This window comes from Stenotrophomonas sp. YJH_SMC_19, assembly GCF_059367915.1.
The window spans coordinates 1-57379 of the sequence record NZ_JCAFRI010000008.1; the positions used below are offsets into that span (position 1 = coordinate 1).

The 57379-nt window shown below is 67.7% G+C and carries 47 protein-coding genes (1 of these 47 cut by a window edge); 15 read left to right on the top strand and 32 right to left on the bottom strand.

Features of this window, described 5'->3' with window-relative positions; translation table 11 throughout:
* Window positions 1–534: 534 nt before the first annotated feature.
* A complete protein-coding gene (locus AC5P5R_RS10405) occupies window positions 535–885 on the bottom strand; it encodes a DUF1304 domain-containing protein (RefSeq protein ID WP_495226374.1) in 351 nt (116 codons plus the stop codon).
* A 42-nt stretch (window positions 886–927) separates the two neighbouring features.
* The gene (locus tag AC5P5R_RS10410; protein ID WP_171956642.1) at window positions 928–2217 is read right to left on the bottom strand and encodes an NTP/NDP exchange transporter; all 1290 of its coding nucleotides are present in this window, start codon (window positions 2215–2217) and stop codon (window positions 928–930) included.
* A gap of 324 nt (window positions 2218–2541) precedes the next feature.
* Between AC5P5R_RS10410 and AC5P5R_RS10415 the strand changes: the two genes are divergently transcribed.
* Window positions 2542–3942 carry a serine hydrolase domain-containing protein gene (locus tag AC5P5R_RS10415; RefSeq protein ID WP_005410697.1) on the top strand — a complete coding sequence of 467 codons (1401 nt, stop codon included), beginning with the start codon at window positions 2542–2544 and terminating at the stop codon, window positions 3940–3942.
* 99 nt (window positions 3943–4041) lie between these two features.
* Here the strand turns inward: AC5P5R_RS10415 and AC5P5R_RS10420 are convergent, their stop codons facing one another.
* Window positions 4042–4800, bottom strand: a complete 759-nt coding sequence (locus AC5P5R_RS10420; protein WP_076739152.1) for an SDR family NAD(P)-dependent oxidoreductase — start codon at window positions 4798–4800, stop codon at window positions 4042–4044.
* Window positions 4801–4914: 114 nt separating this feature from the next.
* Here AC5P5R_RS10420 and AC5P5R_RS10425 point away from each other — a divergent pair, with 114 nt between their 5' ends.
* Window positions 4915–5808 carry a LysR substrate-binding domain-containing protein gene (locus AC5P5R_RS10425; protein WP_005414244.1) on the top strand — a complete coding sequence of 298 codons (894 nt, stop codon included), beginning with the start codon at window positions 4915–4917 and terminating at the stop codon, window positions 5806–5808.
* A gap of 119 nt (window positions 5809–5927) precedes the next feature.
* Here AC5P5R_RS10425 and AC5P5R_RS10430 read toward each other — a convergent pair whose 3' ends face one another.
* The 10 genes from AC5P5R_RS10430 to nudE form a co-directional block, all read right to left on the bottom strand.
* Window positions 5928–6434, bottom strand: coding sequence for a hypothetical protein (locus AC5P5R_RS10430; RefSeq protein WP_005410700.1), 507 nt, complete (start codon window positions 6432–6434; stop codon window positions 5928–5930).
* A gap of 774 nt (window positions 6435–7208) precedes the next feature.
* Entirely contained in the window at window positions 7209–7604 is a 396-nt protein-coding gene (gene gcvH / locus AC5P5R_RS10435) for a glycine cleavage system protein GcvH (RefSeq protein WP_005410701.1), read from the bottom strand.
* 93 nt (window positions 7605–7697) lie between these two features.
* On the bottom strand, window positions 7698–8810 hold the full coding sequence (gene gcvT / locus AC5P5R_RS10440) for a glycine cleavage system aminomethyltransferase GcvT (protein ID WP_024958146.1): 1113 nt from the start codon (window positions 8808–8810) through the stop codon (window positions 7698–7700).
* 156 nt (window positions 8811–8966) lie between these two features.
* Window positions 8967–9407, bottom strand: coding sequence for an NfeD family protein (locus AC5P5R_RS10445; RefSeq protein ID WP_005410703.1), 441 nt, complete (start codon window positions 9405–9407; stop codon window positions 8967–8969).
* A 1-nt stretch (window position 9408) separates the two neighbouring features.
* Complete coding sequence (locus tag AC5P5R_RS10450) at window positions 9409–10368, bottom strand: SPFH domain-containing protein (RefSeq protein ID WP_005410704.1); 960 nt, start codon at window positions 10366–10368, stop codon at window positions 9409–9411.
* A gap of 66 nt (window positions 10369–10434) precedes the next feature.
* The gene (locus AC5P5R_RS10455; protein ID WP_043034495.1) at window positions 10435–10737 is read right to left on the bottom strand and encodes an Mpo1-like protein; all 303 of its coding nucleotides are present in this window, start codon (window positions 10735–10737) and stop codon (window positions 10435–10437) included.
* Window positions 10738–10862: 125 nt separating this feature from the next.
* Window positions 10863–11192 carry a YnfA family protein gene (locus tag AC5P5R_RS10460; protein WP_164281747.1) on the bottom strand — a complete coding sequence of 110 codons (330 nt, stop codon included), beginning with the start codon at window positions 11190–11192 and terminating at the stop codon, window positions 10863–10865.
* Entirely contained in the window at window positions 11189–12028 is an 840-nt protein-coding gene (gene mazG, locus AC5P5R_RS10465) for a nucleoside triphosphate pyrophosphohydrolase (RefSeq protein ID WP_043034493.1), read from the bottom strand. The genes AC5P5R_RS10460 and mazG overlap by 4 nt, the downstream gene beginning before the upstream one ends.
* A gap of 13 nt (window positions 12029–12041) precedes the next feature.
* Window positions 12042–12845, bottom strand: coding sequence for a 3'(2'),5'-bisphosphate nucleotidase CysQ (cysQ, locus tag AC5P5R_RS10470; protein WP_005410708.1), 804 nt, complete (start codon window positions 12843–12845; stop codon window positions 12042–12044).
* Entirely contained in the window at window positions 12842–13405 is a 564-nt protein-coding gene (nudE, locus tag AC5P5R_RS10475; protein ID WP_005414246.1) for an ADP compounds hydrolase NudE, read from the bottom strand. The genes cysQ and nudE overlap by 4 nt, the downstream gene beginning before the upstream one ends.
* A 77-nt stretch (window positions 13406–13482) precedes the next feature.
* Between nudE and bioA the strand changes: the two genes are divergently transcribed.
* The gene (bioA, locus tag AC5P5R_RS10480) at window positions 13483–14874 is read left to right on the top strand and encodes an adenosylmethionine--8-amino-7-oxononanoate transaminase (protein WP_033833434.1); all 1392 of its coding nucleotides are present in this window, start codon (window positions 13483–13485) and stop codon (window positions 14872–14874) included.
* The gene (locus tag AC5P5R_RS10485) at window positions 14865–15602 is read left to right on the top strand and encodes a 16S rRNA (uracil(1498)-N(3))-methyltransferase (protein ID WP_012481042.1); all 738 of its coding nucleotides are present in this window, start codon (window positions 14865–14867) and stop codon (window positions 15600–15602) included. Before bioA ends, AC5P5R_RS10485 begins: the two co-directional genes overlap by 10 nt.
* Window positions 15603–15704: 102 nt before the next feature.
* On the opposite strand, the gene AC5P5R_RS10490 is transcribed toward AC5P5R_RS10485, so the two are convergent.
* The 7 genes from AC5P5R_RS10490 to pilG form a co-directional block, all read right to left on the bottom strand.
* Window positions 15705–16169 (bottom strand): chemotaxis protein CheW, encoded by a 465-nt coding sequence (locus AC5P5R_RS10490; RefSeq protein WP_005410712.1) that lies wholly within the window; start codon window positions 16167–16169, stop codon window positions 15705–15707.
* The gene (locus tag AC5P5R_RS10495; RefSeq protein WP_012481043.1) at window positions 16166–17491 is read right to left on the bottom strand and encodes a chemotaxis protein CheB; all 1326 of its coding nucleotides are present in this window, start codon (window positions 17489–17491) and stop codon (window positions 16166–16168) included. Before AC5P5R_RS10495 ends, AC5P5R_RS10490 begins: the two co-directional genes overlap by 4 nt.
* Complete coding sequence (locus AC5P5R_RS10500; protein WP_100438345.1) at window positions 17478–24155, bottom strand: Hpt domain-containing protein; 6678 nt, start codon at window positions 24153–24155, stop codon at window positions 17478–17480. Before AC5P5R_RS10500 ends, AC5P5R_RS10495 begins: the two co-directional genes overlap by 14 nt.
* Window positions 24156–24255: 100 nt before the next feature.
* The gene (locus AC5P5R_RS10505) at window positions 24256–26292 is read right to left on the bottom strand and encodes a methyl-accepting chemotaxis protein (protein ID WP_005410715.1); all 2037 of its coding nucleotides are present in this window, start codon (window positions 26290–26292) and stop codon (window positions 24256–24258) included.
* A 41-nt stretch (window positions 26293–26333) separates the two neighbouring features.
* A complete protein-coding gene (locus tag AC5P5R_RS10510; RefSeq protein ID WP_005410716.1) occupies window positions 26334–26864 on the bottom strand; it encodes a chemotaxis protein CheW in 531 nt (176 codons plus the stop codon).
* Complete coding sequence (locus AC5P5R_RS10515) at window positions 26864–27226, bottom strand: response regulator (RefSeq protein ID WP_005410717.1); 363 nt, start codon at window positions 27224–27226, stop codon at window positions 26864–26866. The genes AC5P5R_RS10510 and AC5P5R_RS10515 overlap by 1 nt, the downstream gene beginning before the upstream one ends.
* A gap of 18 nt (window positions 27227–27244) precedes the next feature.
* A complete protein-coding gene (gene pilG / locus AC5P5R_RS10520) occupies window positions 27245–27646 on the bottom strand; it encodes a twitching motility response regulator PilG (protein ID WP_005418455.1) in 402 nt (133 codons plus the stop codon).
* Between the two features lie 240 nt (window positions 27647–27886).
* Here pilG and gshB point away from each other — a divergent pair, with 240 nt between their 5' ends.
* Together gshB and AC5P5R_RS10530 are read left to right on the top strand one after the other, a co-directional pair.
* Window positions 27887–28834 (top strand): glutathione synthase, encoded by a 948-nt coding sequence (gene gshB / locus AC5P5R_RS10525; RefSeq protein ID WP_100438346.1) that lies wholly within the window; start codon window positions 27887–27889, stop codon window positions 28832–28834.
* Window positions 28834–29718 (top strand): energy transducer TonB family protein, encoded by an 885-nt coding sequence (locus AC5P5R_RS10530; RefSeq protein ID WP_005410719.1) that lies wholly within the window; start codon window positions 28834–28836, stop codon window positions 29716–29718. The genes gshB and AC5P5R_RS10530 overlap by 1 nt, the downstream gene beginning before the upstream one ends.
* Window positions 29719–30286: 568 nt before the next feature.
* Here the strand turns inward: AC5P5R_RS10530 and tsaB are convergent.
* From tsaB to AC5P5R_RS10570, 8 genes are all read right to left on the bottom strand, one after another.
* Entirely contained in the window at window positions 30287–31000 is a 714-nt protein-coding gene (gene tsaB, locus AC5P5R_RS10535; RefSeq protein WP_099481727.1) for a tRNA (adenosine(37)-N6)-threonylcarbamoyltransferase complex dimerization subunit type 1 TsaB, read from the bottom strand.
* A gap of 9 nt (window positions 31001–31009) precedes the next feature.
* Window positions 31010–33058 (bottom strand): DNA repair helicase YoaA, encoded by a 2049-nt coding sequence (gene yoaA / locus AC5P5R_RS10540; RefSeq protein ID WP_049460210.1) that lies wholly within the window; start codon window positions 33056–33058, stop codon window positions 31010–31012.
* 563 nt (window positions 33059–33621) lie between these two features.
* Window positions 33622–34158: a hypothetical protein gene (locus AC5P5R_RS10545; protein ID WP_080052382.1), complete on the bottom strand. Its 537-nt coding sequence runs from the start codon at window positions 34156–34158 to the stop codon at window positions 33622–33624.
* The gene (gene mrcB, locus AC5P5R_RS10550) at window positions 34155–36590 is read right to left on the bottom strand and encodes a penicillin-binding protein 1B (RefSeq protein ID WP_100438361.1); all 2436 of its coding nucleotides are present in this window, start codon (window positions 36588–36590) and stop codon (window positions 34155–34157) included. Before mrcB ends, AC5P5R_RS10545 begins: the two co-directional genes overlap by 4 nt.
* Window positions 36591–36674: 84 nt before the next feature.
* Window positions 36675–37727, bottom strand: coding sequence for a glycosyltransferase family 2 protein (locus tag AC5P5R_RS10555; RefSeq protein WP_100438347.1), 1053 nt, complete (start codon window positions 37725–37727; stop codon window positions 36675–36677).
* 72 nt (window positions 37728–37799) lie between these two features.
* Window positions 37800–38690: an SDR family oxidoreductase gene (locus tag AC5P5R_RS10560; protein WP_005414259.1), complete on the bottom strand. Its 891-nt coding sequence runs from the start codon at window positions 38688–38690 to the stop codon at window positions 37800–37802.
* 63 nt (window positions 38691–38753) lie between these two features.
* A complete protein-coding gene (locus AC5P5R_RS10565; RefSeq protein ID WP_100438348.1) occupies window positions 38754–40325 on the bottom strand; it encodes a hypothetical protein in 1572 nt (523 codons plus the stop codon).
* A 30-nt stretch (window positions 40326–40355) separates the two neighbouring features.
* A complete protein-coding gene (locus tag AC5P5R_RS10570; protein ID WP_043035705.1) occupies window positions 40356–42512 on the bottom strand; it encodes a bifunctional (p)ppGpp synthetase/guanosine-3',5'-bis(diphosphate) 3'-pyrophosphohydrolase in 2157 nt (718 codons plus the stop codon).
* Between the two features lie 130 nt (window positions 42513–42642).
* Between AC5P5R_RS10570 and AC5P5R_RS10575 the strand changes: the two genes are divergently transcribed.
* Entirely contained in the window at window positions 42643–43179 is a 537-nt protein-coding gene (locus AC5P5R_RS10575; RefSeq protein ID WP_012481055.1) for a hypothetical protein, read from the top strand.
* Window positions 43180–43251: 72 nt separating this feature from the next.
* Here AC5P5R_RS10575 and hrpA read toward each other — a convergent pair whose 3' ends face one another.
* Window positions 43252–47337 carry an ATP-dependent RNA helicase HrpA gene (gene hrpA / locus AC5P5R_RS10580; protein WP_100438349.1) on the bottom strand — a complete coding sequence of 1362 codons (4086 nt, stop codon included), beginning with the start codon at window positions 47335–47337 and terminating at the stop codon, window positions 43252–43254.
* An 86-nt stretch (window positions 47338–47423) separates the two neighbouring features.
* Between hrpA and AC5P5R_RS10585 the strand changes: the two genes are divergently transcribed.
* From AC5P5R_RS10585 to AC5P5R_RS10610, 6 genes are all read left to right on the top strand, one after another.
* Window positions 47424–47972, top strand: coding sequence for a Dps family protein (locus AC5P5R_RS10585; protein ID WP_005410730.1), 549 nt, complete (start codon window positions 47424–47426; stop codon window positions 47970–47972).
* 560 nt (window positions 47973–48532) lie between these two features.
* Entirely contained in the window at window positions 48533–50338 is a 1806-nt protein-coding gene (recQ, locus tag AC5P5R_RS10590; RefSeq protein ID WP_005410733.1) for a DNA helicase RecQ, read from the top strand.
* Between the two features lie 154 nt (window positions 50339–50492).
* Window positions 50493–50873, top strand: a complete 381-nt coding sequence (locus AC5P5R_RS10595) for a CopL family metal-binding regulatory protein (protein WP_044570737.1) — start codon at window positions 50493–50495, stop codon at window positions 50871–50873.
* Between the two features lie 75 nt (window positions 50874–50948).
* Window positions 50949–52757: a copper resistance system multicopper oxidase gene (locus AC5P5R_RS10600; RefSeq protein WP_100438350.1), complete on the top strand. Its 1809-nt coding sequence runs from the start codon at window positions 50949–50951 to the stop codon at window positions 52755–52757.
* Window positions 52754–53779, top strand: coding sequence for a copper resistance protein B (locus AC5P5R_RS10605; protein ID WP_164281664.1), 1026 nt, complete (start codon window positions 52754–52756; stop codon window positions 53777–53779). Before AC5P5R_RS10600 ends, AC5P5R_RS10605 begins: the two co-directional genes overlap by 4 nt.
* A gap of 81 nt (window positions 53780–53860) precedes the next feature.
* Complete coding sequence (locus AC5P5R_RS10610; RefSeq protein WP_012481061.1) at window positions 53861–54373, top strand: GNAT family N-acetyltransferase; 513 nt, start codon at window positions 53861–53863, stop codon at window positions 54371–54373.
* Between the two features lie 73 nt (window positions 54374–54446).
* On the opposite strand, the gene AC5P5R_RS10615 is transcribed toward AC5P5R_RS10610, so the two are convergent.
* Window positions 54447–54755 (bottom strand): TFIIB-type zinc ribbon-containing protein, encoded by a 309-nt coding sequence (locus AC5P5R_RS10615; RefSeq protein WP_044570743.1) that lies wholly within the window; start codon window positions 54753–54755, stop codon window positions 54447–54449.
* A gap of 149 nt (window positions 54756–54904) precedes the next feature.
* On the opposite strand from AC5P5R_RS10615, the gene AC5P5R_RS10620 reads away from it, so the two are divergent.
* Window positions 54905–55672 carry a CPBP family glutamic-type intramembrane protease gene (locus tag AC5P5R_RS10620; RefSeq protein ID WP_044570747.1) on the top strand — a complete coding sequence of 256 codons (768 nt, stop codon included), beginning with the start codon at window positions 54905–54907 and terminating at the stop codon, window positions 55670–55672.
* Window positions 55673–55764: 92 nt separating this feature from the next.
* Window positions 55765–56187, top strand: a complete 423-nt coding sequence (locus AC5P5R_RS10625; protein ID WP_005414268.1) for a response regulator — start codon at window positions 55765–55767, stop codon at window positions 56185–56187.
* Between the two features lie 8 nt (window positions 56188–56195).
* Here the strand turns inward: AC5P5R_RS10625 and AC5P5R_RS10630 are convergent, their stop codons facing one another.
* A complete protein-coding gene (locus AC5P5R_RS10630) occupies window positions 56196–57134 on the bottom strand; it encodes an alpha/beta hydrolase (RefSeq protein ID WP_044570750.1) in 939 nt (312 codons plus the stop codon).
* 82 nt (window positions 57135–57216) lie between these two features.
* On the bottom strand, window positions 57217–57379 hold the final stretch of the coding sequence (locus AC5P5R_RS10635; RefSeq protein WP_044570754.1) for an alpha/beta hydrolase. The gene runs 686 nt beyond the window's last position; the window shows 163 of its 849 coding nt (coding positions 687–849); its start codon lies beyond the right edge, outside the window; it ends in the stop codon at window positions 57217–57219.

Genomic DNA, 57379 nt, shown 5'->3' on the forward strand with positions numbered 1-57379 from the left:
CTCCAGCAACTGTTCGGGCGGATCAAGGGAGATTCCGGCGTGGGCGCCAAGCTACATGGCGATCGTCGAGATCCAGGCTCGTACGGCGGCCCACGCCGGCTCTCGACACCTACGCTGACAGATTTTCATCAGATAAGGCTTAGCCGCGCCATCCATGGCGCGGATACCCCGCCCGGCCCCACCCCTCCGACCTCTGACAGATCTCTGTGGCGTCCACCCACGGAAGAGAAAAAGAAGAGCAAGAGCAAAAGCAAAAGCGGCCCTTCGGCCGCTTTTTTCATGCGCGCAGAACCCACGAGCGCAGCGACCCGCTGTTGCCCTTGATCTTCTTTTTCCTTCTCCGTGGGCTGGCCGCACACGGAACCTGTCAGGGGCCGGGCGGGTTGGGTTCGCGGGGGTGTCCGCGGCATGGATGCCGCGGCCAAGCCTACAGGGACGTACTTGCGGCGTCCCCCGCGAACCCAACCCGCCCGGCCAACCCCATGACAAGCATTCCGCGACCAACCCACGAGGGGCTGCGCCGTTGGCTGGAAACTACGCCACCGCGCGAAACACCAACGCCAGGATCGCCGGCACCGCCTGGATCATGAAAATGCGGCGGCTCACGCTGTAGGCGCCATAGCACCCTGCCACCACCACGCAGGCCAGCGAGAACGTCACCAGCACCGGCTGCCCGATCACCAGCCCCACCACGATGCCTGCTGCCAGAAAGCCGTTGTACAGGCCCTGGTTGGCCGCCAGCACCCGCGTGGCCTCCACCTTCTCCGGCGTGTTGCGGAAGGTCTTCAGGCCCAGCGGGCGGGCCCACAGGAACATCTCCAGCACCAGGAAATAGACGTGCAGCAGGGCGACGAGCAACGTCAGGGTGAGTGCGATCCAGTACATGGGCAGTTCCTTGGACAGGGATGGGGGTCGGGCCCCGGAAAATCAGCGGTCGCGCGGCAGTTTCTTTTCTTCGCGCAGTACACCGAACGCGGCTGCGGTCATGCACGCGGCCACCAGCATGCCGCCGATGAACACCACGTGCGAGCCGAACAATGACAGGCCCTTGTGCACCCAGGCAAAGCTCAGGTCCGCACCGCGGTAGACCACGGTATCGATCGCTGCGCCGGCCTTGTAGCGCCACTGCCGGTCCACGCGCGTGTAGATGGTCTCGCGCGCCGGCTTGGCCAGTGCAAATTCGCTGGCGCGGGTCATCACCTGCACCACCGCGACCATCAACGGCATCGGCGAGGCTGCCAGCACCGAGAAGCCGATCAGGATCGCGAAACCGGGAATCAGCAGCGCCGGCGCGATGCCGTGGCGCGACAGCAGCCAGCGGGTCAGGCCCACCTGCATCAGCAGCGCCAGCGCGTTCACCGCCAGGTCGATGCGCGAGAAGAACGCGGTACTGGCCGCCGGGTCAGTGAACGCCGCGCGCACGATTGCAGCCTGCTGGTTGTAGAGCAGCGTCCCCACGCCCACGCCGAACACCACCATGATCGCCAGCCAGCGCAGCAACGGCTCGCGCACGATCAGTTTCAGGCCATCCAGCACGCTGCCGCCCATCGGCTTCTCACCCGATACCAACTGCTGCTCCTGCTCGCGCAGCACCGCCCAGTGCCGCAGGCGCCAGATGCAGAACAAGCAGATCGCCAGGAAACCGGCCGACACCAGCATCAGGTTGGCGATGCCCACGCGCTGCACCAGCGCACTGGTGATGACCGGACCAAGGAAGGCACCGACGGTGCCCGCCGCGCCGATGTAGCCATAGAAGGCCCGGGCCTGCACATTGGAGAAGACATCGGCCATGAAACTCCAGAACACCGCCACTGCGAACAGGTTGAAGACGGTGATCCAGAAGAAGAAAGCCATGCCGCGGCCAGGCACGCCGCTGTCGAACATCATGTAGAAGCCAAGCAGGGTCACGATGAAGAACCCATACACCGCCGGCAGGAACACCCGTCGCGGGAAGCGGCTGACCAGCCAGCCGTACACCGGCTGCAGCACCAGCATGATCACGAACACGCAGGAGAACAGGAACTGCAGGACGAAGTCCTTCAACGCGATGCCATGACTGGCGAACCAGGCGATCAGCACGGGCGGGAACACCGTTTCCAGGTCCGCCGAGGCGGCCATGGCTTCACGCACCGGACGCAGCACGTAGTAGCCGCTGAGCAGGCAGAAGAAGTACAGGAACGACCACCACAGCGCCGGGGACTCGCGCAGTGCCGCCATCAGCCCCTGCAGCGGGCCCTTCTCTCGTACCGCGCTCACGCGGCGTCCCTCGCCAGATGACGGCGGTTGGACAGCGGCATGGCAGGCTCCGGGGCGGTGAAGCGCGTACGTTATCCAATGCACTGCAACATCGCCAGCAGGTGGCCGTCTGAAGGCCGCAACGCGGTGTCATGACCGGGTCCGGATGACACGTTCCGATACACGCTTTCGAGGCGTCAAAATCCCAACTTTTTCAACGAGATGCGCATTCATCTTCGCTTTGTTTGTGCACAGAGGAAAAGCGGCGCTAGAATCGCCATCAGCAGTCGCGCACGGGTCCCACCGATGAAAAAGAACAGCCTGCGTCGTCCGATCCGTTCGGCGGCCACCGGTTTGCTGGGCATGTTGATGCCTGTTGCCTTGTCCACCACCGCGCAGACCCCGCCGCCGTTGCCGCCGATGCCGGCCAACATCGAGTCCGCTGCGGCCACCGCCGTTGCCCACACCCAGCCGGCGGCCTACCGTACCGGGCTGGTGCCGCAGGTGCAGGCGCCCGCCGCAGGCTTCAACGTCGCCAATATCGAATCGATGGCGCAGCAGCTCACCTATGGCGAGCGCGTGCCGGGCATGGCCGTGGCCATCGTGCAGGGCGGCCGCATCCTCAGCGCGCGCGGCTATGGCGTCACTGACGTCAACAATCCGCTGCCGGTCGATGCGCACACCGTGTTCCGCCTGGCGTCGCTGTCCAAGGCCTTCGCCGGCACCATGGCCGGACTACTGGTCAACGACGGCACGCTGCGCTGGGACAGCAAGGTCACCGACTACGTGCCGGGCTTCCGCCTCAACTCGCCCGAAGCCACCGACCGCCTGACCGTGGCCGATGTGCTCAGCCACCGCGTCGGCCTGCCCTACAACGCCTACGACCGCGACATCGAAGGCAATGCCGAGTACTACGCGCTGACCCAGAAACTGGCCAACACCAGCCTGAAGTGCCTGCCGGGCGACTGCTACGCCTACCAGAACGTGGCCTTCAGCCTGATCGGCGACGTCGTCTATGCCGCCTCCGGCAGCTTCTACGAGCAGTCGGTCGAGCGCCGCATCTTCAAGCCGCTGGGCATGAACGATGCCAGCCTCGGCCTGGCCGGCATCCAGGCCAGCTCGCGCTGGGCGCGTCCGCACGTGCGCAGCCGCAACGGCTGGGTGTCGCTGACACCGAAGCCGACCTACTACCGTGTTGCCCCGGCGGCTGGCGTCAACGCCAGCGCCAGCGACATGGCGCAGTGGCTGCTGGCGCACACCGGCCATCGCCCCGATGTGCTGCCGGCACCGTTGCTGGCTACCCTGCATTCGAGCCTGATCAACACTCCCGGCGAGATGCGTTCGGGCTGGCGCCGCGAGCGCCTGCACTCGGCCGGCTACGCGCTGGGCTGGCGCACCTTCGACTACGCCGGCCACGACGTGGTGTTCCATGCCGGTGCCGTACAGGGCTACCGCGGCCTGGTCGCGCTGGTCCCCGAACGCGATCTCGGCATCGCCATCATGTGGAATGGCGAGAGCGGCCTGCCCAGCGGCCTGCTGCCGACCGTGCTCGATTCCGCGCTCGGCCTGCCGGCACAGCGCTGGCTGGATGTGGACACCGACTTCGGCAGCGACAACCTGATGGCCGAAGGTGCAAGCCCGGCGCAGCAGGACAAGCGCAAGGGCAAGGGCGCTTCCAGCAACCGCGCGGTGGCGTCGCCGCGCTGATCAGGCGGGCGCGACCGTGAGCATGAAGGGCGGCCTGCAGGCCGCCCTTTTTGTTGGCTGTTGTGGAATCGAGCCGCGCTCGACTCTACAAACGGAGGGCTAATGCGCGAAGTAGTGCATGCCGCCGTCCACCGGAATCACCGCACCGGTGATGTAACCGGCCAGCGGCGAGGCGAGGAATGCCACCAGCGGCGCCACTTCTTCCGGCTCACCGAAGCGCCCGATCGGGATGTTACTGGCGATGAACGCGCGTCGGCTTTCCTCGGTGGGATGCAGGCGGTCCAGGATCTGCGGGCTGTTGATCCGACCCGGCGCAATGGCATTCACCGTGATGCCCTGCCCGGCCACCTCCGACGACAGCCCCTTGCTCCACAGATGCAGCGCTGCTTTCGCCGCGGTGGCGGCATTCACCGAACGGGGCTCCATCGAACCGCTGAAGTTGATCACCCGCCCCCATCCCTGCGCCTGCATCGCCGGCAGCAGTGCCTGGGTCAGCCGTCGTGCGGCAGAGAAGTTCAGCGCCAATGCCTCCTCCCAGATCGAGTCGGCTGCATCGACGGTCGTTGGCCGCGAACCGCCAGCCGCGTTGACCAGGATGTCCACCCGCTGCAACGCCGCCAGCGACGCGTCAGCAATGCGTCGCACGTCCCCGGCGTCAGTGACATCGCCCAGCAGGATGATCGGCGCGGGTGCGCCCGCCGCTTCGATCCCTGCCGCCAGCGCCTGCAGCGGTGCCTGCCGCCGTGACGAGATGGCAACACGTACGCCCTGCGCGGCCAGTTGCCTGGCGACAGCGGCACCGATGCCACTGCCCGCCCCGGTGACCAGCGCTGTGCGTCCCTCAAGATTCAAATCCATCGTGTTCTCCTTTCAGCACGGCCGGTGGATCCGGCCCCTGCAGTGCATGCTGTTTGATCACCCGTGATTGATAAACTCCGCAAAAGTTTCAGCATTCAACACCCGGAGTTTCAGATGAACCTGCTGGAAAGCATGCAGGTGTACGTGCTGATCGTGGACAAGGGCAGCCTCAGCGCTGCAGCGGCAGCACTGGCCATCTCCCCGACGATGGCCGGCAAGCACCTGCGTGCGTTGGAGGCGCGGCTGGGCATGCAGTTGCTCAGTCGTACCACCCGGCGCCAGCACATGACGCCGTTCGGGGAGGACTACTACGCCCGCTGCCGGGAGATCCTGCGGCTGGTGGAGGAAACCGATGCTCAGGCCCAGTACCAGCACCTGGCACCTGCAGGCACGCTGCGCATCAGCGCGCCGGTGATCTTCGGCACGCATGCGCTGGTACCGGCGTTGGCCGATTACATGGCGCGCTACCCCGACGTGCGTGTCGACGCGGTGCTGACCGACCGCGTGGTCGACCTCGCAGAGGAGGGTTTCGAAGCAGCCCTGCGCATCGGCACGCTGGCCGACAGCAGCGTGCTGGTGGCACGTGCATTGGCACCGTATCGCTTGATGATGTGCGCCTCGCCCGGATACCTCGCCCGGCACGGTACGCCCTCCGACCTGCTGGCGCTTGCCCGGCACCAATGCCTGTCCTTCGAACCCAGCGCGCTGGCGCAGTGGCTGCAGGCCGATGCTGGCGGGCTCGGCCATGTGCCCACAGGTCGACTGCAGATCAACAACGGCGAAGCGCTGCGTACAGCGGCGCTGCATGGGCTGGGCATCGTGCTGCAATCGGCACTGCTTCTGGCCGCGGATGTCGAGGCTGGGCGGCTGGTGCAGCTGTTTCCCGAACACGGCCACGCGGGGCGGCCGATGCACGTGGTCTACGCCCACGACCGCTACCCCTCGACCCGCCTGCGCAGCTTCATCGATTTCCTGGTGGAGCGCTTTCCACCGGCGCCGCACCGCTAGCATCGACCGTCAGCAAGGCGGTCGAGCATGGCTCGACGCTACCAATGGCCCCATAAAAAAACCCCCTCCCCGCTGGGCAGCCAGGGAAGGGGTTTCAGGATGCGGCTATCGGGAAGTACTTAGATCAGCGGCGCCGGGGTTGCCGGCAGAGCGACCGGAGCGGCCTTCTTCTTGCGGGCGGCCGGCTTGCGCTTGGCAACCTTCTTCGCTGCCTTCTTCGGGGCAGCCTTCTTGGTGGCCTTCTTCGCGGTCTTCTTCACTGCCTTCTTGGCGGTCTTCTTGACGGCCTTCTTGGCAGTCGCCTTCTTCGCGACCTTCTTGGCCGGCTTGCGGGCCGTTGCCTTCTTGGCAGTCTTCTTGGTGGCCTTCTTGGCTACCTTCTTGACGGCCTTCTTCGCGGTCTTCTTGGCAGGAGACTTCTTGGCTACCTTCTTCGCCGCCTTCTTCACTGCCTTCTTCGCAGTGGCCTTCTTGGCGACCTTCTTCGCAGCCTTCTTCACTGCCTTCTTGGCGGTCGCCTTCTTCGCGACCTTCTTCACTGCCTTCTTGGCAGCGGCCTTCTTCGCGACCTTCTTCACCGCCTTCTTGGCGGCGGGCTTTTTCTTCGCAGCTTTCTTGGTTGCCATGGGATGGCTCCTCGTCAGTGATAGGGAGTTGAAACGCCCAGGTGGATCAAACCCGCGGATGCTGCGTGCGGGGACCGCCGGCGCGTCAAGCGCGCCGTTACGGATGCGGCAATGCCCGCCTCGATCGGCGGAGCGGGCATCGGAACGGGAGGTGCCTTGCATTTCTCCGGGGGAAGCGGGGCCATGTCCACCGTCATCTGGGTCGCGGTGGTCTTGAAGGGGCTGCTTCGCATCGGACGATTGATTCTGCGCACTCGGTTTGGCAGGCAAGGTCTGCTGAGGCGAAACCTAATCACGGTTTTTTTTACTGTCAACAACCCCCGCGAAAAATTTTCACATCCGCGCCATCCGCGGTGTTGCCTGCACGGTCGCGACGCTCCGCCCTCGACGACCAACGAAGCACCACGCACGCGCGTTGCCTGCAGCAACAACAACGCAAGCGTTGAACAAAAACCACTTGAAATAGGCACTCTGCGCAGATGCATGCATGTTGGCGGCCACTGCATGCACGCAGCGCCGGCACCGGCCGGTGCCGGCATCAGCGCCAGCACAACGGCACCGCAACGGGGGGCGAAAAGTTTTCACATCCGGACGCGTCGGCGCGGGGCGGAAACGCGGATTTGCGCAAAACTGCGCACGCCCCTCGGTACCGTTCGCGGGTCTGCTGATGCCGCGTCGAGGGCGCGCAGCAAACCCTGCGTCATGAGCCGACGTACTCGCCAAAACAAAAACGGCCACCCGAAGGTGGCCGTTGCAGAACCCGGAAACGACGACTCAGTGGTCGTCGTTCTCCAGGGCTTCGGCGTACGCGTCCGGGTCCAGCAGCTCGTTGACCTCTTCAGCGTTGGTCAGTTCGACCACGAACATCCAACCTTCGCCGTAGGCATCTTCGTTGATGGTTTCCGGCTTGTCGGACAGGGCCGAGTTGACCTCGACAACCTTGCCGCTGATCGGGCTGTAGACGTCCGAGGCGGCCTTCACCGACTCGACGACGGCGATCTGTTCGCCGGCCTTGGCGTCGGCGCCGACTTCCGGCAGTTCGACGTAGACCAGGTCACCCAGCAGGCCCTGGGCATGGTCGGAAATACCGACGGTGACGCGGCCATTGCCTTCGACACGGGCCCACTCATGGGACTTGAGGAACTTGAGGTCGCCGGGGATCTCGCTCATGGGACTGCTCCAGAGATATGCAGGGGTGGAAAAAACGGGGCTAGTGTAACCAACCGGCCGCCACTGCTGTCAGTGACGACCGGCATGTCCGGATCAGGCGTCGGCGAGCACGCCGGGCTGGGCCTGGCCTTCGCGCACGAACGGGAACTTGACCACGCGCACCGGCACCTGCCGGCCGCGGATGTCGACGGTGACCTCGCCGAGTTCACCGGCGGGCACGCGGGCAAAAGCGATGCCCTTGGCCAGGGTCGGCGAGAAGGTGCCGGACAGGATCTCGCCCTGGCCGCCAGCGGTGGTCACCGCCTGGCCGTGGCGCAGCACGCCCTTCTCGTCCATCACCAGGCCGATCATCTGGCGTGCTGTGCCGGCAGCCTTCTGCGCTTCCAGCGCGTCGCGACCGATGAAGTCGCGGCCTTCGTCCAGCGACACCGTCCAGGCCAGCGCCGCTTCGTACGGGCTGATCTCTTCGTCCATGTCCTGGCCGTACAGGTTCATGCCGGCTTCCAGGCGCAACGTGTCGCGTGCGCCGAGACCGGCCGGCTTCACGCCCGCCGCCAGCAGGCGGTTCCAGAACGCGACCACCGCGTCCTGCGGCAGCAGGATTTCGAAGCCGTCTTCGCCGGTGTAACCGGTGCGGGCGACGAACAGCTCGACGCCGTCGTCGGACTGCACCTGCAGGGCGGCGAAGCGGCCCAGCTTGGTCAGCGCCTCGCGCTCGGATTCGCGGGCCAGGCCGATCACGATCGCGCGCGCCTGCGGGCCCTGCACGGCCAGGATGGCCAGGTCCGGGCGCTGCTCGACGCTGACGCCGAACGGCGCGGCCTGCTCGCGCAGCCAGGCCAGGTCCTTTTCGCGGGTGGAGGCGTTGACCACCATGCGGAAGAAATCGTCGCCCAGGTAGTAGACGATCAGGTCGTCGATGACGCCGCCGCGCGGATTCAGCATGCACGAGTACAGCGCCTTGCCCGGCACCTTCAGCTTGTCGACCGAGTTGGCCAGCAGGCGGCGCAGGAACGGCTTGACCTGGTCACCGCGCAGGTCGACCACGGTCATGTGGCTGACGTCGAACACACCCGACTCGCGACGCACCAGGTGGTGCTCGTCCAGCTGCGAGCCGTAGTGGATGGGCATGTCCCAACCCCCGAAATCGACCATCTTGGCGCCAAGGGCGCGGTGGGTATCGTTGAGCAGCGTCTTCTGGGTCATGACCGGGTCCGGCAGCAGAGGAAACAAGAATCCCCATTATCCCAGATCGGTCGCCCGCAGGTCGCGCCGCAGCGCAGCGGCCATCTGCAAGCACACCTCATGCGACCGCGCCCGCTGGCCTTGACGACCCGCGGACGCGGCCAAACCACCGCAGCCTCAGCCCTGGGCCACCGCCTCGACCACCAGCACCGTGCCCTGCACGCTGCGCACCCGCACCCACGTACCTGCAGGCAACTCCGGGCCGCTGACCTGCCAGTACGCGTCGTCGATGCTGACCCGGCCCTGCCCACCAACGATACCCTGCTGCAACGGCACCACCCGTCCGACCAGTTGTTCGGCGCGGCGGTTGAGCAACGGTGCATCGCTGGGTCGCGCCCTTGCCTTGCCCCAGCGCCGGTAGCACTGGATCGAGACAACGCTCAGCACGACGAAGGCAACGACCTGCCACAGCAATGGAATGCCGCTGAACACCGCAACCAGTACGAACACCGCCGCCGCGCCAATGCCGATCCACAGCATGAACGCCCCGGGCGCCAACGCCTCGGCGGCAAACAGCAGCAGCGCCAGCGCGCCCCAACCGACGACTTCCCAGCGCATGTCAGCCTCCGAGCGGCGGCGGCCGCTTGCCGGCGGCCTTGTTGTCCTGGCTGGCCAGCGCCTGCTTCGCCAGTTCGGCCACGCCGGCGATCGAACCGATCACGCCACTGGCCTCCATCGGCATCAGCACCAGCTTCTGGTTCGGCGAACTGGCCAGCTCCTTGAACGCTTCCACGTACTTCTGGGCAACGAAGTAGTTGATCGCCTGCACGTCGCCCTCGGCAATCGCCGCCGACACCACCTTGGTCGCCATTGCTTCGGCCTCGGCCAGGCGTTCGCGCGCCTCGGCATCGCGGAATGCAGCTTCGCGACGGCCTTCGGCCTCCAGCACGGTGGCCTGCTTTTCGCCATCGGCACGCAGGATCTCCGACTGGCGTGAACCCTCTGCCTCTAGAATCTGCGCGCGCTTCTCGCGCTCGGCCTTCATCTGCCGCGCCATCGCATCCAGCAGGTCGCGCGGCGGCTGGATGTCGCGGATCTCGATGCGGTTGACCTTCACACCCCACGGGTTGGTGGCATGGTCGACCACGCTCAGCAGCTGGGCATTGATCACCTCGCGCTGGCTGAGCGATTCATCCAGGTCCATCGAACCGATCACGGTACGGATGTTGGTCTGCACCAGGGCGATCATCGCCACTTCCAGGTTGGCCACCTCATAGGCAGCCTTGGCGGCATCCAGTACCTGGAAGAACACCACGCCGTCCACGCGCACGGCGGCGTTGTCCTTGGTGATCACTTCCTGGCTGGGTACATCCAGCACCTGCTCCATCATGTTCACCTTGCGCCCGACCCCGTACACGATCGGAATCAGGAAGTGCAGGCCGGGGGTCATGGTGTGCGTGTAGCGCCCGAAGCGCTCGACGGTCCATTCGTACCCCTGCGGCACCATCCGTACCGCCTTGAACAGGATCACCACGGCCACGAAGGCCAGCACCACGGTAAAGAACATGGTCGGGAACATCTTGCTTTCCTTATCTATGACGTCCAGGCCCCAGCATAGCGCGTGAAGGCCGCATTCACAGCGGAGCTACCAGGGCATGCGCCCGCGCAGGATGTCGGCGAACATCACCCAGTCGCCCATGAACGAGTACAGCGGGTGCTGGAAGGTGCCCGGGCGGTTCTTCTCGAAAAAGAAATGGCCAACCCAGGCAAAGCTGTAACCGCAGAACAGGGCAGCCAGCAGCAGCACCGGCTGCCCACGCAGGATCGCTGCCGCGACCAGCAGCAGTACGCCGCAGCTGCCGATGAAGTGCAGCCGGCGCGATACCGGGTGGCGATGCTCGCTGAGGTAGAACGGATAGAACTCGCGGAAGCTGGCGAAGCGGGACATGCGCGTGCTCCGGGAACCAGGGTCGTCGCCATCATGCACCATCGCTGACCTTGTGGCGCCGAGCCATGCCCGGCTTGCGCGCGCCAGCGCGGTCGGAAGGAGGCGCAGCCACGCATGGCCCGGCTCTACACCGATGAGGTGCGCGGCCCGAACATGATCACCGCCATGCCGGCCAGGCACAGGGCTGCACCGAACAGGTCCCAGCGGCTGGGGCGGATGCCGTCGACCAGCCACAACCAGAACAGCGCGGTGCCGATGTACACGCCACCGTAGGCGGCATAGACCCGTCCACTGGCAGTCGGGTGCAGAGTCAGCAGCCACGCGAACAGGGCCAGGCTGGCCGCGGCCGGCAACAACAACCAGACGCTGCCGCCCTTGCGCAGCCATACCCAGGGCAGGTAGTAGCCGACGATCTCGGCCAGCGCGGTCAGCAGGAACAGGCCCAGCGTCTTCACGCTTTCTCCGCCGCCTTGGCCTGCTGCCACAACGCTTCCTGCGCATCCAGGCCCATCGCAGCCAGCGCCCCACCCTGCGCGTCGGCCTGCGCTTCCATCGCGCGGAAGCGGCGTTCGAACTTGTGGTTGGCCCCGCGCAGCGCCGCACCCAGGTCGATGTCGGCATGGCGCGCCAGGTTGGCGCAGACGAACAGCAGGTCGCCGAGCTCTTCCTGCAGCCGCGCCTTGTTGCCCGCGATATCGCCGCGCTCGAACTCCTCGCGCAGTTCCTGCAGTTCCTCGGCCGCCTTGTCCAGCACCGGCAACGGGCCGGGCCAGTCGAAGCCGACCTTGGCCGCACGCGACTGCAACTTCACCGCCCGCTGCCATTCCGGCAGCCCGCGCGAAATGCCGGCCAGCGCGGAGGTGTCCTGCTCGCCCTTGGCGGCACGCTCGGCACGCTTGATCGCATCCCAGTTGCGCGTCACGCCGTCGGCATCGTCGACGCTCACGTCGGCGAACACGTGCGGGTGACGGCGCTGCATCTTGTCGCTGATCGCGCGTGCGACCTCGGCGAAGGCAAAGGCCCCCTGCTCTTCGGCCATGCGCGCATGGAACACCACCTGCAGCAGCAGGTCGCCCAGCTCGTCACAGAGATCGTCGAGATCGCCACGGTCGATCGCATCGGCCACCTCGTAGGCTTCCTCGATGGTGTACGGCGCGATGGTTGCGAAGTTCTGCTCCAGATCCCACGGGCAGCCGCCCTGCGGGTCGCGCAGGCGCGCCATGATCGCCAGCAGGCGCTCCAGCTCGTGGGCGGCGGCGCTGCCGGTGGTGGGGGTGTCGTGCGCGCTCATGCGGCCTCCAGGGTCAGTCGGACAACCAGTCGCGCCATGGCAGGCTGGTATCACCAAGGGCAATGAAATCGCCGTTCAACAGGGTTTCGCGGCGGTTGTAGCGGAACGGCTTGCCGGTCGCGGCCGACAGCACGGCGCCGCCGGCGGCATGCAGCACGCATTGGCCGGCAGCGGTATCCCATTCGGAGGTCGGGCCCAGCCGAGGGTAGACATCCAGGCCGCCTTCGGCGATCCGGCAGAATTTCAGCGACGAGCCCTGCGCGATGGTCTCGATGCGGCCCATGCGCGCCAGCAGCGCCTCGGTTTCCGGCGAGCGGTGCGAACGACTGGCGGCAACGCGCAGCGGGGCGGTGGCCGGCGTGCGGGTGCGCAGCACGGTGTCGTGCAGGCCCTGCCGGCGATAGGCCAGCTCGCCACGCATGGCGTGCCAGACGATGCCGGTGACCGGCGCCAGCACCACGCCGAAAGCCGGTGCGCCCTGGTAGATCAGGGCGATGTTGACGCTGAACTCGCCATTGCGCTTGACGAACTCGCGGGTGCCGTCGAGCGGATCCACCAGCCAGTACGCGCCCCAGTGGCGGCGGTGCTCCCAAGGCACCTGCGCCGATTCCTCCGACAGGATCGGCAGGTCCGGGGTCAGCTGGCGCAGGCCCAGTTCGATGACCTGGTTGGCGGCCAGGTCGGCGGCGGTGACCGGGCTGTCGTCGTCCTTGATCTGCACCTCGAAGCCATCGGCGTACACCTGCATGATGGCCTGTCCGGCTTCCTGGGCGATGGCGATGGCGGTCTCGCGCAGGTCCGTGGTCAGTTTGATCATCGCGTTCCCTGCAGCCACTGGCGAGCGATGAACAGCGCCGCCAGCGAGCGTCCCTCGGAGAAGTCCTCGCGCAGCATCAGCTGGTCCAGTTCGGCCAGCTTCCACGGCACCACCTCCAGTTCTTCCGGCTCGTCGCCGGCCAGCTTTTCCGGATACAGGTCGCGTGCCACCACCAGCCACGACTGGTGGCTCATGTAGGTGGGGGCCAGGGTCATCGCGCGCAGCACGTCGACCCGGCGTGCACCGTACCCGGCCTCTTCCTTCAGCTCGCGGTCGGCGGCCTCCCCGGGGGTTTCGCCGGCGTCGATCCGGCCCTTGACCAGGCCCAGTTCATAGCGGTGCATGCCAGCGGCGTATTCACGAACCAGCAGCACCGTCTCGTCATCGAGCATCGGCACCACCACCACCGCACCATGGCCACGGCTGACCAGGCGTTCGAAGCGGCGGCGTTCCCCGTTGGAGAACTCCAGGTCCAGGTGCTGGCGCTGGAAGGGGCCGTTCTCCTCATCGGTGATCCGATGGATGATCGGCAAGCGCCGGCCGGCACGGTCATCGTTCATGCGGAATCTCCGCGGCGGCCGGCGCCAGCGCCGGGGCCGATAGAATGTGCAGGCAGCAACATGTTCATGAGCCCGAAATGCTAGCAGACCCAACCCCCTCCCCGCTGGCCCAGCACTGGCGGCAACGCGACCTGCAGGTGCTGTGGCATCCGTGCACGCAGATGCGTGAGCACCCGCATACCCTGCCGCTGGTGCCGATCGCCCGTGGTGAAGGCGCATGGCTGATCGACCACGACGGCAACCGCTATCTGGACGCCGTCAGCAGCTGGTGGACCAATCTGTTCGGCCATGCCGAGCCGCGCATCGGCGGCGCCATCGCGGCGCAGGCCGGGCAGCTGGAACAGGTGATGCTGGCTGGCTTCGGCCATGAGCCGGCGATCACCCTGGCCGAGCGCCTGCTGGCGCTGGCGCCACGCCAGCCCGGCCGCGAGCCGCTGGCCAAGGTGTTCTACGCCGACAACGGCTCGGCCGGCGTTGAAGTCGCGCTGAAGATGGCCTTCCAGTATTTCCAGAACCGCGGCGAGCCACGGCGCACGCGCTTCATCGCGCTGGAGAACGGCTACCACGGCGAGACCCTTGGAGCGCTGGCGATGGCGGACATTCCGCTGTACCGCCGCGTCTACGCGCCGCTGCTGGCCGAAGGCCTGTTCGCGCCCTCGCCCGATGCCTACCTGGCCGAGCCGGGCCAGAGTGCGGCTGATCGCGCACGCCAGGCCGCTGATGGTCTGGCCACCCTGTTTGACCAGCATCCCGGCGAGATCTGCGCGGTGATCCTGGAGCCGCGCCTGCAGTGCGCCGGCGGCATGCGCATGCATGACCCGGTGTACCTGCAGCGGGTGCGCGAACTGTGTGATGCGCACGGCGCATTCATGATCGCCGACGAGATCGCCACCGGCTTCGGCCGCACCGGCACCCTGTTCGCCTGCGAGCAGGCCGGGGTGATGCCGGATCTGATGTGCCTGTCCAAGGGCCTGACCGGCGGCTTCCTGCCGCTTGCCGCGGTGCTGGCCACGCAGGCGCTGTACGACGCCTTCCTTGATGACTCTCGCGAGCGCGCCTTCCTGCATTCGCACAGTTACACCGGCAACCCGCTGGCCTGTGCGGCTGCGCTGGCGACGCTGGACATCTTCCGCGACGACGATGTGATCGCCCGCAACCGTGGCATCGCCTCGGTGATGGGCGCGCTGGCTGCGCCATTGAGCGACCATCCGCACGTGGCCGACGTCCGCCAGGCCGGCATGGTGGTGGCCTTCGAGCTGTCGCGTGATGGCAACAAGCGCACGCCGTTCGATCCGGCGCTGCGACTGGGCCTGCACGCCTACAAGGCTGCGCTGAAACGTGGCGTGGTGCTGCGTCCGCTGGGCGACGTGCTGTACTGGATGCCACCCTACTGCGTGGATGACGAACAACTGGAGCTGCTGGCACATACCACGCTGGCGGCGATTGACGAGGCGATTGCATGCGCGTGACCCGCTGCCCCATCGACCTGGCGCTGCACAGCGGCCAGACCGTGACCCTGCCGGAAGAGACGGCCAACCATCTGGTGCGGGTGATGCGCCTGCGCGAGGGTGATACCTGTGTGCTGTTCAACGGCGATGGCCACGACTACAGCGCCACGCTGACTGCCGCCGGCAAGCGCGAGGTGCAGGTGCGCATCGATGCGGTGCAGGCGGTGGACAACGAATCGCCGCTGGCGATCACTCTGCTGCAGGGCATTGCCCGAGGCGAGAAGATGGACCTGATCCTGCAGAAGGCCACCGAGCTGGGCGTGAGCGCCATCGTTCCGGTGAATGCCGAGCGCACCGAAGTGAAGCTGGATGTCGCGCGCGCGGAGAAGCGCGTAGCGCACTGGAACAACGTGGTGACCTCGGCCTGCGGCCAGTCCGGGCGCGCGCGCATTCCGCAGGTTGGATCGCCGGTGTCACTGGCGCAGGCGGCGACGACGCTGCCGGCCGATACGCTGCGGCTGACGCTGGACCCGCACGGTGCCCATCGCCTGTCGACGCTCGACGCGGCGCCGACGGGCGGCATCGTGATCGCGATCGGCCCGGAAGGCGGCTGGTCGCCGCGCGACCGGGATCAGCTGGCAGCGGCAGGATTCCAGGGCCTGCAGCTGGGGCCGCGCATCCTGCGCACGGAGACCGCCGGGCTGGCCGCGATCGCGGCATTGCAGGCGCGGTTGGGCGACCTGGGGTAAGGTTGATTGGTGGTAGTGCCGGCCGCTGGCCGGCATCCAAGGGATCACGAGGTTGCCGGCCAGCGGCCGGCACTACCGGGAACCCGACCGGCGGATTGCCGATCAGGCCGCCAGCGAATCCAGCGCGGCTTCCAGCGCATCCAGGTTCGGCAGCAGCGCGCTCTGCTCACCCAGCAGCACGCGCATGTGCACGATCTGCGGCAGGGTTTCCTCGGAAGCATCGGCCAGCAGGCCATCGCGCGGCACCGAGATCAACTGCGGGAAATTCTGCGTCAGCAGCGCGTAGTACGGGCGCTGCGCGTTGCCGCTGAGGGCCTTCAGCACGACGACCTTGTTGTGGCCGCCCACGGCTTCCTCGCCCAGGCCGGAAAGGCGCGCGAACGACACCAGCGGCACCTGCCAGCCGTGCCAGCCGATTTCGCCGACCAGCCAGCGCGGGGCGTCGGAAACCGGCTGCACCGGCACCCGCGACATCATTTCGGCCACGGTGGCATTGGGCAGCAGCACGCGCTCGTTGCCGGCCTGGATCAGGACGCCGCGGATTTCGTCATTGCTGGCATAGCTCATGGTGCCTCTCCGTTATCGTCTTCCACGCCCCAGCGCGAGGCGATGGCCTGCGCCAGTTCCTGTGGCTCACCCGCCACCATGCCAGCGGCGACCACCGCCGTGGCTGCGGCAGGGTCATAGCAGCCCTCGCCGACCTGCCCGGCCACCCAGGCACCGGCGGCGGCCAGATCCAGCGCCGGACCCACATGCGCAAGGTCGGCGCCGCTGAGCAGGACCAGCGCAGTGTGGTCGGCCGGCAGCCCGGCAATCGAAATGCCTTGCGCGTCGCTGACGAAATGCAGGCCGTCGCTGGCGGCCTGCACGCCGATGTCATCGGCCAGCACGTGCACTTCACCGGGTGTTGCACGCTGGCCGGCTTCGGCCAGCTGCACCGGCAGCGGCGACACCCGTGCCATCTGCTTGACCAGGTTGCCGTAGCGGCCACCGTCCAGGCGCATGTGCACCAGCACCGGCACGCTCAGCGACGACGGCAGCGCACCGAGCAGGCGGCGCAGCGCATCCGGGCCGCCAATGCCGGCCAGCACCAGCAGCGAGCCGGCACGTGCGCCCGCAGGCGCCGCAGTGTCCAGGTCCACCAGGCTGAGGTGATCGGTATCGAAGGACGGCAGCGGGGCTTCCATCGCGGCGATGTACCCGGTGGCTGCGGGTGCGTCTGCTACGTCCTCGACCAGTGACCACGCGGTGTGGTCGAAGGACACCGGCGGCGTTGCCGGTGCGGCAACCGGCTGCATCGGCGCTGCCTCCAGCGGCTCCGGCACCACCGGCTGCAGCGCGGCCAGTGCCTGCTCCAGCGCGATCGGTTCGTGCAGGTGCGCCGGTGGCGCATACAGGCTGTCCGCCGGTACCTCGTCGGCCCAGCTCAATGCCTGGTCCAGATGCGGCTGGAGCGCTTCTTCCCGTGGTGCCGGCGGCGGTGCCGGGTGGCCCGGTTCCAGCTGCAGGGCGGGTTCGTCTTCCGCACCCGGCGGCAGCACCTGCTGGTGGCCGTGCAGCTTGGCGACCAGGTGGCGGCCCCAGCGCTGTGCCTCCCAGCCATCACGGCGCGCCGCCAGCTCGGCTTCGTCGAAGACCAGGGTCAGGCCTGGTGCGGACAGCACCGCTTCAAGCCGCTCCAGAGCATCCTCGATGGCCGCTTCCAGCGCGATCAACACGAACTGTGGACGCGCGTCCTGCAGCAGCTGCGGCTCCAGGCCGTTGGGGTCGTCTTCCAGCACCAGCTGCACATCGGCATGCGACAACGCCTCGCGCAAGCGCTCGCGCGCTGCGCCAGGACGGGCCAGCAGGGCGACGGCCGGGGCCGCCTGGGCTTCACTCACGGACACGGGCGATCCCCAGCAGGTCGTACACGTTACGCATCAGGTCCAGCTCCTGGTACGGCTTGCCCAGGTAGCGCTGCACACCGATCTCGAAGGCGCGCTGGCGGTGCTTGTCGCCGCTGCGCGAGGTGATCATCACGATCGGCACGTCCTTGTAGCGCGGGTCGGCACGCATCGCGGTGGCCAGCTCGTAACCATCCATGCGCGGCATCTCGATGTCCAGCAGCATCAGGTCGGGCACGCGTTCTTCCAGGCGCTCCAGTGCTTCCACGCCGTCGCGGGCGACGCTGACCTCGAAGTTGTGGCGTTCGAGGATGCGCCCGGTCACCTTGCGCATGGTCAGCGAATCGTCCACCACCATCACCAGCGGCACCTGGCGCTCCTGGCGTGGCGCGTTGGCCAGCACCGGCAGCGTCGGGTTGGCGAGGAAGCGGCGCACCAGCGGCGCGACGTCCAGGATCACCACCACGCGGCCATCGCCGGTGATGGTTGCACCGTAGATGCCCGGCACCGACGCGATCTGCAGGCCGACCGGCTTGACCACGATTTCGCGGTTGCCCAGCACCTGGTCGATCGCGACAGCGGCACGCAGGTCACCGGCACGGACCAGCAGCAGCGGTACCTGGTCCTGGCCATCGGCACGCGCCGGGGCCTGCCCGACCAGGCTGCCGAGGTCGTACAGCGGATAGTCCTCGCCGCTGTAGCGATAGCTGCTGTCGGCCGCTTCGAAACGCTCGCGCGACAGGCGGCCGATGCCACTGACCGATGCGACCGGCACCGCAAAGGTGGTTTCGCCGATCTGCACGAACACCGCCTGGGTGACCGCCAGCGTCTGCGGCAGGCGCAGGGTGAAGCGCACGCCCTGGCCCCGCACTGACTGGATATCGACCGAACCGCCCAGCTGGCGCACTTCGTTGCGTACCACGTCCATGCCCACGCCACGGCCGGCCAGCTGGCTGACCTGGTCGGCGGTGGTGAAACCAGAGGCGAAGATCAGGTTGTCCAGTTCCTGCTCGTTCGGCTGCGCATCGGCAGCCAGCAGGCCACGGTCGATGGCGCGGCGGCGGATCGCCTCGCGGTCCAGGCCGGCGCCGTCGTCGGCCACTTCCAGCACGATTTCCGAGCCTTCGCGGTGCAGCCGGATGGCGATCTCGCCCTCCTCCGGCTTGCCGGCGGCGCGGCGCTGTTCCGGCGCTTCCAGACCATGCGCCACGGAGTTGCGCAGCATGTGTTCCAGCGGCGCGACCATGCGGTCGAGGACGTTGCGGTCCAGTTCGCCGTGGGTACCTTCCAGGGTCAGGTGGACCTGCTTGCCGGTATCCATGCCGGACTGGCGGACCACGCGGCGCAGGCGCGGCACCAGACCGTCGAACGGCACCATGCGCGCGCGCATCAGGCCATCCTGCAGTTCCGAGCTTACGCGCGACTGCTGCTGCAGCAGGGAGTCGTACTGGCGCGACAGATCGTCCAGGACGCCCTGCAGGCCACCAAGGTCGGCGGCGGACTCGTTCAGCGCACGGCTGAGCTGCTGCAGGGTGGAGAAACGGTCCAGTTCCAGCGGATCGAACTTCTGGTCCGCCTGGTCCTGCTCGCGCTGGTAGCGGGCGACGATCTGCGCCTCGGTTTCCAGGTCAAGTCGGCGCAGCTGGTCGCGCAGTCGCGCATTGGTGCGCTCCAGTTCGGCCATGGCACCACGGAAGGCACCCAGCTGCTGTTCCAGACGCGAGCGATAGATCGCCACTTCACCGGCATGGTTGACCAGGCGGTCGAGCAGGTCGGCGCGCACCCGCACCTGCTCCTGCTGCGGACGCGCCAGCGGATCTTCGTCGGCCACGCCTTCGGCCGGCAGTGGTGCCGACAGCGGGGCATCGGCCGGCGTCGTCAGCGGGCCCACAGCCTGTGCCGGCACGGCCTCGGCCTCGCTGGCCGCACGCGGGGACGCAGCGGCCGCCGCGATATCGGTGGTGGTGCGGACCTCGAAGGCCTCCACCAGGTCCTGTGCAGGCGCCACCACGCGGTGGGCACCGGTCCGCGTCAGCAGCTGGTGCAGGCGGTCGAAGCCGCGCTCCAGCAGCTGCACGTCGCGGCGATCAATCTCGGTGCGGCCGGCCGCCACGGCTTCCAGCAGGGATTCGATGCTGTGGCCAAGGTCGCCGATGGCATTGATGCCGGCCATGCGTGCGCCACCCTTCAGGGTATGCAGGTCACGCTGCAGGCCGGCCAGCACCTCGCGATCCTGCGGCGCATTGCGAAGCTCGCTGATCAGGCCATCGCAGTGGTCGAGCAGGTCCTTGCCTTCCTCGACGAAGATGTCGACCAGTTCGCGGTCGTACACACTGAAGTCGAGCGCATCGGCGCCATCCGCGGTGTCTTCCAGGGTGGAGGCTTCATCGTGGAGCGGCGCCCGCTCCCCGGCGTCGGCCTCGGCAGGTTCGGCATCGGTGTTGGCCGTGCCCTGCCCCGGCGCTTCTTCCAGTTCGAAGAACCGCACCGGCTCGGCGGTGGCCTGCAGTGCTTCGGCAGCGCTCGCCTCGTTCACCGTCGCCGGGGACGGCTGATCGGCGCTCTCTCCTTCGCCGACCGCCGCCTCCCCGCCGACGTCCGCATCCTCGGCAAAGGCTTCCGCCTCGCCCGGCGCGAGTTCGCTGGCCTGGAGGCCGAGCACGGGCCATTGCCCGTCGTCGTCCAGGGTCTGCTCTTCTTCGATCACGTGCAGGCCGGCCTCGAGCGCGGCTGCCAGCGTGACCGGTTCTGCAAAACCCGGCGCAGCCATTTCATCCTGCAGGCTCGACAGCCCGCTGTCGAGTGGCAGTGCAGCAGCGGCGTCAATGACGCTGTCATCGCCACTGCCCGAATCAAAGGACAACGGCGTATTCAGGTCGATCGCGTCAACTTCCGCAGGCACCGGCCACTCTTCCGCGTCGCGGTCATCCACCGGCAGCGCACTGGCGTCGAGGTAGGGCGACAGATCGTCGGCCATGGTCAGATCAGCGTCGTCGACCGTCGCGATCGTGGGCACGGCATCTGCTTCGGCCACTTCGACAACAGGCGCACTCTCGACCGGCTGGATCGATTCAATCGCGCCGGTGTCCGCCACGGCAGGTTCACCTTCGCCCGGCACCGACGGCCAGCCGGCGTCGAAGTAACGCGAAAGATCGTCGCTGGCGGTCAGCTCGCCCACGTCCAGGCCGCTGTCGGCCGCGATGTCCAGCGTCTGCGGGTCGGTTGCAGCTGGAACCGGTTCCAGCGCATCTTCGGCAAGCGGCTGCGGCTCGGCAATGAGATCGGGCGCCACATCGAAAGCGGACGCCATGCTGGTTTCGTCCAGCGTGTCTAGCCCGGCCAGCGGCGCTTCGGCTTCGGATGCCCGCCCGACATCGGGCGCCAGCGCGATGCCCTCTTCATCCTCGTCCTCCAGCCCGACCATCGGCCAGCGCGCTTCCGGCAGTTCACCGGCCAGCGCCTGCAGGCGCTGTACCAGCGCTTCCTGTGGCGTGATGCGCGGCTGCTCGGCCTGCAGCGCTTCCATGGTCGCGGTGATCGCCTGCGCGGTCGCATCCAGCGCGGCCACGCCCTCGTCGCCCGGCACCACGTCTGCAGCCAGCGCGCGCTTGATGTAGGACTCGGCACCGCCGGTAACGGCAGTGATTTCCGGCACTTCGGTCATCGCGAAGGCGCCGTTCATGGTGTGCACCGCGCGCAACAGCGCGTCGCTGACCGGCTGCGGCGCCTGCTGTGCCAAGCGCAGCCAGTCCTGCAGGGTCGCCTGGTGGACTTCCACTTCGGCTTCCAGGATCTCGCGCAGCACGCTGTCGATGTTGGCCGGCGTGCCCAATGCTTCGGGCGCCGGGTCCGCATCGGCTTCAGCCTGCACCGACGCCATTGCTTCGGCTTCGAGGATGCGGCTGATCTCGTCCTCGCCATCGGCTTCGACCACCGGTGCGGCGGGAGCAGCCGCAACCGGCAGCGGTACGTAATAGGTTTCCTCACCCGCGCCGACGCGATCGGCAATGGCCTGCATCGCCTGCAGGTCCACGCTGATCCGCTGGCCATGACGCAACGCGGCGTTCAGCTGCGGCAGCGCGGCATGCGCGTTGTCGACCATGGCCAGCACGGCTGGCGTCGCCGGGCGGCTGCCGTCGAGCACGCGGTTGAGCATGCCCTCGATCTTCCACGCAAATTCGCCCAGGGTGCGTGCACCGACCAGTCGGCCACTGCCCTTGAGCGTATGGAAGATGCGGCGGATGGGACGCAGACGGTCCATGTTGTCCGGCTGCATGCGCCATGCCGGCAGCAACGTTCCGAGGTTGGCCAGTTCGTCGTCGAACTCTTCCAGGAACACCTCGCGGATGTCCTCGTCGATGTTCTCGGCATCGTCGTCGAAGCCGGCCTCGAAGCCGGCGTCTGCATCTTCCGCGCTGCCCACGGCGACTGGCGCTTCCGCATCGGCCGGCGTCGGGGTCGCCTGCGGATTGAAGTCCGCGGCGGCAGCGCTCAGCTCGGCAAAGAACTGCGCGTCGGCTTCGCTGAAATCAATCGGTGCGATGGTGTCGATGTCGATCATCGACACCGCCGCTGCCGGCACATCGGCAAGCGGTGCGGGCGCTTCCACCGGCACATCCACGGCGGTGATGTCCGGCTCTGCGGCAGCCGGGCTCTCTTCCACCACCGCAGGGGCAGTGGCATCGACGCTCTCCAGCGACGGATGCAGCCCGGCAGCGTCCTCCAGCGACAATGCCTCCATCGCATGCAGCGACAACACGTCGTCGGCATTGTCCAGCGCATCGGCATCGAAACGGAACACGACGTCGTCACTTGCAGAAACCGCGTCATGTTCGGCGGCCACCGGGTCGAACCCCGGTGCGGCATGCGCGCCGGTCTCGATGGACAGCGAGGCGGCGGCGGCGTCCTCTACGTCCAGGCCGGTTGTCGCATTGGACTGCACTGGCAGAGCCGCCTCCGACAGCGTCCAATGGGCGGCGGCGCCCTGCCCTGCATCGAGCTGTTCGAAACTGACCGGATCGAAGCTGGCAAACGTCGGACTGCGCTCATCGTCCGCTGGAGCGAGCGGATCGGCCTCAGGATGGAACGGTGCCAGATCCCATTGCGGGACCTCGGGTGCAGGTGCACTGGAGGCGGCAAAGACCAGCGGTGCATCCGACTCGTCACGCAGCGACAGCGGCGCGGAGGCGACGGATCCCAGCCCACCGAACATCAAGCTGTTGTCCGCCGCTGCCGGCGAAGGCGTGGCCGGTGGCGGATCGAAGGTGAAGTCCGGCAGCGGTACCGGCACCTCACCGGGTGCCGGCGCGGCCGACTGTACCGGGATCTCGATGTGCTCTGGCTGCAGTGCCTCGCCCTGCAGCACGACCGGCTCACGCTCGATCGACTGCGGCACGGACGCTGCCGGCTCAGCCGCATCGTGGTTCGGCAACGGCCAGTAGCGCAGCGCCTCAAGGCTGCTGCGGGTGATGTCGAGGATGTCCTCGCGACCCGGACGACGGTCGCGCAGGGCTTCCAGGTAGTACTCCAGGCTGGCCATGGCGTCGGCCAGCGTGTCCAGCTGGCGGCCACTCGGCACGCGCTGGCGACCGATCAGCTCGGCTTCGATGTACTGCTGCACACCGCGCAGGTAATCGGCGGCGGTACCCAGGTCGAGCATGCGCAGCGCACCGGACACATCGCCCAGCAGGCGCGGCACATCCTGCAGCTCGGCATGGTTCCAGCTGGTTTCAATGAACGCGACGAAATGCTCGCGCGCGGCGGCGAAGTTGGCGATGGCCTCATGCGCCAGCACCTCTACCGTGCGCCGGTTCTCCACTGCGCTCGGATCGTCCTGGCCACTGCCGCCCGCGCCCAGGTGGGCGACCTGGTCATCCAGCGACGCATCCACGTAGAGCAGCGCCCCGGCGATATCCAGCAGCAGGTTTTCGTCGATCTGCTGGCGGCCCTCGACCACGCCACGCAGGGCATCACGTTGCTGCACGACCACGCCGCGGGCCACGCCCAGGCCCATCATGCCCAGCGTATCGGCGACCGCACCGAGCTCGTTAGCCTGGGTCTGCAGCTGCTCCGGCGCACCGCCGGTACGCAGGTGCAGGTCCAGCGCATCCTTGATGCGCAGCAGTTCTTCCTTCACTGCACTGCCCACGGTATCGAGCAGCTCGCGGTTGCGCCCGCTCAGGCTGCCACGGGCATGGTCCAGCTCGGCCTCGGTGGCGGTGATGCTGTCCGGTGCGAATGCCAGCAACACGCTGTCATGCACGCCCTCTTCGCCACGTGCGGCACGGATCTCGTTCAGCAGCGGCATCAGCACGATCGGGATGTCACGGTGACCGTTCTGCAGGCGCTCCAGGTAATCTGGCAGCAGCACGCTGCCACGCATCAGGGTCGCGCAGGCTTCATCCCGATCGGCCACGCCACCGGCGCCGATGGCATTGGCCAGCTGTTCCAGCTCCTCGGCCACCATGGCCGGGGCGTACAGCTCGACCATGCGCAGGGTGCCCTGTACCTGGTGCAGGTAGCCGGCGCAGATGCGCATGCGGCTGGCGTCGGTCGGGTCTTCCGCGTAGTACTCGACTTCGTTGCGCACCTGGCGCAGGGTCTCGTCCAGCTCGGGCTTGACCCAGCCCAGCGCTGCGTGGCTCATCGCATCGCGCAGACTGCTCATGGACGCGCTCCGTTCGCCGCCGCGCGGAAGCCGCGCGAGTTCTGGCGTGGGGAATGGAAATGCTTCATCGACTGGTTCCTTGCTCGCCGCCCTGCCCGCGTCACGCCGGCAGCTTGAAGTCGGCGACCGAACGACGCAGGTCGGCCGCCAGCTGCGCGAGGTGGCCGATCGATTCGGCGGTCTGCCCGGCACCCTGCGAGGTCTGGCCGGTGATCTGCCGGATCACGCCCATGGTGCGGGTGATGTCCGAGGCCGCAGCCGACTGCTGCTGGGCGGCGATGGAGATGTTCTTGATGAGGGTGTTCAGTGCATTGGACACGCGCTCGATCTCGGTCAGCGCGGTGCCGGCGTCCTCGGCCAGGCGTGCACCGGACACCACTTCGGCGGTGGTCTGTTCCATCGAGGTGACCGCTTCGTTGGTATCGGCCTGAATGGCCTGCACCAGGTTCTCGATGCGTCGGGTCGCGCCGGAGGTACGTTCTGCCAGGCGCTGCACTTCGTCGGCCACGACCGCGAAACCGCGGCCTGCTTCACCTGCCGACGCCGCCTGCACTGCCGCGTTCAACGCCAGGATGTTGGTCTGTTCGGAAATGTCGTTGATCAGTTCCACGATCGAGCCGATTTCCTGCGACGACTCACCCAGGCGCTTGATGCGCTTGGAGGTCTCCTGGATCTGGTCACGGATCTGGTCCATGCCCTGGATGGTCTCGCGCACCACGCCGGCACCTTCGGCGGCGATCACCACCGAGCGTTGTGCCACGTCGGCCGACTCGGCCGAGTTGCGCGACACCTGTTCGATGCTCGCCGCGATCTCGCCGATGCGGTCCGAGGCCGAGGTGATCTGGTTGGCCTGGTGGCCCGCTGCTTCCGCCAGCTGCATGGCGGTGGCCTGGGTTTCCTGGGTGGACAGCGCGACCTTGGCCGAGGTGTCGTTGATGGTGGTCACCAGGTGGCGCAGCTCGTCGACGGCGTAATTGATCGCGTCGGCGATGGCGCCGGTCATGTCCTCGGTCACCGAGGCCTTCACCGTCAGGTCGCCCTCACCCAGCGAGGAGATTTCGTCCAGCAGCCGCATGATCGCCTGCTGGTTGCGGCTGTTGAATTCCACCTGGGTCTGGTAACGCAGTTCCTGCTCGCGCGAGCGGCTGCGCACGTTGGTGGAAACGAAGCCGATGATCGCGATCAGCGACAGCGCACCGGACACCACACCGATCCAGAAGTTCGGGAACAGGCGGGTGTCAGACACCGAGCCGAACGAGGAGAACGCGTCGAACAGCTTGCGGCTGTCATCCAGCATGTGGGCCGAACCCTGGCCCAGCGCGGTGGCGGCGGACTGCGCCGCGAACAGCTGGCGCGAGCTGGCCAGGATCGCGTCAGCGTCCTGCTTCATCGCTTCCCACTTCTGCTGCGACTGCTCCAGTGCGGCGACGGCGGCGGCACCGCGCACGGCGGTGATGCCCAGTTCCTCGTTGCCGTTGCGCAGGCCGTCGAGCACCTGCGAGAACACGGTGATGTCGCGTGCCAGTGCATCGCCGGACGTCGCTGCGGCGCTGCCACCGGCGCGCATTTCGGTCACGCGACGGGCCATGGAGCCGGCCACCACCACCTGCTGCAGGGCGCTGTACACCTGCGACGACGGCGCGCCGGAGGCCGACATCGCACGCACCAGCTCGTTCAGCTGGGCCTGCAGGCCCGGCACCGCACCGGTGAAGTTGTTGGCGTTGCCAGCCAGCGCCAGCACCGCCGGTTCACTGGCGACCAGCTGCCCGGCCTGCTTGCCCAGCGGCGCCCAGGTCTCGCCCAGGGTGGCGATGGCACCGGACACGCCCGGCTCCTTGCCGTAGCGCCCCTGCAGTGTCGACACGTTCTGTTCGATCGCGTTGCGGGTCGCCTTGAAAGCGGTGAACGCCTGCGCGTTGCCGCCCACCGCGTCACGGCCCTGGTTGGCCAGCTGCTGCGACAGCACCTGCAGGTCGGCCGCCTTGGAACCGGCATCGGCCAGGCGACTGCCCTGCCAGGTGGCGACGCCGGTGTTGACGCCGAACAGGATCATCGATGCCAGCAGCAGGAACAACCAGAGGTTGCTGCCGCCCAGCCGCAGCTTGCCGGTCTTGGTGGCGTCCGAAGCAGTACTCATCGTTCAACCTCGATCTTCAATGCAGGGGGCGATGCCCGGCCTCAGGCCGCGGCTTGCCGGAATTCAGGGGTACGCGACAGCAGCGAGAGGGAGAACACGCCCCAGTCGTGGCCGTCGGCGTGGAAGGCGCGATCGACGAAGTGGCCGTAGCGCCCTTCGGCCAGCGTGCCGGCCGCGATCTGCTGGTCCAGTTCAAAGCTGCGCTGGCCGAACAGTTCATCGATGGTCAGCGCGACGTCGCCGCCGGCCTGGCGCATGATCAGCACGCGCTGGCCTTCCTGCTGCACGGTACGCGTGCCTTCCAGGAAGTACTTCAGGTCGACCACCGGGAACAGGTTGCCGCGCAGATTGCCCACGCCCAGCAGCCACGGCTGCGCGCACGGCACCGGGGTCACCGGCGGCATCGGCACGATTTCCACCACTTCGCGGAAATCGGACACCAGCCGGCGCTGGCCGACGCGGTAACCCACGCCACGCCAGAGGTCCTGGGCGAACTGCCGCTCGGGCAGCTGCACCGCGTGGGCCAGGCTGCGCCGTTCGTAGGCTTCGAGAATGTCGAAGGGCGAGCGCATCAGGCCACCAGTTCGTTGATCCGCGCGATCAGTTCATCCTCGCGCGGCGGCTTGACGATGTAATCGGCCGCGCCCTGACGCAGGCCCCAGGCCTTGTCGGTTTCCATCGCCTTGGTGCTGACGATGATCACCGGGATGTGCTTGATCGCCGCATCACGGGCCATCGCGCGGGTGGCCTGGAAGCCGCTCATGCCGGGCAGTACCACGTCCATCAGCACCAGCTGCGGCACCTGGTCGCGGACCAGCTGCAGTCCATCCTCGGCATTGTCCGCCTCCAGCACCTCGTGGCCGGCACGGCGCAGCCACTGGGTGAACACCGCGCGGTCGGTCGGTGAATCCTCGATCAGAACGATACGAGCCATTGTGCCTTTCCCCCCTGGTCAGGCGTTGACGTATGTGCGGATGGCACCCAGCAGTTCTTCACGCGTGAAAGGCTTCGTCAGGTACTGCTCCGAGCCGACGATGCGTCCCCGCGCCTTGTCGAACAGGCCATCCTTGGACGAGAGCATGATGACCGGGGTCGCCTTGAACAGCTGGTTGCCCTTGATCAGCGCACAGGTCTGGTACCCGTCCAGGCGCGGCATCATGATGTCGACGAAGATGATCTGCGGCTGCTGGTCTGCGATCTTCGCAAGCGCTTCGAAGCCGTCGGTGGCGGTGACCACCTCGCAGCCTTCGCGCTTGAGCAGCGTTTCCGCAGTCCTGCGGATGGTCTTCGAATCATCGATGACCATCACCCGGAGTCCTGCGAGTTCCCCGCCCGCAGTCGTGTTTTCAGTCATTGCCTATCCCCAAGCGCACGGCCCGATCTCTGGCGGGGGCCGCTACGAAAGCGTATCTATATCGCACTTTCCGCGCCCGCTTCAAGGCCGCCCCATGGCGCGGGGCATGGCACCCTCCTGAACGTGACGGGTTTCGCAATGCGTGCGCGACCGCCGGGCGGACGCTGCGTTGCAGGACGGCGGGGAGGCGCGCGAGCGGCGTTGCCGCTACCATCAACGCCTTGCCTGACAGGTGCGCCCATGCCGTTGAACGTCATCGTGGTGATGGATCCCATCGCCCACATCAAGATCGCCAAGGACACCACCTTCGCCATGCTGCTGGAAGCCCAGCGCCGCGGCCATGCCCTGCATTACGTGCGCCCGGGCGGCCTGGCCCTGGAGGGTGGCGTAGCGGTGGCCCAGACCGCGCCGCTGCGGGTGCGCGACGACCCGGCCGGCTGGTATGAGCTGGGCGCGTTCGGCCGCACCGAGTTCGGCCCCGGCCAGATCGTGCTGATGCGCAAGGACCCGCCGGTCGACGCCGAATACATCTACGACACCCAGGTGCTGGACGTGGCCGCAGCGGCTGGCGCCTGCGTGGTCAACAACCCGCAGGGCCTGCGCGACTACAACGAGAAGCTGGCCGCGCTGCTGTTCCCGCAGTGCTGTCCGCCGACCCTGGTCAGCCGCGACGCGAAGGTCTTGAAGGCCTTTGCGCTGGAGCACGGCCAGGCCGTGCTGAAGCCGCTGGACGGCATGGGCGGCCGCTCGATCTTCCGCAGCGGCCAGGGCGATCCGAATCTGAACGTGATCCTGGAAACCCTGACCGACGGCGGCCGCAAGCTGGCGCTGGCCCAGAAGTTCATTCCCGACATCACCGCCGGTGACAAGCGCATCCTGCTGGTCGATGGCGAACCGGTGGACTACTGCCTGGCGCGCATTCCGCAGGGCGATGAATTCCGCGGCAACCTGGCCGCCGGCGGCCGCGGCGAAGGCCGCCCGCTGAGCGAGCGCGACCGCTGGATCGCCGCCCAGGTCGGCCCGGAGATGAAGCGCCGCGGCATGCGCTTCGTCGGCCTGGACGTGATCGGCGATTACCTGACCGAGGTCAACGTGACCAGCCCGACCTGCGTGCGCGAACTGGACGCGCAGTACGGCCTGAACATCGCCGGCACCCTGTTCGACGCACTTGAGGCCGGCCTGCGCTGATGTCTGCCGCACCTGCCGTCCTGCCCCCGCCGCCGCGCGAAGCGCAACGGCTGGGGGCGACCATCGCGCTGTCGGTGCTGGTCCACGCCCTGCTGATCCTGGGCGTGGGCTTCGCCGTGAAGGGCGATGCGCCGCTGGTGCCGACACTGGAAGTCATTTTCAGCCAGACCCGCACCGCGCTGACCCCGAAGCAGGCCGATTTCCTGGCCGCGGCCAATCAGGAAGGCGGTGGCGAGCACGACCGCGCACAGCGTCCGCGCGACAACCAGGCCGGCATCGTGCCGCAGGCCCAGTCCGGAATCAGCCCGGTTCCACAGCAGCAGCAATCGGCCGCGCCGGTTCCGCCGCCACAGGCACGGGTGGTCAGCAGCCGCAATGGCGAAGAGGTGGTGGCGCAGGCGCAGTCCCGCCCCACGCCGGATCAGCCCGAACCGGATGCGCCCTTGAGCGCACGCGAACAGCGCGACGTGGAGATGGCGCGGCTGGCTGCCGAAGTACATCTGCGCTCGGCGCAGTACGCCAAGCGCCCGAACCGCAAGTTCGTGTCGGCCAGCACGCGTGAGTATGCCTATGCCAATTACCTGCGCGCCTGGGTCGACCGTGCCGAGAAGGTAGGCAACCTGAATTACCCGGATGAGGCGCGGCAGCGCCGCCTCGGCGGCCAGGTGGTGATCAGCGTGGGCGTGCGCCGCGATGGCAGCGTGGAGAGCAGCCGGATCCTGCGTTCGAGCGGGACGCCATTGCTGGATGAGGCCGCCCTGCGGGTGGTGCAGCTGGCGCAGCCGTTCCCGCCGTTGCCGAAGACCGAGGATGAGATCGACATCCTGCAGGTTACCCGTACGTGGGTGTTCCTGCCGGGCGGCACTCTGCACGACGACCGGTAGGGTTTTGTTGCCCGGGCCTGCGGCCCGGGACCCGCTGGAAGGCTAGAGCAACGGCAACAGCGGCGGTTGGTGTACTGAAGCGTGGCGAGGCGGTGTCGGGCGGCGGGGACGCCGCAAGTACGTCCGTGTAGGCTTAGCCGCGGCATCCATGCCGCGGATACCCCGCCGCCCGGCACCGCCCCGCCTCTGACAGATCGCGGCGCACCATTGCTTTGGTAGGTGTCGACCTTGGTCGACACACATCCACGCCACGCGTGGATGCGAGCGAAGCGACCCGCTTTTGACTTTGACTTTTCTTTTCTTGATTTTCCGTGGCGGACGCACACGGAAACTGTCAGAGGCCGGGCGGGTGGGCTGCGCAGGGGCGTGAGCCGCATGGGCCCGAGGCATGCCTCGGGCGGGTTGGGCAGGACGCCCAACCCCGGTCTTGCTCGTGTGCGCAGGACTGCGCACACGAGCAAGCGGCGACCGAGCTTACAGGGACGTACTTGCAGCGCCCCCTGCGCAGCCCACCCGCCCGGCCAAACCACGGCTTTTGATCTACGCGACCAATCCCGCCACGAGGGGCTCAGCCGTTGGCCTTCGCCTTCGCCTCGCGCGCGGCCTGCTGCTCGACCAGGGTCAGCGCCACATTGTCACGCAGGTACGCCGGCTCGACCTTCTCCGGTGCAATGGCTTCGCCGCGAGCGAACGCCGGCACCGCCAGTGCCAATACATCCGATGCCCGCGGCAGCGCCGTCGCATCAAAGCCGCGCAGGCCGTTGCCCAGCTGGGTCACCAGTGCCCCCTCGGCTGCACCGAAACCGGTGCCGACACCGTAGGCCGACATCCCTTCCGGCAGCGCAACCGCAGCGGGGGCGCACACGCGCTCGGCATCACGTGCCACCGGCAGGCCGTCTACACGTTCGAAGCGCGCGACATACAGCTCGCCCATCCGTGCATCGATCGCCGACAGGATCTGCGTTTCTTCTGCCGGTGCCCGCAGCGCCAGCACCTGCAGCGTCGAGACCGGCAACAGCGGGCGGTCCAGGGCCAGTGCGATGCCCTGGGCAATGGCGATCGCCAGGCGCACGCCGGTGAACGCACCGGGGCCACGGCTGAGCGCAATGCCGTCCAGCTGGCGGCGGCTGATGCCGGCGTCGGCCAGCAGCGCCTCGGCCCACGGCAGGCTCAGTTCGGCATGCCGGCGCGGGGCGATCTCGAAGCGTTCCAGCACCTGCCCATCGACATGCAGGGCAACGGAACAGGCTTCGGTGGCGGTTTCAAAGGCGAGCAGTTTCATCGGATCGGGTCAGAACAGGGGGAACGTGGCACCGGGCGCCGGCTCGGGGCCGGTCGCAACGGCGGCCGGGGCAGCCGCATCATCGGCCACGGGCGCCCATTGTGGCGTAAAGAAGGCCTGCACATCGGCCAGGCTGCGGGTACGGCGGAATGGCGGCAGTGAATCGAGGAAGATCCGGCCATAGCCACGGTTGAGCAGGCGCGGGTCGCACAATACCAACACACCACGGTCGCTCTCACTGCGGATCAGGCGACCGACGCCCTGTTTCAGCGCAATCACCGCCTGCGGCAGCTGCTCATCGCGGAACGGATTGCCACCCTGGCTGCGGATCGCCTCCAGCCGTGCCTCGTACACCGGATCGTCCGGTGCCGCGAACGGCAGCTTGTCGATCATCACCACGCTCAGCGCCTCGCCCACCACGTCCACGCCCTCGCGGAAACTGGCCGAGCCCAGCAGCACGCCATTGCCCGATTCGCGGAAGCGCTGCAACAGCGTCGCGCGCGGCGCCTCGCCCTGCACGAACAACGGCCATGGCCCGTCGCGCAGTGCCTCGGCGGCCTCGCGCAATGCACGGTGCGAGGCAAACAACAGGAATGCCCTGCCCTGCGATGCCTGCAACACCGGCCGCAGGGTCTGGATCAACGCAGTACCGAAGCCCCGCGCAGCCGGATCAGGCAGGCCTTCGGGCAGGTAGCACAGCGCCTGCTCCGGCCAATTGAACGGACTCGGCTGGACCAGCGTGTGCGGATCGTCCAGGCCCAGGCGGGTGGCGATGTGGTCGAAGCCACCGCCCACGGTCAGCGTCGCCGAGGTGAAGATCCATGCCGCGCGACTGCGTTCGCGATGCTCACGCAACGGGCCGGACACATCCATCGGCGTGCGCTGGCAGCGAAAACCACGTGGCGTGAGCTCGTACCAGAGCACATCAGCGGCAGTGGCGGTTTCCGCCGGGTCGGTATCGAAATCGAGGGCAGGTTCGTCATCGCCCAGCCAGCGGCTGAGCCGCGAGACCGCCTCGCGCGCCCGCGCATGGCAGGCATCCAGGCCCGCCGCGGCTTCGCGCAGCGGCTGCAGTGCCTGCTCCAGCGTCACCAACCCCGCCATCACCGTATCGAATCCATCGCGCACCTGCGGCATCGCCAACGCGCGCCATTGCGTGCCACGCGGCGGCAGTCTCTCCATCGCCGAACGCAGGGCCAGCAGCGCCTGCTGCAACTGGTCGACCGGTTCCTGCAGCGCCGACTGCGCGCCGCCGACGCCACGCGCTTCGGCCAGGCAGTCGCGGCCCAGTTCCTGCCACGGGCGCATGCCGAAACCTTCGCCGAAGAACTGCGCGGCCAATTCGGGCAGCTGGTGTGCCTCGTCGATGACGAAGGCCTGCGCCCCCGGCAGCAGTTCACCGAAGCCATCCTGCTTCAGGGCCAGATCGGCCAGCAGCAGGTGATGGTTGACCACCACCACATCGGCCGCCTGCGCACGCTGCCGCGCGCGCACCACGAAGCAGTCATCCCAGAACGGGCAGTCGGTACCCAGGCAGTTGTCGACAGTGGAAGTGACCATCGGCAGCAGCGGCGAATCATCGGCCAGGCCTTCCAGTTCGGCGATGTCACCGAACTCCGAACGACCGGACCAGGCCAGGATGCGCTGGAACTGCGCCGCCTGTTCGGGGCTGGAAAAACGCGGCTCGCCGCGCGCCTGCTGCAGGCGATAGCGGCACAGGTAGTTCGCGCGCCCCTTCAGCAGCGCACTGCGCAGGCCGACACCCAGCGCCTGGCGCACCCGTGGCAGATCGCGGTGGTAGAGCTGGTCCTGCAGCGCGCGGGTTCCGGTGGAAATGATGGTACGCAGCCCGGACAGCAGCACCGGCACCAGATAGGCAAAGGTCTTGCCAGTGCCGGTACCGGCCTCGGCCAGCAGCAGGTCACGCTGCTGCAGCGCATCGGCGATGGCTTCGGTCAGGTGCAGCTGTGCCGGACGCGGGACGAAGGCATCCAGGTGCGAGGCGAGCGCGCCGCCGTCGCTGAGGGCTTCGCGGCTGGCATGGACAAGGTCGGACATCAGAGGGAAAGGATACCCGGCCGGGCGCTGCCCGGCACCCGTTTCAAGCCAGAGCCGGAGCAACAGCAACGGCAACGGCGGTCATGGCTCTGGGTTGCACGGAGGGCTGGCGGGGAACTGTGGGTTTGCGGGGACGCCGTAGACCCGTCCTTGGGGGCTTGGCCGCGGCATCCATGCCGCGGACACCCCGCAAACCCACAGTCCCCCGCCTTCGACAGTTTCCCGGTGACGGAGGGGACAGACTTCGCAAAGCCGAGCCTGCTCGACTGGCAGCTCAGAAGCGATGGGAGTAACGGGGAAAGAAGAAAAGAAATGGCAGCGAGCGCGCGCAGCGCGCGACCCGCTTTTGATTTTGATCTTGTTCTTGCCTGCGGCCCGCGCGATGTATGGCGGACCGGGTGGGTGGGGCGTGCAGGACCGTTGGCGCCATGGATGGCGCCATCGAGCCCCCAGGGATGGGTTTACGGCGTGTCCTGCACGCCCCACCCACACAGCCCATCACGACCATCCATCAGTGCGAGCGCTTGCCGCAGAGGGGGCAGCGCCCGATGGAGTGGAATACCTCAGTACCGCTTGATCCCCGGCACCGTGCAGCCCTCAATCTGCGCATGCGCCGACACCGCATTCTCCTTCTCGCCCCGCGCCAGGCGCGACTGCTCGATCGTCGCCCAATGCCGGCGGCACAGCGGCCCTGTCTTCGAGCCCAGGTCGACCGCCTTGCGCGCGAACGCCTCCGCCTGCGCCCACTGCCCCTGCAGCAGCGCCAGCTCGGCGCGCTCCTGCAGCACCGCCGGGTCACCAGCGACGATCTCCAGCGCATGGTCCAGGCTGCTGGCGGCACCGGCCAGATCGTTGACCTGGCGTTGTGCCTGCGCGGTCACCCGCAGATCTTCCACCTGCGAGTCACGCAACGGCTGCACCGACAGCTCCTTGTCATCCGGGCCAGCGGCTGCGTCAACTGCGGCCAGGCGCTGCGCCGGCGTGGTGGTATCGACCGGCTTGACCACCGGCGGTGCACTGCTCACGCAGGCGGCCAGGGCCAGGCTGAGGCCGGTCAGGGTCAGGGGCTGCAGCAGGGATCGCATGTTCATCGGCATCATCGGCTCGGGGGAGGAGTGGCGGCGGGCGTCGCGGCAGGTTCGGCAGGCGCTTCCGGCTTGCGGTCCAGGCCGAACCAGCTGCGCCAGCCACCACCCTCGCCTTCGGCCTCGCCCTGCCCGTCCGGCGACACCGCCGGTGCACAGGGCGCATAGGCCGGCGCATAGCCGACCACGAACGGGAAGCGGCGCGCTCCCGGGCAGCCCTCGTCGGTCGTGTTGAGGCCGCTGGCGGCCACCGACTGCCAGTCCAGGCCCTTGTTGCTGACCCGCAGCGGCGCACTGGGAAGACGCTGGAAGATGCCCGACCAGACCCGCATCGCGCCGGTGGCACCGTACAGGCCGGCCTGCTCGTTCTGGTCGTTGCCGATCCAGATCACCGCCAGGTGATCCCCGGTGTAACCGGCATACCAGCTGTCACGACCATCGTTGGTGGTACCGGTCTTGCCGGCCGGCTGCAGGCGGCTGAGGCCATCGGCGTTGAGCCGCTGCGCGGTGCCGCTGGCAACCACCTGCTGCAGGCCGACACTGATCAGGTTGGCGGCAATCGAATCGCCTTCCTGGGCCGGTGCCGGGGTCTTGTCGTAACGCTTGAGCAGCTTGCCCTCCGGATCGAGCACGCCACGCACCGCATGCAATGGCTGGATTTCGCCACCGGACGCGAGGAACTGGTACAGCTGTGCCATCGCGTATGGGCTCTGGTCGGTCGAACCGAGGATCACCGCCGGATTCGCTTCGGCCTTGATGCCGGCCAGCACGTGGATCAGCTGGGTCACACGCTCGGGGCCGACCTGCATGCCCACGCGCACCGTGGCCTGGTTGTAGGAATGCGCCAGCGCGTCGATCAGGCGCACGGTGCCGTGGCTGCGGTTGTCCGCGTTGCCCGGGCTCCAGTTGCGGCCACGGCCGAGCTGCACCGTCACCGGCGAATCGTCGACCCAGCTGGCCAGCGAGTAGCGGTCCGGCTGCGCCAGCGCCAGCAGGTACACGAACGGCTTCAACAGCGAGCCGACCGGGCGCTGTGCTTCGATCGCTCGATTGAACCCCACCTCGGACACCTCACGGCTGCCGATCACCGCCAGCACGTCACCGTTGTGCACGTCGGTCAGCACCATGCCGGCCTGCAGTTCGGGACGGCGCTTGCTTTCCAGCGACTTGATGGTGCGGGTCACCGCGCCTTCGGCATAGGCCTGCGCAGACGGCGACATGCCGGTCATCACGCTCAGCCCGGCGCCCTGCAGCGCCGATTCCGGATAGTCATGGCCGAGCTGGCGGCGAACCAGGTCCACGTAGGCCGGGAAGCGGTTGGCCGCCACCAGGCCCGGCGTCTTGGGCACGCCCAGCGGCGCCTTCAACGCACGCTGGTACTCGGCATCGTCGATCAGCGTCGCCTCATGCAGCTTGCCCAGCACGAAATTACGGCGATCCAGCGCGCGTTCCGGGTTGCGCCGCGGATCGTAGTAGGACGGGCCCTTGACCAGGCCGATCAGCAGCGCGATCTGCTCGGTTTCCAGCGATTGCAGGTCACGGCCGAACCAGAACTCGGCGCCGGAAGACATGCCGTGGATGGCCTGGCTGCCGCGCTGGCCCAAGTACACCTGGTTGAGATAGGCCTCGAAGATGGTGCGCTTGTCGTAGCGCGCCTCCATGATCAGCGCGTACAGCACTTCGTTGAATTTGCGGGTGACCGTCTGTTCCTTGCCGATCCCGAGCAGGCCGCTGCGGGCCAGCTGCTGGGTCAGCGTGGACGCCCCCTGGCGGCTCTGGCCACCGGAACGGACCGTCACCCACACCGCGCGCGCGATGCCGGACAGATCGATGCCGTGGTGACGGTTGAAGTCCTTGTCCTCCACCGCCTGCAGGCCGGTCACCAGCAGGTCCGGCGCCTCGTCCATGCGGATCAGGCGGCGTTCTTCCTGCTTCTGCCCGTACAGGGTGGCAATACGCGCCGGGTCCAGGCGCGCAGCCTTCAGCGCCTTGCGGTTGTCGGCATCACGCAGCGACGCGACCGCACCGTCTGCCAGCGACAGTTCCAGCCGACGCGGTGCGACGCGGCCATCCACATCGTTGTAGCCACGGCTGGAAATGACAAAGCGCCCGCCGTTCACCGCATAGGTCGCCGGCTCCTTGCCCTGCCCGTCATCGCGGTAGGCGGATGCGGCGAGTTCGGTCTTCAGGGTCGCCGCGTCCATCGCCTTGCCGGGTGTGAGCACCAGCGGCCGCGCATATACCCGGGTCGGGATCTGCCAGCGCAGTTCACCGAAGCGCTGGGTCACCTGTTGGTTCAGGTACAGCGTATAAGGGATCAGGAAGCCCAATCCCAACGCGACCGCAGCCATGCTCCAGGTGATCAGGCGACGCCGCCACAGCGGGCTGTCGTCCTGCTGGTCGTCGTCGAAATCGTCGATGTCGTCGGAATCGTAGCGTCGGGGCACGGGCATGCAGGCAGGTAGGGTCTGGCGAGTCTAACGCAGGCGCCGCGGTGGCTGGCAGGCGATGGCCCGCGGTTTCACTGCAGTTCAAGCAGCGCGCGGCGCCCGCCACCCGGCCCACGCGCCCGCAAGCGCTGCCCAGCCCCCTTTCCAGCCGCCCCCCGCCAGGCAGACGTTGGCCAGGCGTGCGATCAACCGCGGCGCATCATGGGCGATCCAGCCTGCCGGCACATCCACGCGGCGATACAGCTGCAGTCGCGACCAGGCCATGCGCCAGGCGAGCGCGTGAAGTCCCTGGAAGCGCTCCGGCGCCACCACCACGCCGCGCTGCCCCAGCAGATCGGCCAGGGCCAGCAGGCGCCCGGCCGTGCGCTGGCGCGCCTGTGAATCGAACAGATCGAGATGGCGCAGGCGTTGCAGGAAACCGCGGCGACTGGCACCGATCTGGTTGTTGCCATGCTGCCGGTAGTCGATGGTCGGTTCGGCCAGCATGTCCAATCCTCCACGCAGCGATGCGTGGACCGCCAGCCATTCGTCGTGGCTCCAGCCCGGCGGGACCGGCAGCGATCCGGCCAGCAGCCCGCGGCGCAGCGCACAGGTGGCACCGGTGATGAAGTTGCGCAGCAGGATCGCGTCGATCGCAAGGCCCGAGCGTTCCAGCTCGACCTCGGCCGGATGGACCACCAGTACCTCCAGCAGCCGCTGGTCAAGCGGCGCGCCCTGCGCGTCCACCAGCCATGCATCGCTGTGCAGCAGCAACAGGCCCTGATCGGCGTGGAAGCGCTCCACGTAGCGGCGGACACGCCCCGGATGCCAGACATCATCCTGGTCACACAGGAACAGGATGTCGGCCTGGCAACGCATCAGTGCATCGGCGAAATTGCGCACATAGCCGAGATTGCGCGCGTGCTGGACGATCTCGACACGGATGCCCAGCGCCTGTGCACGCGGCACGAAGGCCTGCAGCAGCTGCAGCGTCTGGTCGCTGGAACCGTCATCGCCGATCATGACTTCGTTCACCGGAAGATCCTGGTCGAGGATGCTGTCCAGCTGCGCCTGCAGGTAGCGCGCACCGTTGTAGGTGCACAGCGCGACGCCAATGCGCTCGGCAGGGGCCGATCGGGATGGCGCGTCAGGCATCGAACGTACTCGCGGAAACAAGGGCCGGGGGATGGTAGCAGAGCCCCCAAAGAGGATGGATACGATGGCTGGCTAGCCGTTGCCGGGATACGCAGCGATCCGCTGCACGGCCTGGGCCGCGCTCATCGGTCGCCACGTGTCCGCGTCGGGCTGGAACGGCCGCGGATGTACGTCCAGCAGCGCCTGCAGCGGGCCATTGTCCGCAATCAGATCCTGCTGCAGGCGTGACACCGGACCACGCGCCCGCGGCAGCACCGCGGCCAGGCCCCGCAGTGCCGCGCCCGGCAACGGCAGCGCCAATGTCGGCTGTGCCAGACTGGCGTGCACGCGGCGGAACATCGCGTGATAGGGCAGGCGCTCGCCACCGCCGATTTCCAGCACCCGTGCCGACGCTGCACCGGTGGCGATGCAGGCCACCACGGCGCGGGCGATATCGTCGGCATGCACCGGTTGGCGCAGGCCTCCCACCAGCGGAATTGGAAACAGGCGCAGACGCAGCGCACGCTGCACGATCGGGGTGATGCTGCGGTCGATGCCGGCCCCATAGATCAGGGTCGGCCGCAGGATCGTCCAGCCCATGCCAAGACGCTCGGCCTGCGCGATCAGGCCCGCTTCGCCCCGCTGCAGCATCGCCACGACGTCCTGCTCGTCGGCCTGCTCGGAATTCTGCTTGCTCAGCACGCTCATCGAACTGGTGGCGATGACCTGCCGCGCGGGGGCCGCCGTCTGCCGCGACAACCACTGCGCCAATGCTTCAAGGGGGCCGAAGCTGGCAATCGCCTGCCAGTCCGGAGACGGCACGCTGTCCAGCGCAGCTGCCAGGTCCCCGCACAGCCACTGCACGCCGTCCTGTGCCGGTTGCGGTTGCCGGCTCACCGCCTGTACCCGCCCATGCGCCTGCACCAGGCGCGGCAGCAGGAACCGGCCGATCTGGCTGGTGGCTCCGGAAACAAGGACGGTCATCGGCACTCCGTGGGGATGTTGCGAGGGGTGGCTACTATAGCGGTCCCTCCGGCAGCGGCGGGCTCAGGGCGACGACACCCCGATGTCGCGCAGGCGCTGCCGCAACTGCTGGTACTCGCTGCTGGAAGGGCCGACGCCAAGCTCGCCCGCCTGCTGGAGCGCACGTTCGGCAAAGGCGACATCTCCGTTGCCCAATCGTTCGCTGCCAATCGCAATCCAACGCTGCGCGAGGCGCTGGCGGGCCGCAGGCAGGCCGCCGGCGGTGGGAGCCAACGTCTGCCAGGCCTGCAGGCAGGCACCTGCAGCCTGCACCCGGTTCTGCCGGAGGTTGTCGTCGAAACAACGGCGACTGGCAGGCAGCAGGCGCGCGGCCGCGGCCTTCACCCGTGAATCGCGCGGTGCCAGCGCCTGTGCTTCGCGAAGGGCATCGAATGCGCTGTGCCCCGGAGGGCTGATCCATTGGCCTGCGCGCTCGGCGCGTTCGATCCGGCGCAGGTGATCGCGCAGCTCGCGTTCACGCTGCGCGTTGCTCACTGCGGGCTGCTGCAGTGCCTCCCGGGCCTGCCGTGCACGCTGCAGGCGCTGCACCAGTTGCTGTCGTGCCGCCTGCGAAGCGCCCAGTGCTTCGGCCAGCACGGCATCACGCTGCGCCGCCTCGAACTGGAAATCGTCGGCCTGGATCTGGCTTCGCGCCAGCACCGCCTGCAGCACCTGCTCGCGGCCCCGCTGGGCAGTGGGATCGTCCGGCGCCACCGCCAGCACGGCCAGGAACCCCTTTGCGGCACGTTCCAGCTGCTGTCGCTGAAGTGCGCGCTGTGCCTGCCGCAAGCGCTCGTCGACCGCCCGTGCCAGGGCCTCCTGGCTGGCGGGAAGATCGGCGTGGCCTGCATCGAACAGGCGCGCGCGCTGCAACGTCGCAGCGGCTTCAGCCAGTTCCCCGCGTCCGGCCAGCGCGCGCGCATGCTGCAGCAGATCGCTCAGTGCATCCTCGCGCCCCTCCAGAGCGGGCAGGTTGTCCGGCTGCAGTGCCAGAATGCGCTGGAACAGCGGCAACGCACTGCTGTCGCCATCGTCCAGCCGGCCGGCCGCGAACGCATTGCGGGCCTGGGCCAGCAACGCGCCGATACCGGCGCCGGCGCTACGCCGCGCCTGCAGTTGGCGGGCCACGGCGTCGGCGTCGCCCTGCGGCACCTGCAGCTCGCGGGCCAGCGCCAGTGACTGCGCGCTGCCCTCGAGATCGTCGCCCTGCAGCTTGTCGCGGGCCTGCTGCAGTGCTGCCGCGGCGGTTCGTGCAAGGCCCTGGCGCGCCTGCGGCCGATCGCCATCCAGTGCCAGCACCGCCTGGTAGCGCTCCCGCGCACCACTGCCGTCGGCCGCACTCAGCCGGCCGGCGGCGAGCGCGCGATCGCCTTCGACCAGCAGCTGTTCGATCTGCGGCTCGTCCCAGAACCAGTCGGCCAGCGGCTTGCGCAGCAGCACCAGCAGCACGAACACCGCCAGCGCCGCGACCAGCGCCCATCGCCAGACCCGCCGCGCATGACGTGCCTGCAGCCACCACCAGCGGCCTTCGCGGCGGACGCGATCCAGCGCAGGGTGTTCAGCGCCATGCGGGCGATGCGGGGGCTCGCGTTCCATGCGTGCAGGGTAGCCGGGGCGGCGTGAAGCTCAGCCGAGGCGACGCGCCTCGCTCACACCCGGCAGCGCGTCCAGCTTGCCCAGCAGGTTCGACAACTGGTCGTAGTCGCTGACCTTCAGCCTCAGGCGCAGATGGGCACGGCCACTGTTGCGCACGTTGTCACTGTGGATGTCGAGCACGTAGGCGTCTTCCTGGGCGATCAGGTTGGTGATGTCCTTCAGCAGCCAGCGGCGGTCGACCGCATTGACCACCACGTCCACCTCGTAGCCGCCCCCGGCCTGGCCCCATTCCACCGGCAGGATGCGCTGCGGGCTGGTGGCCGCCAGCCGGGCCAGCGCGGCACAGTCTGCCCGGTGCACGGTGACACCACGGCTACGGGTGAGGTAGCCGACGATCGGTTCGCCGGCCACCGGCTGGCAGCAGCGCGCCAGCTGCACCAGCAGATTGCCCACGCCCTGCACCGTGAACTTGGACTTGCCCAGGTTCTCGCGGCGGGCGGTCGGGCGCGGAAGCGCCGGCGCAGGGGCCGGCTGGCTGGCCGCGCGCTCTGCTTCCAGCAGCGTACGGCTGACCTGGTTCGGGCCGGTGTCGCCCAGCGCCACCTGGATGTAGAGGTCGTCAACGCTGTCGGCATGGAACTTCTTCGCCGCCACCGCCAGATCCGAATGCTGCAGCCCCAGGCGCTTCAGCTCGCGCTCGAGCAGTTCGCGCCCGGCCTGCACGTTGCGCGCGCGGTCCAGCTTGTGGAACCAGCTGCGTACCTTTTCGCGCGAGCGGTTGCTGGCCAGGAAGCCCAGCGCGGGCATCAGCCAGTCGCGGCGGGGGTCGGCCTCCTTGCCGGTGAGGATCTCGACACGGTCGCCGCTGCGCAGGCGATAGGTCAGCGGCACGATGCGGCCATTGACCTTGGCGCCGCGACAGCGGTGGCCCACCATCGTATGTACCTGGTAGGCGAAATCGAGCGGCGTGGCCCCCTGGGGCAGGTCCAGCACCTCGTCCTTCGGGCTGAGCGCATAGACCCGGTCCTCGGTCAGCTCGGCGTCGAGTGCCCCGGCCAGTTCATTGCCCTGCCCGTCCTGCGCCTGCTCCAGCAGCTGGCGCATCCAGGTGATCTTGCGATCGAACGACTTTTCCGCGCCCTTGCCGCCTTCCTTGTACTTCCAGTGCGCGGCCACGCCCAGCTCGGCCTGGGAATGCATCTCGTGGGTGCGGATCTGCACTTCGATCGTGCGCCCTTCCGGGCCGACCACGGCGGTGTGCAGCGAACGGTAGTCGTTGGCCTTCGGGCGTGCGATGTAATCGTCGAACTCGCTCGGCACCGGGGCCCACAGCGCATGCACCACACCCAGCGCGGCGTAGCAGGCGGCGACGTCGTCGACCATCACCCGCACCGCGCGGATGTCGTACAGCTGGTCGAACGCCAGCCGCTTCTTCTGCATCTTCCGCCAGATGCTGTAGATGTGCTTGGGGCGGCCACTCACTTCGGCATGGATGCCCTGTGCGGCCAGCTCGCGCGACAGCTGCTTCTTCACGTTCTGCACGTAGCGCTCGCGCGCCACGCGGGTTTCGTCCACTTCGCGCGCGATGCGGCGGTAGGTTTCCGGCTCCAGGTGGCGGAACGCCAGGTCCTCCAGCTCCCACTTCAGCTGCCAGATGCCCAACCGGTTGGCCAGCGGCGCGTGTATGTCGCGGGTCAGCTGCGCCAGCGCCCGGCGCTGCTCGTCGTCCAGCTTGTCGGCAGCGCGCATTCTCGCCAGCTGCCGGGCCAGCAGGATCGGCACCACGCGCAGGTCGCGGATGATCGCCAGCAGCAGGCGGCGCAGGCCCTCGCTGTTGCGCCCGGCCTCGCGGCCAGCATGCAGCGCCCAGACCGGATCGGCGGCGTCCTGGCCGTCGAGCAGGCCGATCACCGCCGCCTTGTGGTTGCCCAGCGGCAGCTGGTCCAGGCTGGCGCGCAGGCCGGGCAGGTCGAACAACAGCGCGGCAACCACCGCGCCTTCGTCGGCCGAGAGCATCGACAGTGCATCGAGGGTATCGCCCAGCACCGACCAGCTGGCGCGCATCTGGTGGTCGCACTCCGGTGCTTCCCAGTGTTCGCGCAGGGCTTGGCGCAGCGGAGCGGGCAGCACCGCGGCGGAGGGACGGTTCAACAAGGCATCCAGGCCGGGGACAGAAGCGCGGTTCACAGCATCGAGCAGGCAAGACAGAGGTTCCTACACTAGCGCCGGCGCCGTTCAGGGACAATCACCGCAGCCACCATCACCCGGCATGAAGACATGCCGCTACACTCGCCGGCAAACCCAGGAGAGTTCCGCCATGCCCTCGATCGCCCCACGTTTCCGTCCACGGCTGCTGGCCTGCGCCGCACTGCTGCTGTCCCTGTCGGCGCCTGCGCTGGCCCAGCGCGTGGTGGACGGTGACCTGCAGCAGCAGATGTCGCCGACCGAATTCAAGGCGGCCGGCCTGGACAAGCTGAGCGCGCAGGAACTGGCCACGCTCAACCGCTGGCTGCAGGGCAAGGTTGAAGCGGCGACGACCCAGGCTGTGGCAGCGGTACGCGAAGAAGCCCGCGAACAGGGCCGCCAGGAAGTGATCGTGAAGAACCGCGGGTTCTTCGATTTCGGCAGCAACGAGCCGATCACCGGCGTGCTGCAGGGCGAGTTCCGTGGCTTCGGCAAGGGCCGCGTCTACGTGCTGGACAACGGCCAGGAATGGGAGCAGACCGACAGCACCAGCGTGGTCGGCGTGCGCAAGCAATCGCCCAAGGTCAGCATCAAGCCCGGCGTGATGGGCGTGTGGTACATGAAGGTGGAAGGCGTGAACAGCCAGCCCAAGGTGCGCCGCTCCAAGTAGTGGATCCACGCCACGCGTGGATGACATCCCACCGTACCCCGCCGGTCATCGTCCGGCGGGGTCGGTCGGGGGTTACGAGGCCTGGCGCAGTGCCGTCACCCGCTGCGCCAGCTTCTTCGCCGAAATGCCGGTACGTGCCCCCAGCTCCTGCGCGAACAGCGACACCCGCAGCTCTTCCAGGTCCCAGCGCAGTGCCTGCCATTGCGGGCGATCGCGCAGGCCCTGCTGCTCTGCCGTTTCCAGCGCTTCCAGGAACGGATGCAGTTCCAGCATGCGTGCCTGGTCACGTGGCGGATCACGCTTGGCGCGTTCGGTGCGCAGGATCATCGCCTTCAGGTAACGCGGATACTGCGCCAGCGCGTCGGCCGGCGTATCGCGCAGGAAACCGGGGTGGATCAGCCCGGACAGCTGCGCTTCCATGTCGTCCAGGTTGCCGCGCGCCCAACCCATCAACGGTGCTTCCAGCATCGGCTTCAGTTCCGCCACCAGCGCCAGGATGGTTTCGGCCAGTTTCAGCCGCGACATGGCCTCGCCGAACAGGGCCTTGGCCGCATGCTCACGGCGCTGTTCGAAGGCCGCCGCATCGCGGATGTCTTCCAGGCCCTCCGCCAACACCGCGTTCATTGCCGCATCCACCAGGTCACCACGCAGGCGCTCCTGCGACTCGATCGCCGCATACAACAGGCCGGTCTTGGCGCCCACCGGCAGCTGCTTGCGCGCCTGCTTGACCTTCTCGGCCAGGGCGATCTCCAGCAGCCGGCGCACGCCCAGCGGGTGAGCCTCCTGTGCCTGCTGCCGATCGGCGAAGATGCGCAGCGCCACGCTGTCACCCTCGTCCAGCAACGCCGGATAGGCCGGAACGCCGGCTTCACCGGGTACCTGCAGCGGTATCGGCATGGCCGGGAACGTGCGCAGGCCATCGGCCGCCATCTCGCGGCCAGCGCGTGCAGCGAAGGCATCGCCGGCACGACCGCCGAATTTCGCGCGCAGTGCGTCCAGATCACGCGAAGTGGCCAGCACCTTGCCCTGCTCGTCGCGCAGCCGCAGGTTCATGTGCAGATGCGGCTCGATCGAACCGGGCTCGAAATCGAGCGCGGTCACGGTGGCACCGGTTGCACGTGACAGGAAACGCGCCAGTTCGCCGGTGATGGCATCGGCGCTGGGCTGCGGAAACGCCTCGTAGAACGCGCGGCCGAAGTCCGGCGCCGGCACGTAATTGCGGCGCATTGCCTTGGGCAGGCTGCGGATCAGTGCCGAGGCCTTGTCGGCGACGAAGCCCGGCGCCAGCCAGCCCAGCTGCACCGGGTCCAATGCATTGAGCAGGTGCAGCGGCACGTCCAGGGTCACGCCGTCATCGTCGGCACCCGGCTCGAAGCGGTAGTGCAGCGGCAACCGCGCCTGGCCCAGCGCCAGGTATTTCGGGTAGCGCTCCTGCTCACTGCCCTCTCCGGGCAGCAAGTCTGCGAGCGACCAGTGCAGCGCCTTGCGCTGTTCCGGTGCCAGTCCCTTCCACCAGGTATCCATCCCCGCCGCCGAATGGATCTGCGGCGGTACCCGGTCCAGGTACCAGCGCGCCTGCCAGTCCTCGTCGGCAACAATGCCGGCGCGGCGCAGCTTGGCTTCCTCCTCGCGGGCGACCTCCAGCACTTTCTGGTTGTCGGCCACGAAACTGGCGCGGGTGTTGATCTCGCCGGTCACCAATGCCTGGCGCACGAAGATGTCATGTGCCTCGCCCGGCGAGATGCGGCCGTAATGCACCGGCTTCTTCGGCGCCAGCACCAGGCCGAACAGGCTGATCTGCTCGGACGCCAGCACCTGCCCCTGTGCGCGCGACCAGTGCGGATCGAAGTGCTTGCGCAGCAGCAGGTGCGGCAGCTCGGCAATCACCCAGTCCGGTTCGATCGCGGCCAGGGTCATGCCCCACACCTTCTGCGTATCCAGCAGGTTGGCCACCAGCAGCCACGGCGGCGGCCGCTTGGACAGCGCCGAACCCGGGAACGGCAGGAAGCGGCGCTGGCGTGGCGCCTGGAAATCGCCCTTCTCGGTGCGGTGGCCGATCTGCGTCGGCAGGCCCGCCACCAGCGCGCGGTGCAGGGTCTGGTAGGCGGCGGCGCGCATGCGTTCGCTGAAACCGCCGCCAACCGGCGCCTGTTCCTTCTGCGCGCGCACGGCCACCGGCGCCGGTGCGGCCTCCGCCTTGCCTTCGCGGGCCAGGCGCGCGGCGCGGTGCAGCTGGCCCCGGGTGGCTTTCACCGCCGCCGCGTCGTCACGCGCCGGTGCCGGCGTACTGCTGCCGGCCAGCAACGGCGCCATCGACGCCTCGCTGGCCTCTTCCTTCCAGCCCAGTTCCTCGCACAGCAGCCGCAGCTGGCGATGCAGCTCGCGCCACTCGCGCATGCGCAGGAAGCCGAGGAAATGACGTCCGCACCAGTCGCGCAGCTTGGACTGCGTCAGGTCTTCATGGGCCTGCCGGTAGGCATCCCACAGGCGCAGCACGCCAACGAACTCGGAGCGGCCATCGGCGAACTGCGCGTGCGCGCTGTCGGCCGCACCACGCGCTTCGGGTGGGCGTTCGCGCGGGTCCTGGATGCCCAGGAACGAGGCGATCACCAGCATCGGCCGCAGGCAGCCTGCGGCCTGCGCGGCCACCAGCATGCGCGCAAGCTTCACGTCCACCGGCAGGCGTGCCATCTGCTTGCCGATGGTAGTCATGCGCCGCTCGGCATCGATCGCGCCCAGTTCGGTCAGTTGCTGCCAGCCATCGGCCACCGCACGCTCGTCCGGCGCTTCCAGGAACGGGAAATCCTCGATGCGGCCCAGGCCCAGCTGCAGCATGCGCAGGATCACCCCGGCCAGGCTGGAGCGGCGGATCTCTGGATCGGTGAATTCGGGCCGCGCCTGGAAATCGGCTTCGGCGTACAGGCGGTAACAGATGCCCTCGGCGATACGTCCGCAGCGACCTTTGCGCTGGTTGGCGCTGGCCTGCGAGATCGGCTCGATGTGCAGGCGGTCCAGCTTGTTGCGCGGGCTGTAGCGCTTGACGCGGGCGAAACCCGGATCGACCACGTAACGGATGCGCGGCACCGTCAGCGAGGTTTCGGCCACGTTGGTGGCCAGCACGATGCGCCGGTTCGGCCCGGGGTTGAACACCCGGTCCTGGTCCTGGTTGGACAGGCGCGCGTACAGCGGCAGCACCTCGGTATTACGGTACTTGCGCCGTTCCAGCGACTGGTGCGCATCGCGGATCTCGCGCTCGCCCGGCAGGAAGATCAGTACGTCGCCGCGCGCATCCAGGCGGGTGATCTCGTCAATGGCCGACACGATGGCGTCGTTGACGGTGCGTTCGCCCTGGTCTTCGCCCTCGCCTTCCAGCGCGCGGTAGCGCACTTCCACCGGATAGGTACGGCCTTCGACGCTGATCACCGGCGCATTGTCGAAATGCTGGGCGAAGCGCTCGGTGTCGATGGTGGCCGAAGTGACGATCAGCTTCAGGTCCGGGCGCTTGCGCAGCAGCTGCTTCAGGTAGCCCAGCAGGAAGTCGATGTTGAGGCTGCGTTCGTGCGCCTCGTCGACGATGATCGTGTCGTAGTTCGACAGCCAGCGGTCACTGGCGATCTCCGCCAGCAGGATGCCGTCGGTCATGAACTTGATTCGGCTGTCTTCGCTGACCTTGTCGTTGAAGCGCACCTGGTAGCCCACCAGCTGGCCCAGTTCGCTCTGCAGCTCCTGCGCCACGCGGCTGGCCACCGCACGTGCGGCAATCCGTCGCGGCTGGGTGCAGCCGATCATGCCGGCCTGGCCACGGCCGGCGGCCAGGCACAGTTTCGGCAGCTGGGTGGTCTTGCCCGAGCCGGTTTCACCGGCGATCACCACCACCTGATGTTCGCGGATCAGCCCGATGATGGCGTCGGCTTCACGCGCAATCGGCAGCTGCGGGTCCAGAGTAATGGACGGCTGCTGTTGCGCCCGCACCTGCCGGCGCTGCACCGACGCCTGCAAGGCCTGCTCGAAGGTGGCGGCCAGTGCCGCATCCTGTGGCTTGGCCTGGCAACGCGAGAGCATCCCCAGCAAACGGCCCCGGTCGCGGCTCATGGCGCCGTCGATGGCGGCACGCTGTTGGCGCAGGCGGGGCGATGGATTTTTTTCGATAGAGTTCATCAATCGGTTCGTTCAAAACTTTGAAAGCGACCAGTCATCACGACCGGTTTATTGTGAAGGCCAACGATTCCACAAGGAGGAACCCCATGGCGAAGACCAAGAGCACGACCAAGGCCAAGACCGGCAAGCAGAAGCTTGCTGCGGCGGCACCGTCGGCACCGAACATCGATATCGGGATCACCCAGGGCGACCGCAAGAAGATCGCCGACGGTCTGTCGCGCTTCCAGGCCGATGCGTTCACGCTCTACCTGAAGACGCACAACTTCCATTGGAACGTGACCGGGTCGATGTTCAACTCGCTGCACACCATGTTCGAGACGCAGTACACCGAGCAGTGGGCGGCACTGGACGACGTGGCCGAGCGCATCCGCGCGCTGGGCTTCAATGCCCCGGGCTCCTACCGGGAATTCGCTGCGCTGACCTCGATCGCCGAGGAACCGGGCCTGACCGACAGTGCGGACTGGCGTGAAATGGTACGCCAGTTGGTGGTCGCCAACGAAGCAGTCTGCCGTACGGCGCGTGAAGTGCTGGAGGTGGCGGCCAAGGGTGACGACGCCCCGACCGAGGATCTGATGACCCAGCGGCTGCAGACACACGAGAAGTACGCCTGGATGCTGCGTTCCCTGCTCCAGTAAGGGTTGGGGGTATTCGGCAGGGCTGCGCCCTGCACCCGCAGAGGCCTTAAATCAAAGGCCAGAGCCAGAGCAGAAGCTGGTTTCCTGAGGGTTGGCGGGGTGGATCCGGTGGCAGGGGACGCCGTAAACCCGTCCTTGGGGGCTTGGCCGCGGCATCCATGCCGCGGACACCCCTGCCACCGGCCCCACCCCGCCTTCGACAGTTTTCCGCGATCTGCCAGCAAAGCCAGTGGGGTCGGATCCGTTTTCCGCAGGAAAACGGATCCGACCCCATTTTGTTTGTCGATATCTGACAGATTTCATCCACGCATGGCGTGGATGGATCCACCGTCACCGGGAAACTGTCGGGGGTGGGGCTGTGTGGGCTTGCAGGACCGTTGGCGCCATGGATGGCGCCATCGAGCCCCCAAGGACGGGTTTACGGCGTGTCCTGCAAGCCCACACCGCCCCGCCCAGCCAGAAGACACCCCAGAGCCGGCTGTTGCCTTTGACGTTGCTCTGGCTTGTAGCAGGTGCAGGGCGCAGCCCTGCCGACTCCCCCGCCGGGGTAAACTAGCCGGATGGCTTCCCGTCCCGCGCACGACCTGCTCCAACGCGTCTTTGGTTACGACGATTTCCGTGGTCCGCAGCAGGACATCGTGGAGCATGTGGCTGCCGGTCATGATGCCCTGGTACTGATGCCCACCGGCGGTGGCAAGTCGCTGTGCTACCAGGTCCCGGCCCTGCTGCGTGACGGATGTGGCATCGTCATCTCGCCGCTGATCGCGCTGATGCAGGACCAGGTCGAAGCCCTGCGCCAGCTCGGCGTGCGTGCCGAGTACCTGAATTCAACCCTGGATGCCGAGACCGCCGGCCGCGTCGAGCGCGAACTGCTCGCGGGTGAGCTGGACATGCTCTATGTCGCTCCCGAGCGGCTGCTGACCGGCCGCTTCCTGTCGCTGTTGTCGCGCAGCCAGATCGCCCTGTTCGCCATCGACGAAGCCCACTGCGTGTCGCAGTGGGGCCACGACTTCCGCCCGGAATACCGCCAGCTGACCGTACTGCACGAGCGCTGGCCGCAGATCCCGCGGATCGCGCTCACCGCCACCGCCGACCCGCCGACCCAGCGCGAGATCGCCGAGCGCCTGGATCTGCAGGAAGCACGCCACTTCGTCAGCTCCTTCGACCGCCCCAACATCCGCTACACCGTGGTGCAGAAGGACAACGCGCGCAAGCAGCTGACCGATTTCCTGCGCGGCCACCGTGGCGAGGCCGGCATCGTCTACTGCATGTCGCGGCGCAAGGTCGAGGAGACCGCTGAATTCCTCTGCGGCCAGGGCTTCAACGCCCTGCCCTACCACGCCGGCCTGCCGCCGGAAGTGCGCGCGAACAACCAGCGCCGCTTCCTGCGCGAGGACGGCATCGTCATGTGCGCCACCATCGCCTTCGGCATGGGCATCGACAAGCCGGACGTGCGCTTCGTGGCGCATACCGACCTGCCCAAGTCGATGGAAGGCTACTACCAGGAAACCGGCCGCGCTGGTCGTGATGGTGAAGCTGCCGAGGCCTGGCTGTGCTACGGCCTGGGCGACGTGGTACTGCTCAAGCAGATGATCGAACAATCCGAGGCCGGCGAAGAACGCAAGCAGCTGGAGCGGGGCAAGCTCGATCACCTGCTGGGCTACTGCGAATCCATGCAGTGCCGCCGCCAGGTGCTGCTGGCCGGTTTCGGCGAGACCTATCCCCAGCCGTGCGGCAACTGCGACAACTGCCTGACGCCGCCGGCCTCGTGGGACGCGACCATTCCGGCGCAGAAGGCACTGAGCTGTGTCTACCGCACCGGCCAGCGCTTCGGCGTCGGCCACCTGATCGACGTCCTGCGTGGCAGCGAGAACGAGAAGGTGAAGCAGCAGGGCCACGACAAGCTCAGCACCTACGCCATCGGCCGCGATCTGGATGCGCGCACCTGGCGCAGCGTGTTCCGCCAGCTGGTCGCCGCCAGCCTGCTGGAAGTGGACAGCGAGGGCCACGGTGGCCTGCGCCTGACCGATGCCAGCCGTGACGTGCTGACCGGCCGCCGCCAGATCAGCATGCGCCGCGACCCGGCCAGCAGCACCAGCGGACGCGAGCGCAGCGCGCAGCGCACCGGGTTGTCGGTACTGCCGCAGGACCTGGCACTGTTCAACGCCCTGCGCGGCCTGCGTGCCGAACTGGCGCGCGAACAGAACGTGCCTGCCTTCGTGATCTTCCACGACAGCACCCTGCGCAACATCGCCGAGCAGCGCCCGACCAGCCTGGATGAACTGGCCCGGGTCGGCGGCATCGGCGGCACCAAGCTGAGCCGCTACGGCCCGCGCCTGGTCGAGATCGTGCGCGAAGAAGGCTGACGCCGCGCTCCCTGTAGCACCGAGCCCACGCTCGGCTGCCGTGGCCGCAGAAGCAGCCGAGCGCGGGTTCGGCTCTACATTGGTGCAGGTCCAACCTTGAACCGACCATTCAGCCGGAAGTGCATCCACGGCCGCTTGCGGCTAGATTAGCGCCATGTCCCTCGCCTCGACCCTGCTCCGTGTCGTGCTCATGCTCAGCCTGCTGCTCAACGGGCTGAACGCGGCCATGGCCAGCGGTCACGAGGAAATGGGCCGGATGACCCACGCGGCAGCCGCCCTTGAAGGCGGCAATGCCGACTGCCACCACCACGCCGCCATGCAGGCCGATCAGGCCCCGCAGGCCAAGGCCCCCGCCCACGACGCCCACTGCCAGATCAAGGACTGCGTGCGCAGCTGCGCCCAGCACCCGCTGCTGGTGGTGCAGGCGTTGCCGTTCATGGCCGGCCCGGCGTTGTCGCTGGCACCGCAGCCGATGCCGGCCACCGGCCGCCCGTCGCCGCCGCTGCCGCCGATCTCACGCCCTCCCATCGGCTGATTCCACACGTACTGTGCGCCCTGCGCACCGGGGCCGGCGGCCTGCCGGCGTCTTTCCGTGTCTGGAGTCTCCACCATGAATACCCGCAATCTCCCCGGTCCGGGCGCTGTGCCCATGCCGTCGCGCCGCCTGTTCGTGCAGGGCCTGGCCGCCGGTGGCGTGGTCGCCGGCATCGCCGCTGTCGGCGTGCCGCAACGCGCGCTCGCCGCCGCCACTGCCGCCCCACGGCTGGCCGGTGCCCCCGCCGTGCTCAGCGATACCCGCATCGAACTGGCCATCGGCGAATCGCTGGCCAATTTCACCGGCCGCACCCGCCCGGCGATCACCGTCAACGGCTCGTTGCCGGCCCCGATCCTGCGCTGGCGCGAAGGCCAGACCGTGGACCTGTTCGTGCGCAACACGCTGGAACGCCACCCGACCTCCATCCACTGGCACGGCATCCTGCTGCCGGCCAACATGGACGGCGTGCCGGGCCTGAGCTTCAACGGCATCGGCCCCGGCGAAACCTACCACTACCACTTCCAGCTGAAGCAGTCGGGCACCTACTGGTACCACAGCCACTCGATGTTCCAGGAACAGGCCGGCCTGTACGGCGCGCTGATCATCGACCCGGCCGAACCGGCGCCGTACCACCACGACCGCGAGCACGTGATCATGCTGTCGGACTGGACCGACATGGATCCGGGCGCGCTGTTCCGGCGCATGAAGAAGCTGGCCGAGCACGACAACTACTACAAGCGCACCCTGCCCGACTTCCTGCGCGACGCGAAACGCGACGGTTGGTCCGCGGCGCTGTCCGACCGTGGCATGTGGGGCCGGATGCGGATGACGCCCACCGATATCTCCGATATCAACGCGCATACCTACACCTACCTGATGAACGGCACCGCCCCGGCCGGCAACTGGACCGGCCTGTTCCGCAGTGGCGAAAAGGTGCTGCTGCGCTTCATCAACGGCGGGTCGATGACCTACTTCGACGTGCGCATCCCCGGTTTGAAGATGACCGTGGTGGCCGCTGACGGCCAGTACATCCACCCGGTCAGCATCGACGAATTCCGCATCGCTCCCGCCGAAACCTACGACGTGCTGGTCGAACCCACCGGCCAGGATGCGTTCACCATTTTCTGCCAGGACATGGGTCGCACCGGCTACGCCGCCGGCACGCTGGCCGTACGCCACGGGCTGCAGGCACCGATTCCCGCGCGCGACCCACGCCCGTTGCTGACGATGAGCGACATGGGGCACGACATGGGCAGTAGTGGCCATGGTGGCCACGACATGGCCGCGATGAAGAGCACGGAAGGTAGCTGCGGCGCCAGCATGGGCCACGGTGCGCACGGCGGCGGTGCCGCCAGCAAGGTACCGAAGCATCCGGCCAGCGAGCGCAACAACCCGCTGGTGGACATGCAGAGTTCGGCCACCGAGCCGAAGCTGGACGACCCTGGCATCGGCCTGCGCGACAACGGCCGCCAGGTGCTGACCTACGGCGCGATGCGCAGCCTGTTCGAAGACCCGGATGGCCGCGAGCCGAGCCGCGAGATCGAGCTGCACCTGACCGGCCACATGGAGAAGTTCTCCTGGTCGTTCGATGGCGTCCCGTTCGCCAGCGCCGAGCCGCTGCGGCTGAACTACGGCGAGCGCATGCGCATCGTGCTGGTCAACGACACCATGATGCAGCACCCGATCCACCTGCACGGCGTGTGGAGCGATCTGGAAAACGCGCAAGGTGAGTTCCAGGTCCGCAAGCACACCATCGACATGCCGCCGGGTACCCGCCGCAGCTATCGCGTGCGCGCCGATGCACTCGGCCGCTGGGCCTACCACTGCCATCTGCTGTACCACATGGAAGCGGGCATGATGCGCGAAGTGAGGATCGAAGAATGAGCCGCTCACTGCTTTCCCCCAGCCTGCTGGCCCTGGGCCTGACCGCCGCGTTGCCGGTGTTCGCGCAGTCGCACGCCGGCCATGACATGGGCGCGATGAACGTGCCTGCGAAGAGCGCGAAGACCCCGGCCGAACCGGTCGATCATTCAAGGATGGATCATTCGGAGATGGACATGGGTGCGGCGGATCAGGCCGGCATGGACCACTCCACGATGGACCACTCGAAGATGGACCATGGCACGATGCAGCCAGCGGCGATGGACCATTCGCAGATGGACCACGGGGCGATGGGCCACGGCACGCCTGCACCCACCGAACCGCGCGAACCGATCCCGGTCCCCACCGATGCCGACCGCGCCGCCGCCTTCCCGCCGATCGCGCATGGCGCGATGGAACACGCGCCGGAGATCAACAGCCTGCTGCTGATCGACCGGCTTGAGCATTGGGATGGCAAGAGCAGCAACGGCCAGGCATGGGAGGCCACCGGCTGGGTCGGCGGCAACATCAACCGCCTGTGGCTGCGCACCGATGGCGAACGCAGCCGCAGCCGCACCGAGTCGTCATCGCTGGAAGCACTGTATGGCCGCAGCGTGTCGCCGTGGTGGGACGTGCTGGTCGGTGTGCGCCAGGACTTGCGCCCGGCCGACTCGCGCACGTGGGCGGCCATCGGCATCCAGGGCCTGGCGCCGTACAAGTTCGAGAGTTCGGCCACGCTGTACCTGGGCTCCGGCGGCCAGGTGCTGGCCAAGGCCGAGGTCGAGTACGACGTACTGCTGACCAACCGCCTGATCCTGCAGCCGCTGCTGGAAGCCACCGTTGCGGCCAAGGATGAACCGGAGTACGGCATTGGTCGCGGACTGAACAAGGTCGAAGCCGGGCTGCGCCTGCGCTACGAGTTCAGCCGTCGCTTCGCGCCCTACATCGGCATCAGTCACGAACGCAGTTTTGGCGACACCGCCGACTATGCCGGTGACCACGCGCGCGACACGCGCTGGGTGGCCGGCGTGCGCATGTGGTTCTGAGCAGCGGATCGTGAGCAATGGCCAGCCCCGGCAGCCGCCGGGGCCGGCTACACTGCGCCACGCTCCATTGCAGGCACCGCCATGTCGTTGCAGATCCGCCGCGCCACCCTTGCCGATGTCGACGCGCTGTCGGCCATCGCAATTGCCACCTACAACGAAACCTGGGGCGATTCCTATCCGCCGCAGGAGCTGCACGATTTCCTGCAGGCGCACTACAGCAGCGAACCGCAGCGCATCGAACTGTCCGACCCACGCAGCGCGATCTGGCTGCTGATGGAAGGTGATGCCGTGGTCGGCTATCTGGCCGCCGGTGCCAACACCTTGCCGCACACGGATGCACGCGAGGGCGACATCGAACTGAAGCGGTTCTACATCCTGGCTGCACACCAGAACGGCGGCCACGGCGCGCGCCTGATGGATGCGTTCATGACCTGGCTGGACCAGCCGCAGCGCCGCACCCTGTGGGTGGGCGTGTGGGAAGAGAATTTCGGCGCGCAGCGCTTCTACGCGCGCTATGGCTGCAGCAAGGTTGGCGAGTACGACTTCATCGTGGGCGATACCCACGACCGCGAGTTCATCCTGCGTCGGCCGTGATCACGCGCCCCATGTAGAGTCAAGCTTGCTCGACTGTTAGCGCCAAACGTCGAGCATGGCTCGACGCTACAAACTAGAAATCGAACAACTCCGACAGGAAGCTGTCCTTCTTCTTTTTCTTGTAGCCGTGTCCCCGGTTGTCCTCATAGCGCTGGCCGAGGTGGCGGGTATCACGGTGCGTCACCGGTGGCGGCGCGGACGCCGGCTGAGCCTGCACGGGCGCTGGCGGAGGTACTGCAGCACCGGCGCCTGCACGTTCGATGATCTTGTCCAGCTCGCCACGATCCAGCCACACACCGCGGCAACTCGGGCAGTAATCAATCTCGATGCCATGGCGTTCGGCCATCTGCAGCGTCTGGGTCTTGCACACGGGGCACAGCATCGGCATTGCTCCTGTCGGTCTGGTTTCGACTGTACCTGCACCGCGATGACTGTGCGGCAACGCATGACCGATGGCACATGGACTTCCGGCGTGTGCCCACATGCGTACCGCGGGGCACACTGCGCCCTTGTTCCGCAGGGAATGCGTACATGACCGTGTTGTCCCGCCTGCCCACCACCGCACGCCTGTTGCTGGTGCTGCTGGGCGTCGGCCTTGGCCTGAACCTGCGGGATATCGCCGCGGCCATCGGCACACCCACTCCCGCACTGCCCATCCCCTATGGCGGCAGCCTGTTGGACAACGCGCTGGCGGTACTGGTGGCACTGCTGCTGGCCGCGCTGCTGCGGCCCCGTGGCATGAGCCTGCTGGCCAGCCTCGGTCTGCGCACAAACGGCTGGAGCGGTCCAATGTGGGTGTTGCTGGCCAGCCTGCCCTGCTGGCTCGGCCTGGCGCTGCTCGGCACGCCGAACACCGCGCTGACCGTCTTGGATGCCACGATGCTGGCGGTGCTGTTCCCGCTGGCCGAGGAAGTGCTCTTCCGCGGCCTGGGCTTCGTGCTGCTGGTGAAGATCGTGCGCGGCCCCTGGCCATGGCTTGCACTGCCGCAGGCGCTGTTGTTCGGCATGGTGCACTGGCTCGGCTTCGGCGGGTTCGACGGTGGCGGCATCGCGCTGTTCGTCGGGGCGGTGATCGCCCTGGGCGGCTTCATCTTCGCCTGGCTCGACCACCTCGACGGTGACACCTTGTGGTGCGGCCTGGTCCTGCACCTGTCGATGAACCTGGCCTGGAACGTGTTCAGCCTCGATGACGCCCTCGCATTGGGCTGGCAGCCCACCAGCCTGCGCATCGGCACCGCCCTGCTCGCGGTCGCGGTGCTGGCCTGGCACGTGCGGCTCCGGCGCCAGAGAGGCCTGTAACGCCCGCTTAGCTTGCCGTGCACGTCGGGATCACTACCGGCTTGCGCATACTTGCGCGCCTTTTCACCGTTGCTGTCCGGAGTTGTCGCGTCATGTTGCTGTCCAAGCGCCACGTTGAACCCCGCGTCCTGCTTATCGAGGACGCCGAGGAAACCCGCGAACTGAGCCGGCTGGCGCTGGAAAGCCAGGCCTGCCACGTAGTGGGCGTGAGCTCTGCCGAAGCGGCGCTGGGCCTGCTGGCCGCCGGTGAGCGTTTCGACCTGCTGTTCACCGACGTGAATCTGGGCGCGATCAGTGGCATTGAAGCCGCCAACCGGGTCCGTGGCCTGTATCCCCAGCTGCCGATCCTGGTGACGTCGGGCATGGACCAGCACCAGGTGCTGCCGCAGCTGCGCGACGGCATCCATTTCCTGCCCAAGCCGTACAACATGAGCGAGCTGCTCGACGCCATCCGGCTGTGCTTCCGGCACGCCGATGTGGGCGTGTTGACCGGGCCGGATGCACAGGCGGCCTGAGGCATTCATCAACCGCTGCTGTACGGTCCGGTACCCGGGAACACCTTCAGCAGTGCGCGGGTGATCATGTCCGGGTAGACGGTGAAGTGATCCTCGTCATCGATCACCATGTTCTCCACCTTCAACGATCGCCCGCTGCTGCGCAGCTGCTCGGCGAATTCGGCGTTGTGGCGCAGCATGTCGTTGCGGGTGAAGTAACGCGGTTCGGGCTTGACCGTTTCAAAGCTGCCCACCGACAGCACCACCGTGGTCGACTGCGCCGGCGCCTTGGCTTCGGCCTGCATGCGCGGCACCCGATGGTCGTCGAACCACAGCGATGGGCTGGACAGGATGTAGGTGCGGAACATGTCCGGGCGCGTGGTCAGCACATAGGCGCCGAACAGGCCACCATAGGAATGACCCGCATAGGCACGCCGCGCCGGATCGGTGCGGTAGCGCGCATCGATCATCGGCAGTACCTGCCCAGCGAGGAAATCGCGGTAGTGCGCCGCGCCGCCGTAGCTGACGTCATCGCTGTAATCACGCGGATCGGTACGCGCCGGGTCGCTGGGCGTGTAATCGCGCGAGCGGCTCTGCTTGGAGGTCAGGCCTTCCTGCGGCGGCAGCCCGACCAGGATGAAATCCTCGATGTTGACGCCCTTCTGCCCGACCATGTTGCGCACGCTGCGCACCAGCGGGAAGCTGTACAGCGCATCGGTCACGTACAGCACCGGGTAGTGCTTTTCCGGATGCGCCGCATAGTCGGCCGGCAGCGCCACCCAGACCGGATAGTCGCGGCCGACCGGGTCGTGCACGCGCAGCGCTTCCGTGTCCGGCAGCACCACACCCGGCGTGGCAGTCGGCGCACTGTCCTTCGCTTCACTCTGCATTGCGGGCGGCGCCACCGACATCGCACAGCCACTCACGGCCAGGCAGGCCGCCACACTCCATCCACGCACACGCTGCATCCACACGCTCCCGTTGCGGGCGGCGCACCCGATGGCGCCGCTGCCGCATCGTTGCATGGTGTGCAGGCGGGTACCAGTGCGATCAGGGCGAGGCCGGCGGCGGCGCCGGGAACAGCGTGCGCAGCGCCTGCAACGCGGCCGGATGATAGATCGTGGCGTGGGTTTCCTCCGGCAACGGCAGGTACTTCACCAGCGGCGACGGCGACGCCTGCTGCAGCAGCGTGGCCAACTGTGCGGCAGAGGCC

Bases quoted from the DNA above. Each gene is read 5' to 3' on its own strand.
- AC5P5R_RS10405 (WP_495226374.1), bottom strand. From the start codon at position 885: ATGTACTGGATCGCACTCACCCTGACGTTGCTCGTCGCCCTGCTGCAC.
- AC5P5R_RS10410 (WP_171956642.1), bottom strand. From the start codon at position 2,217: ATGGCGGCACTGCGCGAGTCCCCGGCGCTGTGGTGGTCGTTCCTGTAC.
- AC5P5R_RS10415 (WP_005410697.1), top strand. From the start codon at position 2,542: ATGAAAAAGAACAGCCTGCGTCGTCCGATCCGTTCGGCGGCCACCGGT.
- AC5P5R_RS10420 (WP_076739152.1), bottom strand. From the start codon at position 4,800: ATGGATTTGAATCTTGAGGGACGCACAGCGCTGGTCACCGGGGCGGGC.
- AC5P5R_RS10425 (WP_005414244.1), top strand. From the start codon at position 4,915: ATGAACCTGCTGGAAAGCATGCAGGTGTACGTGCTGATCGTGGACAAG.
- AC5P5R_RS10430 (WP_005410700.1), bottom strand. From the start codon at position 6,434: ATGGCAACCAAGAAAGCTGCGAAGAAAAAGCCCGCCGCCAAGAAGGCG.
- gcvH (WP_005410701.1), bottom strand. From the start codon at position 7,604: ATGAGCGAGATCCCCGGCGACCTCAAGTTCCTCAAGTCCCATGAGTGG.
- gcvT (WP_024958146.1), bottom strand. From the start codon at position 8,810: ATGACCCAGAAGACGCTGCTCAACGATACCCACCGCGCCCTTGGCGCC.
- AC5P5R_RS10445 (WP_005410703.1), bottom strand. From the start codon at position 9,407: ATGCGCTGGGAAGTCGTCGGTTGGGGCGCGCTGGCGCTGCTGCTGTTT.
- AC5P5R_RS10450 (WP_005410704.1), bottom strand. From the start codon at position 10,368: ATGTTCCCGACCATGTTCTTTACCGTGGTGCTGGCCTTCGTGGCCGTG.
- AC5P5R_RS10455 (WP_043034495.1), bottom strand. From the start codon at position 10,737: ATGTCCCGCTTCGCCAGCTTCCGCGAGTTCTATCCGTTCTACCTCAGC.
- mazG (WP_043034493.1), bottom strand. From the start codon at position 12,028: ATGAGCGCGCACGACACCCCCACCACCGGCAGCGCCGCCGCCCACGAG.
- cysQ (WP_005410708.1), bottom strand. From the start codon at position 12,845: ATGATCAAACTGACCACGGACCTGCGCGAGACCGCCATCGCCATCGCC.
- nudE (WP_005414246.1), bottom strand. From the start codon at position 13,405: ATGAACGATGACCGTGCCGGCCGGCGCTTGCCGATCATCCATCGGATC.
- bioA (WP_033833434.1), top strand. From the start codon at position 13,483: ATGCTAGCAGACCCAACCCCCTCCCCGCTGGCCCAGCACTGGCGGCAA.
- AC5P5R_RS10485 (WP_012481042.1), top strand. From the start codon at position 14,865: ATGCGCGTGACCCGCTGCCCCATCGACCTGGCGCTGCACAGCGGCCAG.
- AC5P5R_RS10490 (WP_005410712.1), bottom strand. From the start codon at position 16,169: ATGAGCTATGCCAGCAATGACGAAATCCGCGGCGTCCTGATCCAGGCC.
- AC5P5R_RS10500 (WP_100438345.1), bottom strand. From the start codon at position 24,155: ATGAGCAGTCTGCGCGATGCGATGAGCCACGCAGCGCTGGGCTGGGTC.
- AC5P5R_RS10505 (WP_005410715.1), bottom strand. From the start codon at position 26,292: ATGAGTACTGCTTCGGACGCCACCAAGACCGGCAAGCTGCGGCTGGGC.
- AC5P5R_RS10510 (WP_005410716.1), bottom strand. From the start codon at position 26,864: ATGCGCTCGCCCTTCGACATTCTCGAAGCCTACGAACGGCGCAGCCTG.
- AC5P5R_RS10515 (WP_005410717.1), bottom strand. From the start codon at position 27,226: ATGGCTCGTATCGTTCTGATCGAGGATTCACCGACCGACCGCGCGGTG.
- pilG (WP_005418455.1), bottom strand. From the start codon at position 27,646: ATGACTGAAAACACGACTGCGGGCGGGGAACTCGCAGGACTCCGGGTG.
- gshB (WP_100438346.1), top strand. From the start codon at position 27,887: ATGCCGTTGAACGTCATCGTGGTGATGGATCCCATCGCCCACATCAAG.
- AC5P5R_RS10530 (WP_005410719.1), top strand. From the start codon at position 28,834: ATGTCTGCCGCACCTGCCGTCCTGCCCCCGCCGCCGCGCGAAGCGCAA.
- tsaB (WP_099481727.1), bottom strand. From the start codon at position 31,000: ATGAAACTGCTCGCCTTTGAAACCGCCACCGAAGCCTGTTCCGTTGCC.
- yoaA (WP_049460210.1), bottom strand. From the start codon at position 33,058: ATGTCCGACCTTGTCCATGCCAGCCGCGAAGCCCTCAGCGACGGCGGC.
- AC5P5R_RS10545 (WP_080052382.1), bottom strand. From the start codon at position 34,158: ATGATGCCGATGAACATGCGATCCCTGCTGCAGCCCCTGACCCTGACC.
- AC5P5R_RS10555 (WP_100438347.1), bottom strand. From the start codon at position 37,727: ATGCCTGACGCGCCATCCCGATCGGCCCCTGCCGAGCGCATTGGCGTC.
- AC5P5R_RS10560 (WP_005414259.1), bottom strand. From the start codon at position 38,690: ATGACCGTCCTTGTTTCCGGAGCCACCAGCCAGATCGGCCGGTTCCTG.
- AC5P5R_RS10565 (WP_100438348.1), bottom strand. From the start codon at position 40,325: ATGGAACGCGAGCCCCCGCATCGCCCGCATGGCGCTGAACACCCTGCG.
- AC5P5R_RS10575 (WP_012481055.1), top strand. From the start codon at position 42,643: ATGCCCTCGATCGCCCCACGTTTCCGTCCACGGCTGCTGGCCTGCGCC.
- hrpA (WP_100438349.1), bottom strand. From the start codon at position 47,337: ATGAACTCTATCGAAAAAAATCCATCGCCCCGCCTGCGCCAACAGCGT.
- AC5P5R_RS10585 (WP_005410730.1), top strand. From the start codon at position 47,424: ATGGCGAAGACCAAGAGCACGACCAAGGCCAAGACCGGCAAGCAGAAG.
- recQ (WP_005410733.1), top strand. From the start codon at position 48,533: ATGGCTTCCCGTCCCGCGCACGACCTGCTCCAACGCGTCTTTGGTTAC.
- AC5P5R_RS10595 (WP_044570737.1), top strand. From the start codon at position 50,493: ATGTCCCTCGCCTCGACCCTGCTCCGTGTCGTGCTCATGCTCAGCCTG.
- AC5P5R_RS10600 (WP_100438350.1), top strand. From the start codon at position 50,949: ATGAATACCCGCAATCTCCCCGGTCCGGGCGCTGTGCCCATGCCGTCG.
- AC5P5R_RS10605 (WP_164281664.1), top strand. From the start codon at position 52,754: ATGAGCCGCTCACTGCTTTCCCCCAGCCTGCTGGCCCTGGGCCTGACC.
- AC5P5R_RS10610 (WP_012481061.1), top strand. From the start codon at position 53,861: ATGTCGTTGCAGATCCGCCGCGCCACCCTTGCCGATGTCGACGCGCTG.
- AC5P5R_RS10615 (WP_044570743.1), bottom strand. From the start codon at position 54,755: ATGCTGTGCCCCGTGTGCAAGACCCAGACGCTGCAGATGGCCGAACGC.
- AC5P5R_RS10620 (WP_044570747.1), top strand. From the start codon at position 54,905: ATGACCGTGTTGTCCCGCCTGCCCACCACCGCACGCCTGTTGCTGGTG.
- AC5P5R_RS10625 (WP_005414268.1), top strand. From the start codon at position 55,765: ATGTTGCTGTCCAAGCGCCACGTTGAACCCCGCGTCCTGCTTATCGAG.
- AC5P5R_RS10630 (WP_044570750.1), bottom strand. From the start codon at position 57,134: ATGCAGCGTGTGCGTGGATGGAGTGTGGCGGCCTGCCTGGCCGTGAGT.